Genomic DNA, 54,488 nt, shown 5'->3' with positions numbered 1-54,488 from the left:
GACGTTCGCCGTCCACGGCGTCCAGCAGAGCCCAGCCGGCCGGTGTGCCCGGTTCACGGACGAGCCGGTAACCGAGGCTCCCGGCGTGGGCGGCGAGCCTATCAAACGGTGCAGGATGATTGCCGCGCTCCAGAGATCCGTTCACCGTGCCCTCCTGGTTTCCTCCGGCCACCGACGTAGCGCGCGCGATACCCGGACCAGCGTGGCGATATCAGTCGGGGGATTCCATTTTCCGCCTACCGGTATGGAATTGGCACCGGGAATACGGCGCGGCAGTTCCTCTTTCACGAGTGCGGTTTCCTTCGTGTCGACGGATCAGTATCCCGAGAATTCCTGATTGCCGGGAACCATTTTGCGGGCCTCGATCAGGCGCGCCCGGGCCTGCCTTTTGAGCGGACACGCCGTCGATGGGCAGTCGATGTGTGCCTGCATTACCTGGTGTGCGTAGTCGATGGTCATCACCGGTACGGGCCGGTGATCGGTCACCGGTAATCCGAACAGCATGGTTCACCTCGCAACGTCGGGGATGGTCTGGTTCGCGCCGGCCCGGTGGACACTGCGCGGTGTCTCCGGTTCCGATGAGCCGGTGCTGGCGACAAGGAAAATTCCGCCACGGAATTTTCCACGTCTGCGGCCGCGTACTCAGTCAACCATCCCCTTTCCCAATTGTGAATCGCTACGTAAGATTCAGTCGCACAATGGAATTGCTCCGGGCGGATTGGTAATTCCATACAGTTCGACTGTTCCATTTGAGTTGGAATAACCGCGAGTAACGCTAACGAAGGGGAGAGACCTGTGTCGATCGAATCAAACGCCATGAACCCACCGACTCTGCCGCGTCGCGTCCTGGGTCGCCGCCTGCGTGAACTGCGTGAGGTAGCGGGGCTGAGCCGTGCGAACGCGGCTCGCCGGTGCGAGATGGGTGCGCAAACGCTGTGGCGCTTGGAGTCCGGACGCACCAGCGAGACCAAGAGAATGGTGGTCAACGCGCTATGTGATGCGTACGAGGCCAGCCCCGAGGATCGCCGCGAACTGCTGTGGCTGGTTGAGGAATCTCGCAAAGACGGGTGGTGGCAGTCGTCATTTGCCGATGCAGTAGTCCCCGAAGCAGAGATGTTCCTCGGGCTCGAGCAGACAGCACGTGAGGTTTTCACCTGGCAGACAACGACCTTGCCGGGGTTGCTTCAAACTCACCGCTACCGTTACGCCATGTGGGAGATCGCGAAGCCGCTCGGACGAGCGATCGAGCTGCACCGGGAGATCACTTTGCTTCAGCGTCGTCAGGCGCGGCTGCACAACTCGTCTGATTTCATCTTCGAGGCCGCGCTCAGTGAGGCCGCCCTTCGGCACCCGGTCGGTGGCGCCGAGACCATGGCGGAGCAGCTGGATCATCTCCTGAAGATGGCCGCGTTGCCGAGCGTTTCGCTACGAGTCGTACCGCTTGATGCCCCGGATCATCTCGGGTGGACCACGAAGCACTTCGTCTACCTGGAATTTCCGGATCACGTGAACCCGGCGCTGACCGAACCTCCTGTCATATATATCGAGGGGTTCACCGGGTCGTTGTACTTGGACAAGCCGAGCGAGGTCGAGCAGTATCGAGCAGCTCGGGCTTCCATACTGCAAGTAGCATTGGACGAGTCGGATACACAGCGCCTCATCGAGGTGGCGGCAAGGGAGCATCGCGGATGAGCATCGACCTGTCCGGAGCGGTCTGGTTCAAGGGCAGCCGCAGCGCCAGCGGCAATGACTGCGTCGAGGTCGCCCACCTGCACGGCGGGCTGGTGGGAGTTCGAGATTCAAAGAACCCCGACGGCGCGGCCCTTATTTTCTGTCCGGGCGAGTGGGACACCTTCACCGCTGGTCTGCGCGCGGCTGGATCAGAGCCGAGGGTCTGAGCAACCTGGGTGAACCGGATGTACCGACAATACTCCCGCCGCTGCGCGGGAGTGTTCGGTTCGGCATCATGTCGCCCGGTTCGTCTCGAGGAAACCGACCACTACGCGCTTCTCAGACTTACGCCGGCTGATCGGCGCGGTGTAGTGCACGCCGGCGACCGGCAGGTCTTTCGCACCGGGATGGTCCTGGCCATGCTCGCCGGCGAGGACATCGGCCCGATGCAAATGGTTACTCCGCGGGTTGGCGCCGGGACCCAATTGGCCCGGACCGCACGATAAAACGAGGCATGGCGTCGCCCGCCTGCCGGGTCGTATCCAGGTACGGGTGGAGGTGTACGCGGTCATTCGGGCAGTCGATCCAACCGACCACGTTTCCGGTGCTCGGCCGGACCGCGGCCGGTCGACGCTCCCGGCCGATGGGCAGTCTTAGTGATCAGTTCAGAATGAGATTGAGGCCGCCTTGATCTGCGCCGCAGCGTGTTTGACAATCCCGGTGTGGGTGATGCGGTAGTGACCGATGCGTTGTGGGCCAGGCTGGAGCCGTTGATTCCGGTGCGGGAGAGACGCTTCCGGTCCCCGGGCCGCCACAGGGCCGATGACCGGGCCGCGTTGGAAGGCGTCCTGTACGTGGTTCGCACGGGCATCGGATGGAATCAGCTGCCGACCGGGTTGTTCGGTGTCTCGGGTGCGACCTGTTGGCGGCGGTTGAGCGAATGGTCGCAGGCGGGAGTGTGGCGGCAACTGCACGAAAGCGTGTTGAACGAGCTGCGCGCGGCCGGACTGCTCGAACTGTCGCGAGTGCTGGTCGATGCCTCGCATCTGCGGGCCCTCAAAGGGGGGACCATGTGGGCCCGAGCCCGGTCGACCGAGGCCGGCCCGGTTCCAAGCATCATCTGATCACCGACGCCACGGGGACACCCTTGGCGGTCACGCTGACCGGCGGCAACCGCAACGACGTCACCCAGCTCATCCCGCTCGTCGATGCCCTCCCCACGATCGGGGGCCGCCGCGGCCGGCCCTGGCGACGGCCCCGGTATTTGTACGCCGACCGCGGCTACGACCACGACAAATATCGTCGGCTTCTCCGGGCTCGCGGTATCACCCCGGTTATCGCCCGCCGCAATACCAGCCACGGTTCCGGACTCGGGAAACTCCGGTGGCCGGTAGAACGCAGCTTCGCATGGCTACACGCATTCAAACGCTTGCGGACCGCTACGAACGCCGCGCCGAAATTCACCAAGCACTACTGAGCCTGGCCTGCTCGGTCATCTGCCTCCGCAAACTCATTCTCAACTGAATTCTTAGATAGAGGATTTGAGACCGTTCGGAAGACACCGTATGCGGAGTAATTCTGACGGGCGATTCCCTGTGGTTGGCGCCGCTGTTCCCAGTGAGTCCCCTGCTACTTCCTGCCGGAACGGGCATGTAACCGGTCACGGGGCGCTGATAGCGTCAGCGAATGATCAATATGCAAGTGCGCCGCGAACTGGACAACATTGTGGCGCGAACTCGGGACGGGGTGGAATGGTCGAACGCATTCGCGGCCCTCGACCCGGCCGCCTTCCCGATGCTCTCGGCCCTGATCCCTTACGGGGACGCGATGTTCAACGAGCGACAGGTTCCGTTGCTGCTCGCCGAGCTCGACCGGCTTCCGGATGCTTGCGGCGGGGCCTGGGTCGAACAGGCCCGCGAGATGTGTCAGGTCGTCTTGAACGAATCTCACCACTATCTCTGGTTCCTCGGCGACTGACTCAATCGTGAAACCCATCATCGCTGCCGTGTCACCGTGGTTCAACCCCACCGCCTCCGCTCTGGGCGTCACGCAATACTGAGTCTGTCCAGCGCGATCATCTGCGTCCGCAAGCTCATTCTGAACTGATCTCTTATTCAGAACGCGAGAGCGGACCACCCGATATAGATGGGGAACGGATACCCGAACGACACCCCCACTGGGTCGGTGTGCGTCCATTCGCCCACCAGGCGAAAATCGGATCGGTGCAGCGGGCGGACGCCCTCGGGCAACGTGGCAACCCCGGTTTCCAGGCCGTAGGCCCTGATCGTCGCGATGGCGCTGATATCCGGTCGCAAAGTCACCTCCCAGTACCAGAGGATTCCCGCCGCGGCGTATAGACTCTTCTTGGCCTCGATATCGGATTGGGTATTGGATGGCGACAGCACCTCACCGACCAGCACTGTGTCGGCAGCGCGCACATCCTGGTACGGCGGGAGGCATCGATGCACGAGAAAGTTCGGCGTCGAGAAGTCCGATTTTCCGGTGGCCCCCCGAGTGAAGCGATGGCGAATCCATCTGGAAAGCCCTTTCTCCAGCGCTGGTGGGTCCAGGTGGCCGCCGGTACCGTTGCCGTGTTCCGGGCCGTACACACGCGCCTCGAACGGGGAATCGTGACTACTCCAACGAGGTGAGAAGAAGATGGACGGAATCCGGACTGTCGTACTGATCGCGGCCACCGTGGCCACCGGGCTGATCGCGGGGGTATTCGGTATCTACGCGGTGGCGATCATGCCCGGCCTGCGGACCACCGACGACCGCACTTTCATCGGCGCGTACCAGGCGATCGATCGGGCGATCATCAATCCACTGTTCTTGGCGACCTTCCTGGGTGCACTGATCCTGTCGATCGCGGCGGCGTTGCTGAATCTCGGCGGCAACAGCCGGTCGGTGCTGCTCTGGGCGGCGGCCGCGGCACTGCTCTACCTGGTGGCGGTGGTGATCACCTTCGCCGTGCATCTGCCACTCAACGACGCGTTGAAAGCTGCGGGCGCACCCGCCGACCTGGCCGATCCGGCAGCGGTACGGGAAGCGTTCGCCGAGGCACGGTGGGTGGCCTGGAACGTCGTGCGCACAGTGACCAGCACGGCGGCGTTCGCCTGCCTGAGCTGGGCATTGGTGGTGTGGGGGAGGGCTCAGGCGGCGATCTGACCGTCCTCCGGGCGCTGGATCAGCTCGCGGAAACATCGAAATAGGGTTTCCGCGACACTGTCGCGCAGGCCGGGGGCTCCGGTGCCGCCGCGGATCTACTCGGGAACCGCCGTACCCGCACTCACATTCGGCAGTGTCGTCCTCTTTATCTACTCCACAATCTCCACGAGAAGTTCCCGGCCCCTACCAACATATATCGCACTGGGGGGCTTGCGGCAAGGCCCGGGGCATGGCGCAGAATATCCGGCAGAAGGCCAGGACCTGCGGAAATGCGGGGTTCGTACGGTGTGCGTGAACCTGCTGAGCGACTGGCGGAACTCCGAACTCTCAGTGGATGGGTGGCTCGTGTTCGATGTGATCGTTGCCGGCGGTGGTCCGACCGGTTCGATGCTGGCCGGGGAGCTGCGCCTGCACGGTGTGCGGGTGCTCGTACTGGAAAAGGAGGTGGAGCCGCCCGCGTTCGTCCGCTCACTGGGGCTGCATGTGCGCAGCATCGAGGTGCTGGATCAGCGTGGTCTGCTGGAGCGGTTTCTCGCGCGCGGCCGCAAGCACCCACTCGGGAGCTTCTTCGCCGGTATCGCCAAACCTTCACCCGAAGGCCTGGACAGCGCGCATGCCTACGTTCTCGGTATTCCGCAGACCGTCACCGAGCCCCTGCTGGCCGAGCACGCCGCCGAGCTCGGTGCGGAGATCCGGCGCGGTAGCGAGGTGACCGGGCTGAGTCAGGACGATCACGGGGTGGATGTCGCACTGGCCGACGGTACGCGGTTGCGCGCGCGTTATCTCGTGGGCTGCGACGGCGGCCGCAGCACGGTGCGCAAACTGCTGGGAGTCGCTTTCCCCGGCGACCCTTCCCGGAACGACACACTGCTGGGCGAAATGGCGGCGACAGAGGACCCGGCGACGATCGTCGCAACCGTCGCCGAGATCCGGAAAACGCAGTTGCGATTCGGCCTGGGGCCGCTCGGCGACGGGATGTACCGCGTCGTCGTTCCCGCGGCCGGGGTGGCCGAGGACCGTTCGACCACACCGACACTCGAGGAGTTCGCGCAGCAACTGCGGGTGTTCGCCGGCACCGACTTCGGGGTGCATTCACCGCGGTGGCTGTCCCGTTTCGGCGATGCCACCCGGTTGGCCGAGCATTATCGAGCCGGGCGGGTGCTGCTGGCCGGGGACGCGGCGCACGTCCATCCCCCGATGGGCGGCCAGGGGCTCAACCTCGGCATCCAGGACGCGTTCAACCTCGGCTGGAAACTGGCTGCCGAGATCGACGGCTGGGCGCCGGCGGGATTGCTGGACAGCTATGAGCGTGAACGGCGACCCGTGGCCGCCGACGTGCTCGACAACACCCGCGCGCAGGCGGAGTTGATGTCCACCGAACCGGGTGCGCAGGCGGTGCGCCGGCTGCTGTCGGAATTGATGGACTTCGAGGAAGTGAACCGCTACCTGATCGAGAAGATCGTCGCGATCGGCATCCGCTACGACTTCGGCGCGGGACACGAGCTGCTCGGTCGGCGCCTGCGCGATATGCGATTGGGGCGCGGCCGACTCTACGAGCTGATGCACGCCGGACGCGGCCTGCTCCTCGATCGGACCGGTCGGCTCTCGGTCACCGGATGGGCGGATCGTATCGACCACGTCGTCGACAGCAGTGAGGAACTCGCGGTACCCGCCGTCCTGCTTCGCCCCGACGGCCATATCGCATGGGTCGGCGACGAGCAACGGGACCTGCTCGAGCACCTGCCGCGCTGGTTCGGCGCGGCCGCCGCGCTCCAGAAACCGCAGTCACCTGTGGCAGCGCGCGCGGAAGCGGACCCGGCCAACGTCAGGGATCCGGAGTCACGCGACAACAGTTAGGGCAGTGCCCGCGCCAGGAGCTCCCGATCGCCGGCAAGAGTCCGAATCCGCCACCATTGGGCCGTCCGGTGTCGGATCGCGGCGAATACGTGCGGATGGCGTGGCCGTATACCGGCGGCGATCGACGATTGTCGCCATGGGACACGACATCAACGGTTTTCACCACGTCGGGATCGTCAATCGCGACCTGGACACCATGGAGGCGACGTATCGGTCGTTCGGATTCACATTGAGCCCGCGGTCGCGGCATATGTTGTCCGAGCGTCCGGGGGCGCCGCTGACGGCGGGTTGCACGGCCAACATGTGCGCGCTGTTCGGTGATTCGTATATCGAGCTGCTCGGCATCGTGGACGACTCCGCCCCCGACCCGTGGCATACCCAGCAGATGGTGGAGCAGTACGAAGGGCTGCGGATTCTCAGCTTCGAGACTGCGGATGCGGCGGACACCGACGCGCGACTGGGCACGGCCGGGCTGCGTACCTCCGGGGTGCTGGATCTCGAGCGTCCGGTCGACACCGAGGACGGCCCGGCGGTGTTGCGCGCCCGGTCGGTCCATCTGGACCCTCGGTCGACGCCCGAGGGCTATATCGGTGTCGCCCAGCACCTCACCCGTGAATACGTCCTGCAGCCGCGTTATCTGACCCACCCCAACGGCGCCCTCGGTGTGGATGCCTTGCTGATCGTCGCCGCCGATGCCGAGTTCGACGCCATCGTAGGGCGCTACCAGCACGTTCTCGGCGTCGCGCCGGAGGCCGCCGGACCGGCGACCGTCCTGACGCGCGGCAGCGCGCGCGTCGAGATCGTGTCCGCGTCGGCCGCACCGGAGGTGCTGCCCGGTGAGACCGCGCCGGCGCCGTCGTATCTGGCGGCGCTGACCGTTGTCGTCGACGATATCGACCGGGCTCGGAAATTCGTCGAGGAAGCGGTCACCGAGACCCGGACCACCGGCACCGGATTCTTCGTCTCCGGCCGGGATGCCTGCGGTAGCGGGCTGTTCTTCACTGCGGCGCGATAATCGTCGACACCATCGGCGGCAAGGTCTGGGGTCGGGTTCGGCCCGGTCACCGAAGCTACGCGCGGGACGAAACGCACCGTGGCTCTACCGATTCGACTGGTCGCCCCCGGGTAGCCCGCTCGGCGCATGCCTTTGCATACCGGGTGTCGGTCCGGTGCCCTACCATCGCCGAATGTCGTTCACCCTGCGCCAGTGGCATACCGATACCGGCGAACCCGAGCCGGAACTCTCGGTGCTGGATACACCGGTAGCACACCGAGAGCCAGTCGGTCCCTGGACATTCGAGATCCGCAGCGATATCCCACTGTCCCCGATCGACTGCGAACGGATCATCACCTCTATCGTTTCGCCGGACGGGGCCGGACAGGACCGCGGAAAAATCACGGCCGATGCGGCCGTGCGGGCGGGTGCGGAGCTCACCGAAGCACTCGGTACGGGGCGCAGTCTGGACGACTACCTCGACGACGACGGGTCGCTGTTCATCCGGACCGACTTCGGTGACGACGATGCGTGGCGGGTCGTGGCCGCGTTGGCGATGGCCCCCGGCGCGGGCGAGGATGCCGAATTCGTTGCCACGCTGACCTGCATCGATAATCCGGAGAACGACGGCTTGTCGATCGATGCACTGCTCGACAAGATCGGCGACCGGCCGACCTACTATGCCTTCCTCGCCGACACCGTCACTCTCACCGACCCCGAACATCCGATCCTGGCCGTCGACACCGGCCCGGAGGAGACCGGCCACGAACGTGGCCAGACGATCCGAGTCCTCCCGTCGGAGATGTCGGCCATCGAAAACAACCTGTCCATCTCCAATATGGACTTCGAGGAATTCGCCGACGCCGCCGGACCGGACGGTGTGTTCCGCGGCTTCGCCTGAGATCCTGCAGCGGTGCTCGAGGTTGGTTCCCGCCGCTGGGACTGCGGTCGTGACCGGAGTCGGGCGCGCTGTCCGCGTGGTTTCATATCCGAAGCGGTACATCGGTGGCGAGAGAGACAAGGCAACAGGTCGCGAGACACGTTTCGCGTCTTGTTGAGCACCTAACCGATCTCGGGCTGGTTTCGGACCGCCCCCTTCTGGAGCCACTCACCTCTGGGGATCACGCGGAGCTCGACCTGTTCGCCGGCGAAATCCGCACATTTCCGATAGCCCTCGATGCCTGCCTGCGATACGTCGGTGAAGTCTCGTTCATGGGTGACTGTCCCCGTTGGACCTGTGGTATGAGGACTCTCCGGCCCCGAGGCAGCGCTGTGGTTCCCCCCCGGGCGGGCGCCGACACGCGCCTGCTGCCCTGGCCGGGCTACGGACCGTCCCCGATTTCTGACCTGTCGACAAAATGTGTCGTGTGAGCCGGTTCAGATTTTTTGGGCTGGGCCTGTCAGTCCTGCTCGAACAAGTGGTCGTAGCCGATCGCGAAGTCGCTCTCGGCGGGATCGACCACCACATGGTGCTGGTCACCGATCTGCGGCCGAGGTATACCTGCCGGTACTTCGCAGTCCGCAACGAACGTATCGATACCCGGCCCACTGATACGGACCCGAAGTTCGGCAACATCCGGATTCTCGCCCCCCTTACGTATCCGGACCGCGACGATCTCCGCCGTCGAAATAACCCCGACGGCCCGGAACCGCTTCGCGTCCCGTCTCTGTCCGTAGGTGGTCACCGCAATGGCGACGCCGATCGGGAATGTGATGATCGCCGGGCACAACCCACTCCACAGTGAATCACTGGTCAAACCGAGAACAGGCCCCGACAACATCAGACCGGCCGCGATCGAATAGGTGAACACCTGGGCGACAGGTCCGATGAGTTCGACTTGCCTCGGGTCTCTGTCGCTACCGGACACTTCGACATCATAGTGGCGGAACCCCGCCCGGATGGAGGGATCCCGCCCTGGGAGGATGAGCGTGCTTCACCGCTTCGGCTGATGAGGTACGGGCGGAGGAACGTCCAGATGAGGAAGCCCGGATGGCTGTGGTGTTGTTCGCCGCCATACGGCGTGATGCCCGGGAGAGTCTGTCGGGCAGGCAGGTCCAGCGCGAAACCGGCACCGACTCATACTGAATCGCACACACCCGAGCCACCCAGAGCTGAATTTAAACCGCGCTTTGCTGTGTGACGGCCTTTCATCTCTGTTGGTGGTGCATGGGTCCATGTTGCAGCGGCGACCGAGCTCGGTCTGGCTGACGGCCCCGAACTCGTCCAGCGCGGCCAGGTTGCGGAAGTGGTATCCACACGCACCGAGCCCACCGAACCCGTTGGACGCCAACCGGTGGGCGTGCACCGTCACCTGAGTGAGCAGCCAACTCGGCTTCGCGGAAAGGCGTGCGGGGTCTGGCCCACGACAGCCACCCTGTATTGTTGGTGATACCAATAGTTTCTGTATAGTTGGGGGAGCCGATGTTGGAGGCGACAATAGTTTGGCGCCGACAATAACGAGGAAGGTATGCACCGAACGCTTCGAGCCGTCGCAACCTGCGCCGCCGCCCTCACGCTTACGCTCACTGCCACCGCTTTCGGCGCCGACCAGGTCGGCCAGGTCGGAGTCGCCACCTCGATGGTGGGCGGGTAGTGGAGCTTTGGGGGAATTGTTCCTCTTTTCTGGAATGATGGTCGCTATGTCGTACGACTTGTATTTCTGGAAGTCTGCTGTCGGCAAGCCCAGCGAGATCTGTGACCGGTTGGCCGAGGAAGAAGTCGAGGACGTGGCTCCGAGCCCGGAGGTCGAGCGATTCCGGGCTGCGCTCCTCCGACGCTGGCCGGACCTCGCTGATGGAATCTCGCCGTGGGCCCCGGACCTGGACTGGCGGCAACCCTGGGGCCGCGAAGATCTCGGCGCCTATTTCGTGTCGCTGACTCTGCCCTACAGTGTCGACGCTGACACCATTCATGCCATCGTGGCGCTGGCCGATGAACACGCCTTGGTGGTCCACGACCCGCAAACAAGCGAAGAGATGCACTGATCTCACCGGCCGATCACGCCGGAATGAGGTGACCGGTTCCTTCCGGACAGTGACCCCTCGTAGGGTGGCTACTGAAAGTGAGGGAGCAGTTCGTGGGGCAGCATCGCAGGAAGTACTCGCCTGAGGACAAGGACGAGGCCGTGAGAATGGTGATCGAGTCACCGGAGCGGTCGATCGCGGAGGTCGCCCGCGATTTGGGTATCAACTCCGGAACGTTGACGAATTGGGTCGCGGCGCATCGTAAGAAGAATCCGGTCGCGGAGGATCCATTGACGATGCCGGAGCGGGCGCGGCTGCGGGAGTTGGAGCGCGAGAATCGGGAACTGCGCATGAAGGCGGAGTTCCTGGAAAAAAAGCGGCCTGTATCTGGCGGCCGTTATCGACTGCGGCACGAAAATGGTGGCCGGTTGGTCGATGGCCGACCACTACCGAACCTCGCTGATCGAGGATGCTCTCGATATGGCGGCCATCCGAATACCGATAATCGAGGATGCGATATTTCATTCCGACCGCGGCTCGAACTACACCAGTTATGATTTCGGGAATAAGCTGGCGGGGATGGGCATGAGGCAATCGGTGGGTCGCACCGGTGTGTGTTGGGATAATGCGATGGCGGAATCGTTCTTCGGAGCTCTGAATAACGAGTGATCATGTTTCGTTCACAGCCCGCACCGATGCCCGCCGCGCCGTTATGAAATATATTGAGAAGTTTTATAATCGGCGACGTATCCACTCAGGACTCGGATACAAGACGCCGCTGCAGGTTCACGTCGAGTTCTTGAATCAGCAGATAGCGGCATGAAATAGGCCTACGGGATCACTGTCCGGAGCCGCCGGGCTCCTCACTTCGCCATGGGGGAGTCCTCGCTGGTGAAGGTCCGTGATTCCTTGACGGACACCACCTTCACCCCCTTGGCGGTCAGAGTCCGGGAGTCACGGGCGCGTGAATTGGTTTCCGGGATCGTGGAACCAACTGTCCGGCCGGTGCGTCCAGGTTTTCGAGGATCGGGTATGAGTTGGTCCGGAGCGTGATCGAGAGGATTGGGATGGCAGAGGGGCAGCAGCCGATCACTGTGGACCCGGCCGCGATGGCTGATGCTGCGACGTTTTTCGGGTCGATGGCGACGACGTTGATCAATGCGGTCAAGGATGTGGACGCCAACATGGAGTTCCTGCAGGGTACGTGGCAGTCCGCGGCGGCGACCGCGTATGCCGGTGGCTGGGAAGAGGCCCGGACCGGTGCGTTGGAGGTGCTGGAGTCGCTGGGGGACATGGCCGAGTTGATGGGGGTGCAGGGGATGGACTTCCAGGGCACCGACTCGGATCTGTCCGGCGATCTGGCCGACAATGCTGCTGCCGCCGCACCGAGTTCACTGCGGCTATAGACGAAGCGGAGACGTTATGGGTGGGCCGCTGGGCGGCGGTTACCGCGTGAACCTGACCGAGTTGGAAGCGGCGGGTGATCGGCTCGGCAACCTCATCGGCTTCCTGGAGGACTGTCTCGATCAGATCGAGAAGCGGGTGGGTGTGCTGCGGCAAGGATGGTCCGGTGAGGCAGCCACCGCATACGACGACGCCCACGCGGACTGGCTTACCGGTGTGCAGGATATGAAGGACGGTCTGTTGCGGATGCAGGAGGCCGCCCGCACCGCGCACACCAACTACACCAGCGCCGCCCAGACCAACGTGGCGATGCTGGGCCGCGGCCCAGCTCCCGGCGCGCAGTGACCGATACCGCCACGATCGATGTAGACCCGCAGGTCTACTACGACGCCGCTACGGCGCTGACCACTGCGTCGATGGCGTTCGCTCGCGCGGTCGATGATCGATGGTCGGCGCTGGCCGACTGCGAGCAGATGGCTGGTTCCTACGACGACGCCAAAACCTGGGCTGCCGACTACGACGCCCGCGCCGGTGAGGCCATCAAAACCTCCCGAATGCTGTGGGAGGCGGCATGGAGCTATTGCCGGCTGATCGGCGAAATGGGCCACAATCACGCACTGGCCGACTGGGCGTCGGTGGTCAACAACATCGCCCCGCTCCCGCAGTACCCGACGATGCCCGATTGGCTCAGCATCATCTGTCGGCCCGAACTGCCCTCTGCCGGTGGCCCGGGTGAGGGCCTGGTCGTAGAGGGTCTTTCCGGCGCGGTCGATCTGCTGGACGAAGTCGGGGTGATCATTCCCGACGGCAACACCGGCAAGCTCGGCAACGCGGCCCGGATCTGGTCGGAGATGGCCGCTGATCAGGCGGTGGCGAATTTCGGTGCCGAGTTGAACCGTATTGCCGACATGTTCGCCGCCGTGACTACGCCGGAAGCGCAATACATCGATGAAGACCTGCGCAAAATGGCGACCGCCGCCGTAGGGGTGGTGGGCCTGATCGGCGAACTCGGTACCGCGGTCAACGATCACCTGGATTCCCTCCAGGAGTTGCGTAACAAGCTGAAGGATCAGCTCATCGCGCTCGGTGTGGAGATCGGTAAAGAGGTCCTGATCGGTATCGGGCTCTCGGTGATCACAGCCGGTTTCGGGGCGGCGCTGGCCACCGCCCGCGGCGCGGCCGCGGTCAAGAAGTTCGCCGGGCCGATCCGCTCGCTGGTGGTCATGTTCAAGAACGCGAAGATCACCAAAGGGGTCAAGCCCACCAACGCCCCCGCCAAACATCAGCCGACGCTGGCCGAGCTGGCGGCGCGGAAGCCGGTGACCACCCCCACCAAGCCGACCAGCACCATCACCAATGCGCTCACCGAAGACGACCATATCGCCATCAACTCATACAGCGGTCAGGCATATCAGTTCATGAACTCATACCTGCGTAACCCGCTCGCTCCGGACGACCCCTATATCAACAGTCGAGTCAAGGCTCTCGACGAGGCGCTGGGCAAGCTGCCCAGCTATGAGGGGCCTGTGGTCCGCCACACCAACCTTCCGCCGGAAGTGCTCGACAAGTACGTCCCGAACCAGACCGTCATCGAGGACGGGCTTTTTTCGACCAGCCGCAACCCCAACGGCGCCTCTCCGATGTTCGAGAATGGTGCGGAGGTCGAATTTCAGGTCTTGTCCAAGACCGGCAAAGATGTATCGGTGTACTCGAAGGAGCCGCAAGAGATGGAAGTGCTGTTTCCATCCGAGACGGAGTTCATCTGCACAGAGAAGACCTTCGATCCGGAGAAGAATAGGTGGTTCATCCGCCTGATCGAGCCGTAAGAGCAAGGAGAACAGATGCCTGAACACATCGCGGGGAAGACGTTCTTGACCCCCGAAGAGGCGCGCGCCACGGGGCGCCGCGTGCTGACCCCGGAAGAGATCGCCGAGGCGAACGCCAAATTCGATGAATGGGAGAAGACCCGCAACCCCGACGCGCCCGCCCCTGTGCCGTTCGGCGGCCGGTTCTCCGATGACCTGGTGGGCACCGAATACGACCCCGAGGCCCCCGGCTATCCCGACCACATGCGCAAGGAACTGCCCCCCGACTACCCCGAGGTGCAGCGGAAACAGTTCGAGCGGTGACCACGGCGACGCGGGTCGATGCTTTCGTCCGCTACGCCGGGGCCGGCCAGGCGGAATCCATCGCCCGTCTACTAATCCATCGCCTGTCTATTTAGGGCGTACCCTAAATAGACAGCACTACTGCTGCGTCGCTTGCGCGGCTGCGAGATTGCCCCGAACCCTTTCGTATGCGGGTGGTCAGGACCGAGAAACGCTCGTAGGCGGTGAGGGTTTCATCCAGCAGCAATATCGCCTCGGCACCTCGATCGGCATCATGGTAGGCGGTGGCGAGATTGTTGCAGGACAACAAGATGTCGGGGTGGTCGGGACCAAAGACTGAGGCTCCTTTCGGGTAGTGGACATCCTTCCGCAGGATCGACGATCCCGCTGACTCGATGTCCACTACCTCGGGAGGAGCCTCAGGTCGGTGTTCCACGGATGTGTCTGTCATGGCTGCGGAAGCTGACGCCTGATCGCTCTCGTGGGTGGTGTCACTCCTTCGAGTAATCCGTGCTCAGCCACCGCTCCGGCCGCATACGGATGAGGATCGATCCCGGCCCGATGTTCTGCTCGGTGTACGCCGTGCCCTCCTCCTCGCCGAGATACCGGACCGCGATAGGACGGGCCGTTTCGACGGTGGCCGTTTCGACACCGGTGACAGATCCTTCCACCGTGACATACCGGTACGGGAATTTCTCCACTTGAGCGGTGAGGGAGAAACGGCCCGCGGCGCGGATCAGCTTCTCCTTCACCGACCCGGTATCGGTCCAGATGAGCACCTCACCGCCCGGTTTGTAGGCGTACCAGATCGGCACGGCCAGCGGTGCCCGGTCCGGCCGTTCGACAGCGATCACCCCCACGTGGAGTTCGGCCAGAAACGCCTCACGCTCTTCATTGGTCATCGTCGGCATCGAACACGGTCCTTTCGGAGTAGGCGGAAACTGACATCGACAACATTCCGTAGTGCCGATGTATTTCGGGAATTCGGTCGGCCCCGCACGACACGGGTCCTGTCGGACCTGCGGATCGTAAGCGCGCTCAGGACGGGCCGGCGAAAACTCTGACGTGGACGCACTGGGCAGTGGGCGAGCCATCGGCCCAGCCACTGCTCATCACTTCGATACACCCTGGTCCGGGGTGTTCGTCCCTATCGAACCGGCATTCAATGGGCGCCCACCAATGGCGGCCGGCCGGTTCGACCGGGCGAACGCAGCACCTTGACCCAGCCGGTGCCGACCTCCCATGCGGCCACAACGACCGCGACGGCGATCACGGCCTGTGTGAACAAGCGCATTGCTTCGGTTCCGTCATCGGGGAATGCCGCGTCGAAATAGGCGGCCTCGAACAGCTGGTCGCTGGTGGCGAGCCACATCAGGGGCACGACGAACAGAATGTTCAGCACGGTGTTGACCGCGGCGAGCACAGTGGTCCAGCGGCCGATGGCGTACTTGGCGATATCGAGCACGATGGTCAGGCCCAGAATCCCGAGCAAGGCCGGCATCCAGAACGACCACAGGTCGACGTCCAGCATCTGGATCGGCACCCCGTCGGCATCTTGATAGGCCGAGAACTCGCGCTGGAGCAGGGCAGCGACAATGAGGAAGAGGGTGACACACACCGAGAACACCGTCTCTACCAGTGAGATCCCGCGACCCTCATCGGTATCCGGAAGGTTGTCGACCGACCACGCCCCAGCGGGGTCTTCCCGACGCCGGCCGCTGCGTTCGAGCACCGCGTACACGAGGGTTGTCCAGAACGCGATCTGCAGCGCCACCATCACGGTCAACCAGACAGCGCCCCCGATCGCCGCACCTGCGGACGAGCCGTCGATGATGTCGAGTGCCAGAACCGCAATCCCTGGCAGGGGCGCGATCCACAGGAGACCTTTGAGGAGTCGTAGCCAACCGAGGAAGAGCTCGGGACCGATCAAGTACAGGGGCCGGCCCGCCAATCCGGCCGCGAGACGATCCGGATCTCCGAGGTCGGTGAGCACCGCGACTTCGGCGGCCGCCGGTTCGGCGCCGGCGTCCACCTTCGCGTCGACCGCGTCGGTGATCGAACCACGCAGTTCGCGATCGATATCGTCGCGGGCGTCTGCGGGAACGCTGCGCAGGGTCGCAGCGACGTATCGATCCGTCAGTGTCATGACGTGCCTTTCTGAGTGGCGGATTCCATTGTCTGCAGGCTTTTTCCGATGGCGGTCCACTCGTCGAGGAGCGTCGCCGCGAGTTTCTCGCCGGATTCGGAGACCCGGTAGAACTTCCGCGGGCGTGACTCGTCGGTGTTCCACTCGCTGACCAACAGCCCTTGTTTCTCGAGGCGGCGTAGCAGTGGATACAGGGTGTTGGCATCGACCGCGATTCCCGCACCGGCCAGCGCCTCGAGCAGGCCGTAGCCGTAACCGGGCGTGCGCAACATCAAGAGGCTGGCGACGACGACGGAACCACGTCGCACCTCCTGGCTGTGGCTGGTAATCAGCTCTGCGTCGACCATGTCACTCACGATAGTGTGTGACACACACTATCGCAACTTGCACATCATGCACGGTCGGGTTTCGTCCCGTAGATTCCGCACACGCCCGGGAAATGGGCCCGGCCGATCATGTGGTGGCCGATCCGCTGGCGTGCGCGAAGCGGATCGCCGGTATGCCCCGCCAGGCTGTGGAGGCGACCAAACGCATACTGAACATTCAGCTCGAGAAGTCGGTGGCGGCCACCCTGGACTACGCCACCACCGCGGAATACCAGTTCTTCCAGACCGACGATTTCCACGCGACGATCGCCCGGCTCACCTCCGGAAGGAGATAGTCCGCGTCCGAAGCGAATACTTCGGTCGCGGAGAAGAGCTCCGCGAGGGTTGATGCTCCTATTTTTGTCAAGCTGCGGTGAGCCAGGCGCGGTAGCGGTCGGCGAGGTCGTAGTCGGGGTAGGTGCCCAGTTCGGTGCGGGCGAGTTTGGTGATGTAGGTGCCCATCGCGGCTGCGGCGGCGGTGAGGGTGATGTTCTTGGCTTGGCGAGCCGGGCGAAGATCGGCGAGGCCGGGTGCGGCCAGGCCGCGGGTGAGGGATTTGAAGATCTCGCGGGCGATCGCGCGTTTGAGGATGCGCATGATCTCGGCCGGGTTGCGTCCTTTGTTGCGTTGTCGGGCAACGAATTCACGGGTGCGTGGGTGGTTGGACATGCGGACCAGTGCGATGGTGTGCAGGGCGCTGTTGGCGTGTCTGTCGCCTCCGCGGGAGAGTCGGTGGCGGGTGGTTTTGCCCGACGATGCCGGCACTGGTGCGGTGCCGCACAGGGCGGCGAAGGACGCTTCACTGCGGAGCCGGTCGGGGTTGGCGCCGGCGGTGATCAGCAGCTGCGCTGCGGTGTGGGGTCCGACGCCGTGCAAAGACAGCAGGTGGGGGTTGGCGGCGGTGGCCAGCTCGCGGAGCTGCTGGTGGAGTTCTTCGGCTTGGGTGGTGAGGAACTGGTGACGACGGGCCAGGGTCTTCAGCGCGGTCAGCACGGCTCGTGCGACGGGGTCGGTACCAGTTGGCCGGCATGATGCCAGTGCGGTAACCAGTGCTTTTTCTTTGAGGCCTCGGTATTTCTCCCGGATTGTGGTGGGGGCGGTGACGAGCATGTGATGGATCTGGTTCATCGCCGCGGTGCTGGCTTTGACCGCTGAGCGGCGGGCGTTGTTCAGTGCCCGTAATGCTTCGATCTGCTCGGATTTCGGGGCCGCGTTCGCGCGTCCGGACAAGACTGCGCGGGCAGCGGCGTAGGCGTCGAGGGGATCGGATTTCCCCTGCATCCGCCGAACCGAGCGTTCGGGCCGGATGACTTCGCGGACCTCGATGCCGGTGGCCAGGGCCGCGCGGGTGAACCCTGCCCCGTAGGAGCTGGTGCCCTCGACACCGATGGCCTGCACTGTTCCGTGTGAGGCCATGAATTTCAGCGCGGCGTGGTATCCGGTTGTGGTGGTGGGAAATTCCTGATCGCCGAGTTCCCGGCCGACCAGGTCGCAGACGGCGATGTGGATGGTGTCGGCGTGGGTATCGACTCCCGCGACGAGTGCGGGGTTGGCGACCGGGGCGGTCACTGTCATGCTGGTTCTGCCTTCTGAATCGACTTTGGTGGGTCGACGCCGGTCGGGCGGGCAGACAGGACATTGATGAGGCTTGACCAGGCTCTTATTAAGTCATGTCCGCCCGGCCAGCGTGCGGGACCTTGATCGCCGGTCAGACCAAGTGATGGTCAACCCAGCAGGGCAACAGTCGGTGCGAGAGACACGACGATCAAGATCTTTTCCATCATCAGTGTCGGTGCCCTTTGCTTAGATCAGCGTGTGACAGAGATCGAGCTGGCGGCCGTACACGGTGATTTCGAGGCCCATATCACCATCCGTGCCAGTGGAGCCGGGACTGTCGTGGCGCTGGAACGGTACGCGGCGCGGCACGATATGAAATTCACTCACATCGTGTTGATGCGGGGGCGAACGCCTGACCAGCCGATGATCACGGTGCGGAGATCCGGAACAGTGGTGGCGGTGCGTGAGTGGATCCATACAGTGGTCGCGGCGCTGTCGGCAGCTGGATTCGAGGTGACGCGGGCGAAGCTCGAGGTGACGCCGTGGGCCGAGGGCGTGCCCGGCACCGACGCGGCCGCCGTGGTTCTGGGATCGCGATATTACTTCGAACACCACATCAAGCTGTTGCTGCCCGCGGGGGCCGTGCCGGACCATTTGGCCGCTACGGTCACGGGGCATCGGGCGCACGTGTCCGCGAATGCGCGGCGAGCCCGGGCGGACGGCCGGACGGAGCGGTTCGTCACCCAGCGCTGCCGGGCCGTGGGCAATCGGACAGCGTCAGCTCGGCTGACGGAGCTGCTGGCGGTGCTGGCGGATTATCGAATCCTCTCCGTCGAACAGGAATTCGTGGTGTACGACTCGAACGAATCGGTAGACGAGGGCTGGATCACCGAGCCGGCGGTGGCGCCGTGAACGCTCATCTTCCGTGGTACTTCACCGAGCCCGAGGACGGAGTCGAATGGCTTGCCGCTCGGCGGGCGGTGATCGATCACGTACTCGCCGCGATCGCGCAGTCGCCGTGGTCGGCGCGGCTGGTCCTGCGCGGCAGTGCGCTGGCCAAGGCGTGGTTCGGCGGGCGGGCGCGGGAGCCCGGCGACCTGGACTTCGTCGTGCACCACCGACTGTGGCGACTCGACGAACCGTCGGTGGAAGAGATGCTCGCCGATATCGTGGCAGATGCTGTGGCGATGTCGCGCCGGGCGGGTAGCACGGTGTTCATCGACCGGAAGGTGTTCTTCCGCGACGAGATCGGCGACGACTACCGCTATGGTGGTCTGCCCGGTGAGCGGCTGGTGCTGTCCTGGCACGGGCGTGGACAGGTCGGCACTGTACAAATCGATTTCGCTTTCGATGAGCCACTGCACGACCCGCCCGAGCCGACACTCATCCCGCGCTCGGGTCCGCCGGGTCCGCCGATGGTGCTACAGGCGGTGAGTAAGCGACTGTCGCTCGCGTGGAAGATCGCCTGGCTCGCCGCCGACGCCGGTCTCGGTGCCGCAGCGGACGACGATCAGGAGCCCGACTGTTCGGGGCCGTTGGGCAAAGACCTCTACGACGCTGTTCTGCTGGCAGAACATTGCCGGCTGCCCGGTGACCTACTCGACGCCGCACTGCAGTCCTGTCGCATACCGGCACTGGCCGCGCTCGATGCTCCGCTGGACGTGATAGTGGAAATCGCCAACGACGTCGACTGGTCCACATTCGCCGCGGACCACCCGCTGCTCGCGGGCGCACACGAGCAGTTCGTGTGGCGACTCGTGGTCGCGCTCGCCCCGACCTTCGCCTCCGGCCCGAACCGGATCTTGCCGCTGCTGACCGAAAAACTGCCGCCATGATCTGCCTGCTCTGCGCGCTCTCCTGGTCGCCGAGGGTATAACAGGACTCGCGGAAAGGTTCGCCGGCTCGCACTGTTCGGCCGCCGAACGCATCGTGCTGGTCCGCGAACTCCTCGGTGCGGGTCACTCGTCCGGTCAGATCGCCGACCTGGTGGCCCGGCTGCCGGGGACTCGGTGAAGTCGGCGCGGGCTGTATCCCGACGGGACCGGTGCCGAGATGCACCACCGTGGGCGGCGGACAGTCCGGATCCGAAGGTTCCGTGCGGCTGGAGCCGGAATCATTGTGTGGCGAGCAGGGTTTCGGAGCGTTGGACGGTCCCCGTGATGCCGGTTCCGTCCTGCGTCGCGAGCAGTGCCGTGGCCCGGCCCATCGTTTCGGGCGGTTCCACCATATCGGCCGGGATGTCACCGCCGCCCGCGGTGCTGATCCGGTCGACCACCTCGTGGATCGTGCCCGGAACCCGCCGGTGTCCTCGGAGCGTGCCGCCACCGCGACAGCCGCACCCGCCGCGGCCGGGCTCGCCGCGATGGCGGCGCCGATACCGCGGCTGGCCCCGGCGACGAAGGCGACCTTTCCCGCCAGCGATCGACCGGGCCAGCGATCGACCGAGCCCGGAAGGGTTGCGCCCGGCGCCCGGTCCGGTCGCCCCGGCGCCGGGCTCCTGGGCGGGGCCTGCGGATGCGCTCACTTCGGCGGGAAGCGCAGTGCACCGTCGAGGTGGATGACCTCGCCGTTGAGGTAGTCGTTCTCCACGATCGACTGGACCAGCTGTCCGTACTCCGGTGAGCGCCCCATCCGCTTCGGGAACGGGATCTGCGGGGACCAGTATTGTTCGAGCTGGTCGGCCGCCTTGCCGTAGGCGGGGGTGTTGAACGTGCCCGGGGCGATGGTGACCACCCGGATACCGAGCGGGGAAAGGTCGCGGGCGGCCACCAGGGTCATGCCGATCACGCCGCCTTTGGCCGCGGAGTAGGGGAGCTGGCCGATCTGGCCCTCGTATCCGGCGACCGACGCGGTGTCGACGATCACGCCGCGCGACCCCTCCTCGGTAGGCTCGGATGCCGCGATGGCCGCAGCGGACAGCCGCATCACGTTGAACACGGCGATCAGATAGAACTCGATGGTGGTGCGGGACCCGTCCAATGCCAGCGGGGGTGCCGTCCTTGCCCACCAGCCGGCCGGGACGCCGTGCAAGCCGCGAAAGCGGGACTGCTCGAGGTGGCCGATCTGCTGGTGGTCAACAAGGCCGACCGCGACGGCGCCGAGCAGACGGTTCGCGAACTACGCGCCGAATCCGATGCTCCGATACTCACGGCTGTCGCGGCGAACGGCACCGGTATCCCCGAACTGGTCGACGCCGTCGACGCCCACCACCGCGCCGACACCCCACCCCGGCGCGCTGCCCGGGCCCGGGCGCAGATCCTGTCACTGGCCTACAGCGGCTGCGCGCCCATCCGGTGCTCGACACCCTCGCCGCCGCGGTGGCGGCGGGCGCGTGCGATCCCTATTCGGCTGTGGACCAACTGATGCGGCCGGGTGGTGAGGGCGCCGGCAGCTGCGGTCCAACACCGGTGCGGCCCGGGGAGCGATCGGCTCGCCGGTCCCGATATCGGCGCGGGCGGCCGGCGATGACCGGCGACGGAGGTCCGGCCGTACTCGTCTGTGGCCGGCGCTCGTGCAACCATGATCGCTGGGCCGTTCGGCCATAAGCGGTCGACTACCCGATCAGTGGCAGAATCGTGCGATGACAGCCGCCAGGAGCGACCGCTATCAGAGACTCTCGGCTTTCCTGGCCTCCCGCAGCGACCTCGAGCTCGCCGAACTCACGGCCACGGGTCGGTCCAACAGCGTGGGAGTGGGCGGCGGCTCGGCAGTCCTCGGCGTCGACGGCGTACCGGTGTTCGCCAAACGCATCCCGCTGACCGATCGAGAACTCGCCCACCCGGGCTCCACCGCGAATCTGTTCGACCTGCCGGTGTTCTGCCAGTACGGCACCGGCGGCCCGAGCTTCAACGCATGGCGCGAGCTGGCCGCGAACATCATCGTCACCGGTGGTGTTCTGGCCGGCGAGACACAGGCCTTCCCGATGCTCTACCACTGGCGGGTTCTGCCCGGCAGGTCGCCGGTCGCAGCTGAACACGCCGACATCGATACGGTGGTTGCCGCCCAGGGCGGCTGCCGAGCGGTGCGGAACCGTCTCGAAGCGCTGGCCGCCGCACCGTCCAGCCTCGTGCTGTTCTGCGAATATATCCCGCACCCGATCGTGGACTGGTTGCGTGAGAACCCGGTCGGCAAGGCCGCCGCGGTCGAGCGGCAGCTCTCAGAGATTGTAGGGTTCCTGGACGATCGGGAGCTGCTGCATATGGACGGACACTTCGGCAACATGCGCAGTGACGGGGAACGGATCTATCTCAGCGACTTCGGGCTGGCTACCTCGCCGCATTTCGACCTGTCGCCTGCCGAGCGCGACTTCGTCGAACGCCACGCCACCCATGACGCCGACTACGCCGCCATGCGACTGGTCAACTGGCTGGTAACCGACGTCTGCGGGATACCGACACCGACCAGCATCGGCTCCACCGCCCGCAACGACTACGTACTTCAGTGCGCCGCTGGTCACATCCCAGAGGACGTGTCGTCGGTCGTAGCCGCGATCCTGACACGGCACGCACCGGCCGCCGCGAAGATGAACACCTTCTACTGGAAATTGTTCGGCGGCGACATCAACGCGAAATGCCCGGCCGGTAAAGGCCGATCGGGCCGGCCGGCCCCTCCGCGGCACAACTGATCGTGACCGTCTTGTCCGGGCAGGCGAAAGCGGCGGCGCGCAGGAACTGTGCCAGCAGTTGGCCGCCGAAGAGCCGGTGGTATTCCAGTTGCTGATTGGGGCCTTCGAATACCGACAGCGTGGCCTGCGGATCGGGGTCGGGCGCAGTCTTGTCGCCGGTCTGCGGCGCGATGGGCCGCAGACCGAGGTCCATGCAGGCGAGAAGGTCGGTCCAGAGGTCGGGCATACAGCAAGTGTAAGTCTGTATCTCTGGATTTGAGAACGTTATTCTCGACTAGTCGGCGTGGGCGAAGCCCCGGGCGCAGAAGTCCCAGATCTCCTCGGCCGAGATGGGATACGCGGTCTCGTCGTCGATGCCACCGTTGGACTGTGCGGTGAACATGACCGTCTGCATCACTATGGCTGCCACCCGGCGCGGATTGACCTCGGTGCGCAGCAGTCCGGCCTCATCGGCGTCGTCCATCAGTTCCGTGAACAGTGTCAGCAGCGGCGTGTGTGCGACCTTCACCTGTGCCGGATGGCTGACCAGCAGTTGCGGTGCGAAGTCGGTGAACAGCGGACGCTGCGCGGTCGGATCCGGGCGGCACAGTTCGTAGAGGAGTTCCACGGCCAGTTGCAGCCGTTCCAGGGCGTTGTCCTTGCCTGCCGCGGCCGCCCGGATCTGTTCGGCGGTCCGGCTCAGAGAATCCTCGAACAGTGCCAGCAGCAGCTCGTGCTTACCGTCGAACTGCAGGTAGAAGCTGCGCAGCGACTGTTTGGACCGATCCACGACCTCCTGGACCGTGAAATCGGTGGTGCCCTTTTCGGTGATGATCGCCTGGGCGGCATCGAGGAAGCGCTGGACCCGCTGTTCGGCGCGTAGCTTCGCGGTGCGGATCGAGCGCTCGACGGCACGCCGCTTCCAGGCCGGTTCTTCGCTCGGGCTGGTCACCGGTCGGCCCGCCCGATCCCATTGATCCCATCTGTGGAGAACATGAATGCACTGTACCGGAGAACGTACCATGTCCGGGCAGGCACGTCCCATTCTCGCTCCCTTGGAGAGACTCTTAATTTCACCTCAAGAGAATGCTATTCTCCTGAACATAACGCCACCCCGCCACAGGAGGCAGCCCGGATGCTCTTCGAGTTCGATGCCGATCAACGGCTGCTGCGCGATACGGTCCGGGAAGTCACCGCCAAAGAGTTTCCGGCGGCGGTGATCCGGGAGATCGTGGACGCCGGCGCGGACCCGGGCAGGCTCTGGAAGACCTATGTCGAACTCGGGTGGACCGAACTCGTCGAACCGTCCGAAACAGTGGAACTCGCCATCGTGCTGGAGGGTTTGGGCCGGGCGACCGACCCGACCTCCTATCTGGCCACGATGACCCAGTTCGCGCCGCTGGCAGCGGGTTCCGGCGTCCCCCACGGGACGGGAGCCGCGGTGTTCGAGGGGGTGACCGCCACCCGGGACGGCGACGGCTGGTTGTTGAGCGGCACCGCGGCGCCGGTGCTGGACGGTGATCGTTGCGATCGTCTGGCCGTGATCACCGAGGCCGGTGTCTTCGTCGTACCCGCACATGCCGTGACCACTCGGCGGACGGCCGCGTTCGATCCAGTGCTGCACCTCGCGGAGGTCACCTTCGACGCGGGCCGCAATCAGCATCGTCGGCGACTGCGCGAGACAGGAGTGCGGGCCCGAACCCCAGGCGAGATTCCAGCGATTGTTGAGGCGAACCGTGGCCCGTGAATTGCTCGGCAGAGCCGGAGCCGCAGAACATATCGACTGGCCGGTCCTGGTGCGAGCGGGCCGGCCAGGTCTCGAGGTGCCGGAGGGATACGGTGGCACAGCGGCCGGCATCCTGCTGGAGGAGGTCGGCCGTGCGGTCGCGCGCACCGCGTATCCGAGTGTCGCCTCGGCGGGTATCGGCGCGCTGACGCTGCTCGAGCCGAATACCCACCGGGACGCGGTGCTGCGCGAAACCGTCACGGGCATCGCGATACCGATCGCGGTGCTGAGAGGAAATATGGTGCCGGCGGCCGGCGGCGAAACGGCTTGTGCCGGCACCGGAGGCATAGTACCCACATTCCGTCTGACCCAAACCACCGAGGGTACGAATTATCCGGAACCGCCGATTTCGTCCCCGACGCTCCGGTGGCGACCACACTGCTCGTTCCCGCGCGTGCTCCGGACGGGACCGTGCAGGTCGCTGTCGTATCGTCCGGTGCGCCCGGGCTGCGGATCGACGACCGAGCGGTGGTGGACGAGACCCGGTCGCTGGGCCGGATCACCGCACGCGAGGTCGCTCTGGCTCCGGACGAGGTCCGACCATTCCTGGCCGGCGGCGACCGTGGCTCGCGTGCGCTCTACGACCGGGCCGCGCTGGCGTCGGCCTGCGACAGTCTGGGAGTCGGTGCGGCAATGCTGGACGCGACGGTCGAATACGCCGGAGTCCGTGCGCAGTTCGGCCGGCCGATCGGATCCTTCCAAGCGGTCAAACACGCCTGCGCCGATATGTTCGTGGAACTCACCATCGCGCGCAGGCTGGTGTCCGAAGCCCTGTCGGCACCGGTGGACGGTTCGCCGGAATCGTGCCGGGCCGTCTCGGCGGCCAAGGCCTCCGCCGCCGCGGCTCGCGTGCGGGGACTCGAGATCGAGCAGATCGTCGACCACGCGGTGCGCTTTCTCGAGGCTGCCCGATTCGCCGAAACGCAGGGCGATATCAACCCCGTATCTGATCGTGACTTCCGGCGAAGTCCAGGAAGCGAGGGATGACCTCCTCCTGGTTCGCCCAGAGGAGGTCGTGCCCGATATTCGGGTATATCTCCACGTCTGCCGACGGAATGTGTTTCCGGGCGCGGGCCGCACCGAGTTCGGGGTCGTTGACGACCGTTTCGGCGCCGAAGAGCGCCAGGGTCGGCGCGGTGATCGCTGCCAGTTCTTCGTCGGTGAGCACTCGGTCCCATGGCATCCCGGTCCGGAATTTCAGGCTCGCCATCACCATCGCGAACTCCTCGTCTGTGAGCTGCGCGCGAGGGACCAGCCAGGCGTTGAGCTTGCGCATCCGTTCTGGTGTCGGCCGTAGGCCGGCGGCGAGGAATTTGAGCAGCAGGCTCCATTTCGGTTTGGCGAAGGTGGCCCCGCCGGGTTCGAACATGGTGAGGCTCGCCAGACGGTCGGAGTGGTAGACCCCGACCATGATGGCCATCCAGGCGCCCAGAGAATTCCCGGCCAGGTGGACTCGATCCTCGCCGAGTCCGTCGAGGGTCTCGACCACCCACTTCGCTACGTCGGCGCCGTCGCGTACGGGTGCGGTCTGCACGCAGCGGCCCGGCCATCCGATGACATCCGGTGTGTACACCACGCGCTCACGCGCGAAATCCTCGATGAACCGGTGCCACACCAAGCCACTACCCGAGATCCCCGGAAGCAGCAGGACCGGTTCGCCCTTGCCGGTTCCGGACTTGCGCACTCGGGTTGTCCCGAATGACGTTTCGACATCGAGTTCGGTCGAGGGGACCGGCCAGCGCCGGGCCGCGGCGTCGTAGACGCGCAGATACTCGAACTTCGCCTCATCGCTCTTGAAACGCCCGATCTTCGGCATGGACTCGCTCCTCCGACTTTTTATAGTATATGCATACTATCTTAGATAGTACGGGCATACTAAAGAATCGGGATCTTCACGCCGGAGAGAAGGAGCGAGCGTGCCACGGTTGGTCGACCACGAACTGAGGCGGCGGCAGATCACCGGCGCCGTGCGGCGACTCATCGTCCGCGGCGGCCTGGACGCAGTGACCTTCCAATCGGTCGCCGCCGAAGCGGGCTTCTCGGTGAGCCTGGTGCAGTACTACTGCGGAACCAAGAGAGACCTCCTCCTCGCAACCCACCGATCGGTGATGGAAAACGTCGGTACCCGATTCGCGCGACGCTGGGCCGCCCTGGGCGAGGACATACTGCCCCGCGAAGCTGTTCGAGCAGTGCTGACCGAACTACTTCCCCTCGACGAACAGCGTCGAGAGGAGACCATCGTTCTCGGCGCGTTCGGCACGGGATCGGTCACCGGGCAGGGCATCACAACCGAGGAAACGCTCACAGCATCGCGGCTGCTGGTCTCCATCGTCGCCGATCAGCTCGGGCGAGCTCACCACCTCCAACCGGCCGTCCATCGAATCGACCTGATCGCCGAACTCATCACCGCGTCGATCGCGGGGATAGCCCAGGGCCTGATCCAGGGTCACGGCACAGCCCAGCTGGCCGAAGAACTCGTAGACCAACAGCTCGACCTCGTCCTCGGGCCCCGAGACGAAAACCCGTCCGAGTCGGCGATCGATGACACAACGCCGTGAGCCGAGGCGCAGGGATCGAGGGATGGCGCGGCGTGACACCTCGGCGAGACATCGCACTGTGGCGGCCGCGTGCGTGGCCGGCTCGCCGATTCGAGGCGTTGTCGGTGCCATCGGGCCAGGGACTCACATTCGGCCGCGATACCACCGGACCCGGGCGAGCGGACCATCGCCGCGGCGGGCGTTGCGGTCATGTGTCGGCGCGGGTGTCGAGCAGGTCGCCGAATTCGGCGGCGTAGGCGAGATGGCGGCGTAGCCGCCGGGCGCTGTCGCGGGTTCGTTCCCGGCACTGTCGCAGGAACTCCCGTGCGCGGTCGTGCTGTTCACCGACCGCGGTGGGATCGTCGAGGACGGCGAAAGCGTCGAGAAGCTGCTTCATCTCCGCGAGGCTGAACCCGAGGGGCTTCATCCGCCGGATGATCAGCAGCCGGTCGACATCGGCGGCGGTGTAGAGGCGGAACCCGCCGGCCGACCGCGCCGAGGGGGTGACCAGCCCGACCTCCTCGTAGTGGCGGATCGTTTTGATCGACAACTCGGTGCGCTCGGCGACCGGGCCGATCTGCAGAAGCCCTTCCCCACCTGGCGCGTCCATCGGTCAGTGCGCTCCGGCGAGGTGACCGGACAGGCGGCCGTGGCGGGCTTCGGAGGCGGGGTTGAGTCCGACGATCTCCACGGTTTTGCCTTTGGCGGCGTATTTGGTGGTGATCGCGTCCAGGGCCGCGACGGCGGAGGCGTCCCAGACGTGGGTGTCGGCCATGTCGATGACGATATGGCCGGGGTCGGTGGCATAGTCGAACTGGTAGACCAGATCGTTGCTGGAGGCGAAGAACAGCTCTCCGCGCACCTTGTACACCCGGCGGCCCTGCAGCACACCGTCATCGGTGATGATGGGGTCATCGAAACCGGTGACCTGGGTGAAGTGGGCGACGCGGTGGGCGAACGCGACCATCGCGACCAGCACGCCGACGATCACCCCGTAGGCGAGGTTGTGGGTGACCACGGTGACCGCGACGGTCACCAGCATGACCAGGGTTTCCGCGATCGGCATGCGACGCAGGGTTTTCGGGGCGATGGAGTGCCAGTCCATGGTGCCCACCGACACCATGATCATCACCGCTACCAGCGCGGCCATCGGGATCTGGGCTACCAGCCCGCCCAGCCCGACGACCAGGACGAGTAGGAACGCCCCGGCCAGGAAGGTGGAGATGCGGGTGCGGGCGCCGGAGACCTTGACATTGATCATGGTCTGCCCGATCATCGCGCACCCACCCATGCCACCGAAGAAGCCGGTGACGATATTGGCCACGCCTTGGCCCCGGCCTTCGCGGGTTTTGTCGGAGTGTGAATCGGTGATGTCGTCGACCAGTTTCGCGGTCATCAGCGATTCCAACAGGCCGACCAGCGCCATCGCCAGCGCATAGGGGGCGATGATCTTCAGGGTGTCGAGGGTGAGCGGTACATCCGGGAGGGCGAACGTGGGCAGGCTGGAAGGGAGTTCGCCTTCGTCACCGACATCGGGCACGTTGAGCGCGAACACCATCGTCGCCGCCGTCAGTGCCACGATCGCGACCAGCGGTGCCGGCACCACGGTGGTCAGTTTCGGCAGAAACACCATCACCATCAGCCCGACGGCGACCATCGGATAGACCAGCCACGGCACACCGAGCAGGTGTGGGAGCTGCGTGGTGAAGATCAGGATCGCCAACGCGTTGACGAACCCGACCATCACACTGCGCGGAATGAAACGCATCAACTCGGCGATCCCGGCCACACTCAACACGATCTGCAGTAACCCGGCCAACAGCACCGTCGCGATCAGGTAGTCCAGGCCGTGCTCTTTCACCACCGGCGCGACGACCAGGGCGACCGCGCCGGTGGCCGCCGAGATCATCGCGCGCCGGCCGCCGACGATCGCGATGGTGACCGCCATGGTGAACGAGGCGAACAACCCCACCCGCGGATCGACCCCGGCGATGATGGAGAACGAGATCGCCTCCGGAATCAACGCGAGTGCGACCACCAGCCCGGCCAGCACCTCGATACGCAGCCGTTTCGGGCTGCGCAGCGCCGCCCACACCGAGTCCTCGACCACCTCGGGTCGGTCAATTGCCGAAACCACCAAAGACTCCGTCCACAGATCACACGCGCACGACAGCGCCACCGGAGCGAGTAGGCGCTCACCGGCCGAAAAGTTGAAAGGGCAAAAGAAGGGGGGTGTCGAGCATGGGCTCGGCCACACCGGGACCGCCGGGCGCGGCCACGTTGCCGCACCCGTGGGGACGATGTTCGCTCGACCCGGGATCACAGTACTCTCCAGTGGGGGGAGAGTTGCAAGCCGGAGGGTGGGACGTGGCCGACGTCTCATCGGCGAAGCCACGGTTCGCTGAGGGCGTGGTCCATGACGATATCGTTGCCCGTCGAGGCCATGGCCCTGATGTGTTCTCGCAGCACGCGCAGCTGCGTCGCGCACATCTCCTGCACTCCGGCATCGGCAGGCGCGAGGCCGCGTTCGGCGAGCCACCGATTCGTCGATTCGGGGGTGCCGAGCAGATCGATGAGGTGTCCGCCCGGCCGTACTCACGGATAATCAGAGTTGCCGCCGTGAGGAGTTTGCTAGTGATTTCGATAGGCACAACCGAGGACGCTGCCGGACTCCGTGACCGCCTCGAGCTGGGTGAGCTGGGCTGACGCTGTCGTGACAACTTCGATATCCGACCGCATCGATGATCTCCCCGATCCCCGGGCTCAGCGCCGCACCCTGCGCGTCCTGGTCGCCGCTCAGGCGCTGAGCGGTGCGGGGCTGGCGGCGGGTGTGACCGTCGGCGCCCTGCTCGCGCAGGACATGCTCAACTCAACCGGCCTTGCCGGTCTGCCCAGCACGCTCGGCACCGCGGGCTCCGCGCTGGCGGCCGTCGCGGTAGGACGGATTTCGCAAGCCCGCGGCCGCCGCCCCGGCCTGGTCGCCGGGTATCTGACCGGTGCCATCGGCAGCGTCGGAATCATCGCGGCGGCTGTCGCGGAGAATCCGATTTTGCTGTTCGTAGCGCTGTTCGTCTACGGCGCCGGCGCCTCCACCAATCTGCAAGCCCGGTATGCCGGAGCCGATCTGGCCGGCCCCGCGCACCGCGCCCGGGCCGTGTCGACCGTGCTGGTCGCCACCACACTCGGGGGCGTGGTCGGCCCCAACCTCACCGCGCCGACCAGCAACCTCGCACACGCAATCGGCATCCCCCACCTGGCGGGTCCGTTCCTGCTCGCCGGCGCCGCGTACGCCTCGGCAGCCCTGGTGTTGGCCATCTGGCTGCGCCCGGACCCGCTGCTGCTTGCCCGCGCGCTCGAGGCAGAACGCATCGCCACGCAGCCCGATGATGCCGACAGCCTGCCGCACTGCGCGGTCGAAGGGCGCCGCTCCGGCGTGCTGGTCGGTGCGATGGTCATGGCGCTCGCCCAGTTGGTGATGGTCGCGATCATGACCATGACGCCCGTCCACATGCACGACCACGGTCACAGCACCGCGGCCGCCGGCCTTGTGATCGCCGTCCACATCAGCGCGATGTACTTGCCATCACCGCTGACCGGCTGGCTCGTAGATCGCTATGGCCGCTTCGCCATCGCCACCGTTTCCGGTCCGGTCCTGCTCGGCGCCGGAATCGTCGCCGCGTGTGCCCCCGACGACTCCGTCACCCTGTTTGCGGTGGCACTGACTCTGCTCGGTCTCGGCTGGAACTTCGGCCTCGTCGCAGGTACCGCGATCATCACCGACGCCGTGCCGCTGGCTACGCGTGCCAGAACCCAAGGCTTGGTCGACGTCACCATCGCCATCGCGGGCGCCGCCGGCGGCATGGCCTCGGGGCTGGTCGTCGTCGCTGCCGGTTACCCCGGACTGGCCATCGGCGGCGGCATCCTGGCACTGGCCATCGTGCCCGCCGTCGTCGCCGCCGCACGCAGATCCCCACTCGGCTGAGCGGTGCTCCACAAGTGGTGAGAATGTGTCCTGGTGCCGGACTCGCAATGGAGAACAGATCACCTTCGCGACACCGAGCAGCTCGTTCACTGGCTGCCCATGATCCGCGTGACCCACGCGGGCAAATGGGTCGGCCGAGCGGATGACGGCCGATGGGTTGTCGGCGAGCCCGGCCGCCACGTCTTGCCGACCGATTCACCGCCCGGCATGATCGCGTTTCTTCCGCTGCTCGAGAAACCGATGGAGCAGGTCGCAGCGGAACTCGGAGTCACCAGCCTGGCCGGGCACGCATTGGGTTTCGAGCATGTCCTGGAACGAGCGCTTGCGGGATGGAGCGTCTACTGGACCGAACTCGCTGTGGCCTGGCTCGAGGCCGGATTCCCTCGGAATCCGTGAGCTGGCAGTGCGGCCGGCTCGACATCCCCGCTGCCACCTCCGGGGATCGACGGCCCGGTCAGTCGGTTCCGGGGTCACCCGGTGCGAGGTCGCGGGGGTGCGCGGTCAGGATGCGCAGGGCATTGAGGAAACCGCGGCGATCGGCGGCGGGGAGCTGTGCCAGGACCTCTTCGGTCTCGCGTGCCTGGATCTCGGCCTGGACGGCGGCCGCGATCCGGTGGCCCTCCGGCGTCAGTCCCAGCAGGCGCGCCCGACGGTCGGCGGGGTCGGGTGTGCGCTCGATGAGACCTCGGTCCTGGAGGTCGTCGAGTACCGCGATGATGCGGGTCTTGTCCGCCCCGATCTCCTGGGCGAGTACGCCCTGCCCGCGGGCGGTACCCCGGCTCAACGCGATCAGGACCGAGTAGCCCCACATGGTCACGCCGTGGGCTTCGAGGATCGGGCGTTCCATGGCGATGAGGGTGCGGGTCAGCGGCGCGAGCATCGCCGCCAGATCCGGACGATCCGTGGTTCCCATGAGATAGAACCTACCTACTGGAGAATAATAAGCATTGACCCATGGTATGCGATTGCGTACGGTTTTGGTATGACTACAGATCTCGTAGAACTCGACCGCCGGGCGGTGCTCACCTCGGTGACCACTGCCGAACTCGTGACTTCCGGAGAACTCGCGCTCCCCACTCCGTGCGCGGGATGGCCGGTGGGTCGTCTGCTGGCGCATATGGCGGCCCAGCACCGCGGATTCGCCGCCGGTGCCCGTGGTGAGGGTGCTGATCTCGAACACTGGCGGGAGCGGCCACCCGGGCCGCACACCCCGGCCGAATACGCAGACTCCGCGGCGGAGGTGCTGCGGGCCTTCGCCGAGCCGGGTGTACCGGAACGCACCTTCGCCCTCCCGGAGTTCGGTCCGGATGTCACCGTGCCCGGGCATCAGGCCCTCGGATTCCACCTCGTCGACTACATCGTCCACGGCTGGGATCTCGCGCGAGCGCTCGGCGTCGGCTACGAACTGGACCCCGAGGCTGCCGAACCGGTGCTGCGTATCGCCGAAGCGGTTCCCGACGGCCCGGAACGCGAGCAGTCGGGAGCTGCGTTCGCGCACGCGCTACCGGGCCGTGATCCGGATGCACCGCTGGATCGGATACTCCGGTTGCTCGGCCGTTCACCCGCGTGGCCGAAGAGCGAGTAGCCGGCGACAATCCGTTTCAGGAGAGAGCGACCCGCGTCGATCTCCGTATCGCCGACGTCGGCGAACAGGGTGATCAGGCCGATGTCGGGCCGGTCTCAGGTGGGCCCGCGACAGTCTCACCGGGATGGCCTTGCGCGTCCCCTGCCAATTCCTCGAACAACCCTTCCAGCGCAGTGTGGTCGTCCTCGCTGCCGATATGCGGAGCGGCGAACCAGCGTGCGTACTCGGCGATCTCGGAGAGCCGCCAGTCCAGCGCGAACAGCTCTACCATCGCGGGGTCGGGGAGTAACAGGCCTGTTGCTGCGGGGAGCAGATCCGCATAGTCCCGTTCGGGTGGCGCGAGAGCCAGCGACTCCCAATCGACCAGCCTCAACCCCTCGGCGGTCATGACCTGATTGTCGTTGTGCGGCTCGCCGTGCGTCGGCACCCATGAGTCCTGTCCGGAAAACGCTACGTCCGCCAGTTCCAGGTAGCGGCCGGTCCAGCGTTCGATCGCATCGCCGTGGGCGGCGAGCGCGAGCCGTGCCTGTTCCGCCAGCGGGCCGCTCGTCCAGGGCTCGGCGGTGTGAATTCGCATCTCATCGGCGAACTCGGGGCCGACGCGGGGGGTCCACGACCGCAGGCCGTCAGGTGGATCGGCACGATGCAGCGCTGTCAGCGCGAGAACGATCTCGCGGATATGCCGGGGCTCGCGGGCCTCCGCCGCGCTCGGGCTCCGGCCCTCCAGCCACGGCGTCACGCTGAGCGCACCGACCCCGATGTCGACGGTGAACCGACCCGACCGGGCGGGCAACGGTGCGCACACCGCGGCCGAACCGGAGGCGGCCAGTGCGGCGGCCCCGGCGTAGGCAGCCTCCAGTGAGATCGCGGAGTGCCGGGGTTCCAACTGGTCCAACGTCACGAACACAGTGGTCCCCCCGGCGGTCACCCGCCAGTGGTGCGCGCCGAAACCCCAGGGCAGATAGCTGATGTCGGCAACCTCGGGCAACCAGTGAGCACCGACCGCATGCGCGATCGCCTCGTCACCGATAAAGGAAGGATGGGTGAGCACAAGATCGGATCCTAGGACGTATTCGGACACACGAGCACGGGGTTTTCGCTGTGCTGCCGACTCACCGGTCGGATATCCGCCCGATCATGATCCATCGACCGTGCACAGGGTTCGGCCCGGCCGGTTCCCCGAGGTTCGGTGCGGTCAGATGAGGCTGCCAAAAGGATCGGAGTATCGGCAGACGACAATTCTTTACCCGCATCGGTTTGCCGCCGATCCCCGGCCTCCGGGGATCTCACCGTTTGACCACCATCTCCAATCCGGACGCGAAGGGCAGGGTCTGGGTGAGCAGGCCGTTGCCGGGATCCTCGATGTAAGCGAACATGTCGCGGTAGTTGTCCCGATGCCCGGCCGTGTTGTCGATCAGCACGACGCCCCCGCGGCGCAGTTTCGGTGCGATCATCTCCAACGCGGACCGTGCCAGTACCGGCCAGATATCGATCAGCGCGATATCGAGCGGGGCTTCCAGATCGGCCAACGTTGTGCGGATATCGCCTTCGCGCAGGTCGATCACATCCTGGAGGCCCGCGCGGCGGAAGTGTTCGCGAGCCGCCGCGGCCTTGGCCGGTTCGATCTCGGTGCCGATCACTCGGCCCGAACCGCCGTCGCTCTCGGTCACCAGGCGTACCGCCTGGGCCAGGTACAGGGTCGATACGCCATAGGACGTGCCGACCTCGACCACCCGACGTGCTCGCATGGCGAGACACAGCCGGTGGCACAGCAGGGCTTTGTCGTGTTCGAGGGCGATGAGTTTGTCGGCCAGGAAGGCATCGGCATCGGCATCGAGATCGTTCGGGTCGGCGGCTTGTCCGCGCGCCGCACGGTCGGCGAAATAGGTTCCGATCGCGGAGATCTGCTCCGTACTGCGTTGTTGCAGGTCCGCGACGAGGCGGTCGATTTCGGAATTCTGAAGGGTGTCGGAGTCCATGGTGGTACCTCTCCTCGGCAGTGATCACGCCGCCGGTGTTCGCCGTGGCAGCCCAATCCTGAGAGCCCACCGCGCTGATGTCAATGGGTAGTGAACGTCAAGATTGGGCGGTACAGTTCCGAACCGTGTCTCAACCGCTTCCGCCGGGCCGTCGGCGGCGCAGCCCACCCACCCGGGGCGGCCGCGCGACGCTGACCGCCGAGACGATCGCCGGGACGATGCTGGAACTCGCGGGCCGCCGTGGGTTCGCAGCGGTATCGATGCAGGATCTCGCCACCGAACTGGATGTGACGGTGCGGGCCCTCTACCGGCATGTGCAGGATCGCCGAGAAGTCGTGGACCGGGCCGTCGAACTCTGGCTGGCCGGCTGGCCGGCTCCCGAGCTCGACCCCGAGCGCTGGCAGCAGAGCCTGCGCGGGTACTGCCACCTGCACCGCGCAGTGGCCCGCCGCCACCCTCGGGCCCTGCTGGTGTCACTGGACGAACGGGTGAGCGACGCTCGCGTACCCGAACGCCGGCTCACCGCACCGGAAGAATTCCTGACCTTCCTCACCGAGGTCGGGCTCGACCTGCCCGACGCGTTGTTCGTGCACAGCGATCTGACGGTACGGATCTACGGATTCGTCCTCTTCATCGACTACCGGGCCGATATCGGTGAGCCGGTCGCCGAACAGTATCCGGTGCCGGAACAGTGGCTGAAGGTCCATTCAGCACTCGAACTGCCGCTACTGCACCGGGCCCGTGCCGAAACCGGTTTCGACGCTGACGCCGTGTTCGAACGGGTGGCGACGGAAGTGGTTCACACGGTGGAAAGGCTGCTGGCGGCAACGCGATAGCTGTTGTTCGCGTGCACCGCGATCCGAATTCACGTGGTATCGACCGCGGCGCGGATGGCCGGTTCGAGGAGCCCGAGATCGCTACCCGATCGGTCGGCCCGGCCAGTCGTACGGCCTCGGTGACCAGGCCGATCTGGGCGGCGAACAGGGAATTGTTAGCGAGTTTCACCCGCTGGCCGTTGCCCAGTTCACCGACGGCCAGGACGGGGTCGGCACAGGTGGTCAGGACGGGCCGCGCCAGCGCGGTCGCCGCGGTGGAACCGCCGAGGAAGACGGTGAGCTCACCGTCGGCGATATCGTGCGGGCCCCCGCTCACCGGCGCATCGACCACGTGGCGCCCGGCGGCGGCCGGGGCGGCGGCGATCGCGGTGGCGGTATCGGGGCTGGCACACCAGATCGCTCTCGGCGGCCAGGTCGGCCGGACTGGCGGCGACCTTCGCCGCGGTGTCCGCGTAGGGCTCGGTGGTGGCGGCCCGGCGTGCCCACAGAGTGGTCGGATGTCCGGCCTCGACGATGCGGCGGGCCATAGGCCCGCCCTGACTACCCGATCCGATGAATCCGACGCGCATCAGTGTTCCTCTCTACGCACAGCTCAGGAATCGGCGTCCGCCGACTCCGACTTCGGGGCTGCGGGTCGCCAGAAAACCGTCAGCAGAACCGCGGTGGCCAGCACACCGAGCCCGAGCGAGATCGCGCCGCCGGCCCAGCCGGTGATCGCGATCCCGGCGGCGTGGTCCACGGACAGCCAGCCGGGGCCGAGGATGCCGATGACCAGCGATACGACCGCGAGAACCAGGACGTACTCGTAGCCGTCCTTGAATACGAGGAAGCCGTTCTTACGGTGTGCCAGCAACGCGGCGACCAGCATCACCGAGATGACCGCCGCGGCCGCCAGCGGGGTGAGCAGTCCGAGGATCAGCAGCGCCCCCGCGCCGATCTCGGTGATCACGCTGAACCATGCCTGCAATACGCCGTGGCGCAATCCCAGGCCGCTGAACCAGCCCGCGGTGCCGGCGATCTTGCCACCGCCGATCCAGTGGTTGACCCCGTGGGCGATCATGGTGGCGCCGACGACCAACCGGAGCAGCAGTAGCGCGATATCGGTGATGTCCATTCGATTACCTTCCCTGCCGCGCCGCCGCGCCGCCGTCGAATTGCAGATCGGGCCCGGAGAACTCTCCGGTTCTGCGGGCGATGACGCATTCCTCTTCGATCAGAATCACCGCGCACCCCGGTCGGTCCGGGCCATCAGGATTCGCTCCGCAGCAGCACGGCGCCGCCCGGTGTGAGCCCACCGCTGGACACCACCGCCACCTTTGCGTCGGACACTTGGCGTGCACCGGCGGTCCCGCGCAACTGGACGATCGCCTCGTGCATCAGACCCATTCCGTGGGTGCGGCCGTGTGAGAGCTGTCCGCCGTGGGTGTTCCGAGAGCTTCGGCGATGCTCGTAAGGGATCTGTCGTTCCGTCTCCGACGCCTGTCCAGGTGGGGATCGGTGTGTTCGGCTGTTGCTCGGACCGAACTCGAATCGCCGGGTAGCTGGTTCCAACCGATACGATCAGCTGCTCTCGCAGCCGAGTCCGTTGCCGTCGCGATCCAGGTCGTACTCGTCGGGGCCGATCACCCGGACCCGGCCGGTGTAGGCGGGTCCGTTTCCGCTGCCGCCTTCGCAGTCCACATCGCTGGTGATGGGGACGCAGGGGTCGTAGGAGGCGTGGCACCCGGTGGGCGTGGCCCCGGCCGGCGCCACGCCCGTGACCAGGCCGAACGAGGCGACAGCGAGGGCGGCGGTGCCCAGGATGGACAGGGTTCTCATCGAGGCTTCTTTCGGCGCGGCGGACGAATCGCTGAAGTTTCGCACGGCCTGCCGGCGCGCGGCCCTTTTTTAATGGAAAAGTGACCTCTAAAAATAGTTACCGGATACTTACCGGATCGCCGGGTAACCGAGCTCTGGGCCGGGAATCGTCTCCGTGGCCCCGGTGTTGTTCCGGGCGCATCCTGCCCGCAGCTCCCGGAGGCCGCTCATGACCACATCCAGTGCGAATGAATTATTCGACCCCACAACGGAATTCGGTGCCCGTATCGCAGAGGGGCTGGAACGCGAACAGATCGTCTGGCTGACAACCGTCGGCCCCACCGGCACCCCGGAGCCCAACCCGGTGTGGTTCCGCTGGGACGGGAACAGTTTCTTGATCTTCAGTCGGCCGGACCGGCCCAAGCTCCGCAATATCGCGCGCAATCCGCGGGTGGCGCTGCACTTCGACAGCACCGAGAGCGGGGGAGAAGTGGTGGTATTCGGGGGCGGCGCCCGGCTCGAGGCCACCGTCGATCCCGACGAGGCCGCGGCGTATCTCGAGAAGTACGCGGAGGGATTGAACGGTCTGTCCATGACCGGAGATCGGTTCCGCGCCGAGTACTCGGTGCCCATCCGGGTCGTGCCCGATCGGCTGCGTGGATTCTGACCGCCGAATCCGCTGAGTCGCAACGATCATCTCGGCATTCTGTGCTCCTGGCGGACACGTACCGATTACGCTGAACTGATGCGGTTTCGACATCATCGGCGCCTCCTGGTCGCACTCGGTTCCGTCGTTACGACACTGTTTCTGTGCGCGACATCCGCCGCAGTTCCGGGAACGCGGCCGGCCGCAGGCCCACCGGCGCTGGATCCCGCGTTCTTGTGGGGGGTCTCGACGTCGGGCTTCCAAACCGAAGGCCGTACGCCCGACAGCAACTGGAGCCGATACGTCGCCACGAACCCCGGATACGACCGGCTTCAGGATTCGGCCGACTTCGTCGGTCGCTACTCATCCGATATCCGGCTCGCCGCCGGGCTGGGTGTGAAGGTTTTCCGGATCGGAATCGAATGGGCCCGGCTGCAACCGGCGCCCGGCGTCTGGGATCCCGCCGCGTTCGCCTTCTACGATGCGGTCCTCGCCGAAATCGTGCGGGCCGGGATGCGACCGATGGTCACCCTGGACCACTGGGTGTACCCGGGCTGGGCTGTCGATCGCGGCGGTTGGCGCGCGCCCGGCATGGTCGATGACTGGCTGGCGAATATGCGAAAGGTCGTCGATCGCTACGCGTCTCTGGATCCCTTGTGGGTCACCGTGAACGAGCCGGTCGCCTATATCGCGCACGAGACCTCCCGAGGTGCCGCCGACGCACCCGTGATGCTGGACCGTCTCGCGCAGGCGCACAACGCCATCTACGACCATATCCACCGGGTTCGGCCAACCGCTCAGGTGACCAGCAATATCGGCTATGTCGCCGGCGCGGATGTTCAGATCAACGGCGCCCTCGTCGACCGTATCGCCGGTCGGTTGGACTACGTCGGAGTCGACTACTACTTCGCCTACGACCCGGTACGGTCACTGCTCGATACCGTTTCGAAGGCCGCCGGATCGTCGATGCTGTCCCTGCCCGGACAACCGATCTGGGAATTGCCGTTGCGTACGGAGGGGATCTATTACGCGCTGAAATACTATGCGCAACGGTTCCCGGGTAAACCGCTCTACGTGGTGGAAAACGGCATGGCCACCGACAACGGCCTGCCCCGCGCAGACGGATACACCCGCAGCGACCACCTCCGCGATACCGTCTACTGGATCCAACGCGCGCGAGCCGACGGCATCGATGTCATCGGTTACAACTATTGGAGCCTCACCGACAATTACGAATGGGGAAGTTACAGTCCCCGATTCGGACTCTATTCGGTGGACGTACGCTCCGATCCCACTCTCACCCGCTGGCCCACCGACGCCGTCGGCGCTTATTCCCAGATCGTCGCCGCGGGCGGTGTTCCCGCGGGTTACCGTCCCACCCGGCCCCCGGCCCTCTGCCTCCTGGTCGATCCGCCGGCCAGTTGTCTGACCCCGGTCGCGGCGCCGTAGCGTAGGCGGCGCGCCGGGATCGCCGTCTCTGCGGTTCACAATGCGGAGACGAACTCGGTTGTGCGCGACTCGACGAACCTGGCATCGTAGCCAGGTGGCCGTACTTCTGGGTGAAAAAGACAGGTTCGCTGTGGAAATCGGCGACTGGGCCTCGGGGCTGCGTCGAGTGGACCTGTGGGCGGCCGATCAGTGGCTGACCTGCGACGACAATATGGTCTTCGTCGAGCAGTTCCGCCACTCTGTGGAGGAAACTGCTCTCTCGATCCGTTCCGGGGCTTTTCCACCGCTGCCCTTCGCCGGGCTGTCCCCGGTGGCCACTCATCGACGGTTCGACACCGCGACCGACGACGACCCGATTTGCGAGCTGCGCGAGCAGTTCTGGCTACTGCACTGGGGACCCACGACCGATAACCTCGTGACCTACGGCTTCCGCGACAGGGACCACTTGGTGATCACGTTGCAGTTCTGGCGTGAGGCGCATGTGCTCGATCATCCCGAGCATGCGGGAAGGGTCTTCGAGGTCGAGATCGAGCCCGCAGAATTCGCTGGAATTCTCGAAAGTCTGAGTTCGGCTCTGTAGATCATCGGAGCCGGAAGGTCACGGCTGGACTGTCTCCGGCCTGGCCGGCGGTCACCGGCCCTGCCTACTGCCCGGCGTCCTCGTCCCGGAGTCGGCCCAGGTAATCCCCGAGCCGTCCTGCGGCCTCCAGCATCGCGATCCCGCGTGCGGTGATCCTGCCCTGCCATTCGGCCAGTGCGCCTGCCAGGGTCTCCGTACCACCGGCTGTGCGGATCCGGTCCACCACCGCGGCGATCCGGTGCAGCCCGTAACCACCCCGCCGGAGTAGATGCGCGAGTTCCGCATCGCGGATATCGGCCGGGGTGTAGACGCGATAACCGGTCGCCGGATCCCGGGCAGGAGCGAGGATGCCTGTGGTTTCCCAGGTGCGCAAGGTGGCCGGGGTGAGGTGCAGGTGACTCGCCAGTTCGCCGACGGTGCGGGTGGCGGATGCGGGGTAACGATCGGTACAGGTGTCGTCCTCGGTGGTGAGGTGGCCGATCGCCCGCCGGACCGTGTCGAGAGTTTCGCGGTCGCGGAGCAACTGTTCGTGACCGCGGTCGACGAGTTTCAGCGCGGAGTCGATATCACCGTCGTGGATCTCGTTCATGATCTGTCCGGCGAGTGCGTGCCCGTACGCGGCGACGAGGGCGCGGAAGGCGCGCAGTGCCGCCGCGTGTATCTCGGTGTAGATCCGGTAGCCGGTGGCGGTGCGATCGGCGGGTGGGATGAACCCGTCCCGCTCGTAGTTGCGGACGGCCTGGGCCGACAGCGCGTGCTCGCGCGCGAGGTCCGCGGGTCTCAGGGTGCTCACCGAATTGAGACTCTAGTCGATGGATCGCAGGAAAACATGCGAAAAGTTTCAACCGAGCTTTCAAAGATACGATCGAAGAAATGAACGAAGATATCGGGACCTTCCTCACCACCCCTGTCGACCTGCTGGCATTCGGTGAACCGACCCATCTCGAACCCGCATTCGCCTGGACCCGCAATGACCTGTTCGCGGAGCTGGCCGGTCACGGCTATCGGTCCATCGCCCTGGAGACCGATCGGGTGGCCGCCCTCCTCGTCGACGATTACGTCCGGCACGGAGTGGGCGCGCTCGACGAGGTCATGGCGCGGGGCTTCTCGCACGGCTTCGGCGGCTTCGAAGCCAACCGGCATCTGGTCTCCTGGATGCGGGAATACAACGAGCAGCGTCGCCCGGACGACCGCCTGGCCTGCCACGGCTTCGACGCTCCGACGGAGACGATGAGCGCACCCAGTCCACGCCGGTATCTCGAATACACCCGCGACTATCTGCGACTCGATCTCGATCTCGCGGGGCTGCTCGGGGCGGACGAGCGATGGGCCCGCACAGAGGCGGTAATGGATCCGGTCGAATCGCCCGGGGCGACCACCGAGGCCGGCGCCCTTCGTGTCCTCGCCGACGACATGCTGATCGAGCTCTACACCCGCGCTCCCGAACTGATCGCGGAAACCTCACGTGCCGAATGGTTCCGCGCCGAGACGTATCTCACCGCCGGTCTCGGACTGCTGCGATACCACAAGCAGGCGGCGCAAGACCTCGAGCAGACTGCCCGGTGGACCCGCCTGTGTGCCACCCGGGACGCGCTCATGGCGCGGAACCTGCTCGATATCCGGCGCGCGGAGGCCGAGCGTGGGCCGACCATGGTCTTCGCCCAGAACGCCCATCTCCAGCGGAATCCGAGCAGTATGCGCATGGGCGATATGCAGATCGATTGGTCGAGCGCGGGTGCCATCGTCGCGTCGCTGATGGGCGCGCGGTACACAGTGGTCATCGGAACTCTGGGTCGCGACGAGACCATCGGTCTGGGTGAACCGGCGCCGGACACCTACGAAGGGTTTCTGCAGACCCGGGTGGTTGCACAGCAGCTGGTGGCGCCCGCCGATATTCCGCCTGCCCGAATCCGCGACGACCACACGCCTGCACAGGGTTTCTTCCCACTGGACGGGGCGAGCGCCGCCGCGGCAGACGTGATCCTGCACATCCACGACGGGGCGGCCGTCCGAGGGCCGGGGGCGAGCGGAATACGTCTGCCGGTCCCCGCCGCACGGCACGAACCTCATCGAGGTGCGGTCGAGGTGGACCCGAAGCCGCGGTGGGCTGGTCTCTGACGTGATCAGCCCGGTCGGCCGGGTATCGACGGGCGTTCAGGCGAGTGCGTCGAGGTCGAGCCGGTACCACGTATCGCCGACGACGGCATGCAGGTCCGGACCGCGGCCGACGAGGTGCGTTTCATCGGGTGGTTCGGAGCCGTCGGGCATCGTCAGGCGGTACTGGGCGGTGACCTCGAATTCGGACGGGCCGAGCTGTCCGGCGCTGATCCGCCACTGCGAACCTGCATATCCGCCGACCAGGGCCGCCGTGTGGTCGGTTGCGACGAGAAGGTTTGTCGCACCGGGGGTCGTGTTGTCCCATGAGTCGATCCTGCCGTCGTCGACGCGCACGATCGGGAAGCCGGTGTAGTAGCAGGTCCAGACCGTCTCGCCGGTGACGTTGAGTGCGTAGCAGTCGCTGATCGGTTGGTCCAGCAGCGGATAGCGCCACTCGGGGCGGAGATCGGTGTCGAACGCGACGAGTCCCGGCGCGCCGATCGGGCCGGGTGCGCCCTCGCTGCCCCAGCCGTAGTTGCCGTAGACGCCCTCGTCGAAGTAACCGACCCATATCCGGCCGCCGGGGGTCGTCGCAACGTGGTTGATGCCGTCGCCGAGTGTCCCGGTGCGCACCACCGCGCCGTCGGAGTCGTATACGACTGCGTTGTGCTCGGCACCGGCGTCTGTGCGCCACCGGCACCGAGCGCCGACCAGCAGCGAACCACCATCGGGCAGCGGCTGCACCATCGGATGAGCGATTCCCGGATCGGTCAGCGTGGCCACGGTCGCCGAATGCGCTGTCTGCGTGGTCAGGTGAATCGGTGCGGTGCCGGCTGTCCGCGAGTCGGGGAAGGTCGCGCCGCCCGCGCCGACGGTCCGCGCGCCCATCGCCTCGCTGCCTGCCGGCGTGGACCACAACACGAGCAGTTCGCCCGTCGGTCCGATATCCACCGACACCGGCACCGCCGTCGCAGTGGGCGGCACCGATCGGCTGTGCTCCCGCAACGCCATCGGTGGGAGCCGCTGAACCTCCGCACGGCTCGCGGCAACCCGTCGCTCGTAGTCTTTCCGGCTCACGCTCCGTACCCTAGCCCTCCGAAATCCTCGGCAATATCGAATATTCGGGCCGGCCGGCCCGGTGCCGCAGCAGCTGACTGTGCCGCTCTGTTCCTACCCGAGATGCCGACCGCCGCCCGGACTCCGAGGAATCCGGGCGGCGGTGTACCGGCGGCAGCAGTCGGGCTGCTGAGGGACAGCTGCCGCGGCCGGGGTCAACTCGCGTGCCTGGCGGCGTACCGGTCGGCGTACTCCTTGCGAGTGGTGGTGGACAGGTCGACACAGATACCGGACCCGCGCCGGTCGGCTGAGCTGGGCTGTGGTGCCGGTGCGCCGCACGCTGTCGGCGCACCGTCGTGCCGAAGGCCGATATCGGTCCCCCGACGGCCGGGTCTGTCCCCGACGATGGGTACGGTGCCGACTGGAAGCGCATCCGTTCGACACGGATACTCGGCCCGGCGCGCCGGCCGTCGGGGCCGCCGCCGGAAGGAGGATGCGTGGGTTCCGCACACACCACCCGCGAGGTGGTGGACCTGATGATAGAGCTGGGCCTGGTCGACGCGTCGACGCCGGGAGCGGTGTTCGAACACGGCGAACTCGACGAACCGCTGAGCTATTTCGGCCATACCGATCGAAGTGCGTTGCGTGGCCTGCTCACCGAACTCGGCATCCGATACACATTCGACTACAAGACCTTTCGCGGAATCGGCGACGCCGACGACGAGCGGCGGCTCGACTGGTACCGCGATGAACTGGAATCCGTGGCAGGCTGCGCCCGCGGCGCGGTGACGATCCGGGATGTGCGGCTGGTCGAAGGCGCTGATGACCACTGGGAACTCCAGTTCGAATGGAACGGTGTGACCGAAGCGTGGCCGGTGTATCCGGGCGACGAGGAGGAGAGCTTGGAGGCCGCGCTCACCTTCGCCACCTATGTGCCGGGGATGGCGGTGGACTCGGTCGGTGTGTTCTGTCTGGTGGATCCGATGGATCCGGACTTCAGCGGTGAAGCGGTCTTCGGCGTCCCCGAAGCGCTCAATCGCCTCGGTGGCCGCTTCGGTCTGACTTTCGCGGGCCCGTGGCCGCAGAGCCCGGAGGTCCGTTCGCAGACCCCGGAGGTCACGAGTGGACCCGGGTCGGTGTCCGTCGGTCGCTGACTCTTCTGCCGGCGACCCACGACGGCCGGTCCCGGCCCGAACCGGACGAGACCGGCTCGGGCCGCTGGATCGGATACGGGTCGCCGCTGGATCAGATACGGGTCATTGCCGAGGCGTATCCACCGCCGCCGGGGTAGACCCATTCGCCGGTGACGGTATTGCCGTCGGCATCGAAGGTGCCCTGGTAGTAGGCGGGGCTGCCCTTCGCGCCGGCCCAGATGGTGAGCGTGTCGCCGGTCAGTTCGTAGACATAGTCGAAGGTGTTGCCCACCGAGTCGTAGTACCGCGATGCCACATCGGGGCCGGTCGGTTCGCCGAACGGGCGCAGGTTGCCGATTACCTCCATACCGGTGACGGGTTCGCCGAACTGGGTGAGGTCGATGTGTTGGAGCAGGAAGAACCCGCCGGTCATCCATTCGTAGCGCACGGTTCCTTCCGCACCGCCGCTGACCTTCCAGGTGCCGACCAGGCGGTCCAGAGCTTTCAGTTCGGGGGTGGGCTGCTGTTGAGTCTCGGTCATCTTGATCCTCCTGTTGTGAGTTGTCGCTGATACCTCGGAGCCGTCATCCGGGCTTCGACACCGATCGACTGTGACCTGACTCACTTCTCTGAGTGTCGAGATGTGTCCGCCGGCTTCGAGGTAGCAGCGAGAACCCATCACCGAGGAAGGAAGCCCCGATGACCTTCGCAGCTACCACCCCGACCACCGTCCGTGCTCCGAGCCGGGTAACCGAGGGCTTACTGCTCGCGGGTGCCGCCGCCGGGCCGCTGTTCTTCGCTTCGGCGATCACCCAGATGCTCACCCGCGACGGCTTCGACATCACCCGGCACCCGATCAGCCAGCTCGCCACCGGTGACCTCGGCTGGATCCAGATCCTCACTTTCATCACCGCGGGGGTGGGTGCGCTGGCCCTCGCCGCAGGCCTCGGCCGCACGCTCAGGGAGGGGACCGGACGGCGGGCGCTGCCGATCCTGGTCGGAATCTTCGGAATCGGGTTCGTCGCGGCAGGCATATTCACCATGGATCCGGAGAACGGTTTCCCGGCCGGCACCCCCGACGAGCCGGTCGCGCAGATGTCCTGGCACAGCATCACGCACACGGCCGTCGCAGCGGTGGCTTTCACGGCGCTCGCGATCGCGGCACTTGTGCTGTGCGTGCGATGCGCCCGCCGCCGCGCGGTTGTTCCCGCTGTCGCCAGCGCGGTTGCCGGACTCGTTCTGCTGGTGCCCGTGTCGCCCGAACATATGAGCATTCAGATCGCGATCAACGGCCTCATCGCCTTCACCTGGATCACAGTGCTCGCGGTCTCCCAGCGTCCCGCCTGAGCCGACGACGCCCGCACACCGGTTACCGTGGCGACAAGAACCCACCACATCGGAGGACATCGTGAAATACCTGCTGCTCGGCTACACCCCGGCCACCGCATGGGATGCCGCGACCGCCGAGACCCCCTCGGCGGAGGCGCTGGCGGCGTTCGCTACCTACCAGCAGCTGGAACAAGAACTGACCGCCGCCGGCGAGCTCGTTTCCAGCGAGGGGCTCGGTCACCCGGCCGTCAGCTCCACCGTCCGCAAAAACGCTGACGGTGTGGTGGCCACCGATGGGCCGTTCGCCGAACTGAAAGAAGTCCTGGCCAGCTTCGCCGTGATCGACGTCGCCGGCCATGAACGGGCCGTGGAGATCGCCACCCGCATAGTCGAAGCGCTCGGCGAACCGATCGAGATCCGCCCGATCATGGGTGAAGACTTCACCGCATGACCCGCGAGATCGAGGACCTGCTGCGCACCGAAGCGCCGCAGGTCCTCGGTGCGCTGGTCCGCCGCTTCGGACGTTTCGATATCGCCGAGGACGCCGTACAGGAAGCCTTGCTCACCGCCGCACGCACGTGGCCGGTCGAAGGGATCCCGGACAACCCGCGCAGCCTGCTGATCCGGATCGGATACCGGCGGATGATCGATCTGCTGCGCTCCGAGCAGGCTCGCCGCAGACGCGAACTGGAAGCCGGCACCGCCGAATCGGCCATGACCGAACCCGGCCGAGCGGCGCACGCCACAGACACCGACGACAGCCTCGCCCTGCTGATGTTGTGCTGCCACTCCGCCCTCGGCCACATCTCCCAGGTGGCACTCACGCTACGCGCGGTCGGCGGTCTGACCACCGCCGAGATCGCCCATGCCTACGGCACCACCGAAACCACCATGGGCACCCGGATCAGCCGCGCCAAACAACAACTCGCCAAGGTCGGTGCCCGCTTCACCCTGCCCACCGGCACCGACCGCGACAGCCGGATAACCGCGGTCCTACGCGTGCTCTACCTCATTTTCAACGAGGGTTACACCACCACCGCCGGTCCCGGACTCACCCGGGTCGACCTCACCGACGAAGCCATCCGGCTGACCAGATTGCTGCACACCGCCCTCCCCGACGACGCGGAAGCGACCGGTCTGCTCGCGCTCATGCTGCTCACCGAATCCCGCCGCACAGCGCGCACGGACGCAGGCGAACTCATACCCCTCGCCGATCAGGACCCCGGCCGGTGGAACCGCGAAATGATCGAGGAGGGAACAGCGCTCATCGACAGTGTCTGGAACCGCGCCCCGGCCGGCCCCTACCGACTGCAGGCAGCGATCGCCGCGGTACACGCCGCCGCCGAGCCGGGCCGCACCGACTGGCCCCAGATCGCGATGCTCTATCTCTGGCTCGAACGCCTCACTCCCACCCCGCCCGTACAACTCGCCCGGGTGGTGGCTGTCGCCCACGCTCACGGCCCCACCCGGGGTCTGGCCCTGCTCGACGACCTCAACCGACACCATCACCTCGACCGCAACCCGCTCACCCGGCAACGCGAACACGCCGTCCGCGCCCACCTCCTGGAGCAACTCGGCGACCGGACCACCGCGGCCGAACTCTTCCGCCGAGCCGCCGACCTGACCGGCAACCGCGTCGAACAGCGATACCTGCGCGGCAAAGCCGATCAGCTCGACTGACCGCGACCGCCACCTACGGGACGAACTTCTCTGCCAGGATCGGCACATGTCGCCCTGGAAATTCCTGTCGTGTCCGATCCTGGCGGGACTACTGCTGGCATCCATGAGCTGCGGTGCCTCGGCCGAACCTCCGACCTCCCCGGTGACCGCGGAACTCGGAACACCGTTCACGCTGTCCGCCGGTGTCGTGGCGAGTCTCGACGACGACCGGATGATCGCCTCGTTCGCCGGGATACCGGCCGACAGCCGATGTCCGGCCGCCACCGCGTGCGTATGGGAAGGGGATGCGACGGTGGTGATCGAGGTGAGCGTCGGCGGACAGCGGTCCCGTCCGGAACTGCATACCAGCCGGCGATTCGGCACCGGTGCGAACGTGAACGACTACCGGATCGAGCTGGTGGCACTCCGTCCTGCGCGGCCGCCGAGCGGGACGATTCCGGTGGGCGACTACCGAGTGGATCTACTGATCACCAAGGCGTGATCCGGCGCGACGGTGATCCGGCGGTCCGGTTTCCGGTGGCGGCCGCGCGGACGTGACTCGACAGGCGGCCGGGCCCCCGGTCATGCGGCGGGCAGGGCCCGGCGCAGTTCGGTGACCGCTATGCGCGCCGCCTCGGCGATCGCCGCATCCACCGCGGGCAGGGCAGGATCGGCGCGGGCGGCGCGGGTGAAAACGGCTACCGCGACCGGATGTTCACCCGGGAACTCCACCACGGCGACCTCGTTGCGGATGATGCCGATGGTTCCTGTCTTACCGGCCACGGCGACACCGCGATGAGGGAATCCGGCGGCGATCCGATGCGGCCAGACCTGGCGGCGCATCACCGAACAGGCGAAATCCGTCTGCTCCCGGGACAGCACCTGTCCGCGCCACAGCGCGGACAACAGCCGGGTCATCTCCTCCGGGGTCGTCGCGCTCGTGTACGCGGGGTCGTAGGCGGAAACGGTCCAGGCTTCGTCGTTGTCGGCGAGTGCGGCGAACGCTGCCGCCGTGTCGTGGGTGTCGGTGTCCCGCACCAGACTGCGCTGGATATCGGCAGTGCCGCCGACCAGGCGTGTGCGGTCCAGGTCCAGCGATTCCAGCAGTTCGTGCACGGCGGTCAGCCCGACTTCGCCGAGCAGCAGATCCGCCGCCGCGTTATCGGAGACCGTCATCATGGAGGTCGCCAGATCACGCCGGCTCATGGTGATCGGGTCGTGCAGAGCCGATACTCCGGTGGGGCCCGGCGTACATTCCGACGGAGTGAGGGTGAGCCGGGACAGCGGGTCGAGGCGCCCGGCATCCACGGCGCGGCAGTAGGCGAGGAGCAGCGGCAGTTTGTACACCGAGGCGGTGACCACTCGTTCGGTTCCGCCGGCCGAGACCTCCGCGCCGCTCCCATCGCACCGGCGGGCGTGCAATCGTCCGGTACAACCCGCGTCGGCGAAAACTGCCCTGATGCGATCGGCCGTGGTCACCGGAGGCGTTCCCGGTAGAGAACGCGGTCCAGCGCGTCGGCCTGCTCCTCGGCGCCGGCCCGGTGGATCACCCGGCACCGCAGCGCCACCGCCTGCGGGGCCATCCGTAACCAGGCGACACCCGGAATATCGGACGGCGCGGTGGTGGTGAGCCCGAAGCTGGTCCCGGCGGCGACCGCCGCGAGTACGGCGCGGTCGTCGTGCACGGTGACCGCCTGAACGTCGAGACCGCGTTCGCGCAGTAGGTCCCGGACCGTATCGGAGGCGGGGGGGTTGGCGGCACGCGGATAGGCGGCGTAGGTGAGGTCGGCCAGCATCGGGAATGCCGGGCGCTCGGTGGCGGCGCTGCGGTGGCCGGCCGGTACGACGATCCAGCGCGGGAGTTTCACGACGGATCTGGCCTCCACGCCATCGACCAGCGCCGGATGCTCGATCACCGCCAGATCGCACAGGCCGGACCGGACGGCCGTCACCAGGTCCACCGTCGTACCCATATCGGTGGACACCGCTTCGCCGGAGGTGTTCCCGGTGCGCAGCCCGGTCACACAGGCGGTGACGATCCGATCGGGCAGGGCGGAGGTGGCGCCCCAGTGCACTGTGCCGCGGGTGCGGGCGATCCGCTGCGCCTCGGCGAGCAGACGTTGCGCGTCGTCGACCAGGAGCCGGGCCCGGGGCAGCAGTTGCCGGCCCGCCGCGGTGAGCACCGCCCCCTGCCGGGTGCGATGGACCAGCTCGACGCCCAGTCGGCTCTCCAACCGCCGCAACCCCTGGGACAGCGGGGGTTGTGTCATATCCAGTACCGTGGCGGCCCGTCCGAAATGACCTTCATCGGCGATGGCGACAAAATAGCCGAGGTGGCGGATCAGGTCCATAGCGATATTGAACCAGTGCCGTCGGACCCCGCCGCCGAACTGCGGTTTCACCGACCATTTCAACCAATGAAACCCAATTTAACCTGGTGTTATATCAAATTCGACTGGTGTACGGGAGTGTCGGATATTGGCGGCCGTCGATCGGGCGGTGTCTGCTGCGAGGGTGAAACCGAACCGATCCGCTCATCGCATCCCGTCGAGTCGGCGATCACTGGCACTCGTCTTGACGGCGGTCGCCCTTTCCGCGACAGCGTGCGGAGACCGCGATACCGGTACGCCGGCCGACTCGCCGTCGGTCAGTACCCAGGAGACCACCGACCTGAGCAACACGCTCATGACTCTGCAGGCCAGGTACAACGTGCTGTTCGGGATCGCGGCCGTCGACCCCCGGGGTGGGCGGACCTTCGAGTGGAACGGCGACGATCGCTTCGCGATGTCGGCCACGTTCGAGGTGTACGCGGTGGCGGCGATCCTTCGGCTCGCCGAACGCCGGGAACTGGATCTCAACGACAAGGTGCTGATCACTCGGCAGGACCTCGTGATCAGCTCACCGGTCACCAGCTACCACGCCGGCGAACTCATGAGTTACTACGACCTGTGCCGGGCGGCGCTGGTACGTAACGACAACACGGCGGCGAATCTGCTGCTGCGCCGGCTCGGGGGCCCGGGAGCAGTAACCGAGTTCGCGCGGTCGATCGGCGATCCGCAGACCCGGCTGGACCGTTGGGAACCGGAACTCAACGAGGCGCTGACCGGCGACCCACGGGATACCAGTACCCCGTCCGCGCTCGCCGCCGGCTATCGGAAGCTCGTCCTCGGCGACGGGCTGAGTACCGAGTACCGGCGGATGCTCACGAGCTGGATGCGGTCGAGTGTGACCTCGCGCGAACGGCTGCGCAAGGGTCTGCCGGTGGGATGGGTGGCGGCGGACAAATCCGGTAGCGGCGCGTACGGCACCGCCAACGACGCCGGGGTGGTGTGGAGCCCCACCGGGACATCGCTGGTGCTCGTGATCTTCAGCCGCTCGACCACCGGCTACCCGATGGCCGCCGGTGCCGACGCCGCGGTCGCCGACGCGACGGCCGCGGTACTGGGCACAATGTCGCAGTGAGCAGCGAATAGACGCAGACCGGACGGCCCACCCGGCACGGCGTTATTCGGGCTGGACGAGCAGACCCACGGATGCCGCGAATGCCGGTGCGAGATCGAGCAATTGGCCCGGAGTCACGATCGCGCCGCGTAGAGCGTCGACTCCCTCGTCGACCCGGAGTGCCGCCGCCCCACGGAAATCCACCTTCGTCAGCCGCGCATCCCGGACCACGAGTGCCGATATCTCCGAACCGGGGAAATCGACCTCGTTCAGTTTCGCACCCCCGAAATCGACGTGCCGGAGCACGCAGTCGACGAACCGGACCTTCGTCAGGTTCGCGCCCCGGAAGTTGACCGAATCGAGTTTGCAGTTGTGGAACTCCACTCGGCGCAACTCGGCGCCGCTCGCTTCGACCCCGGACCATGCGCCCTCGACCACCTCGGTGTCCATCCAGACCGCGTCCGCCAGATCGGTTCCGGTGATACGGACCCCGTGCAACCAGACCTCGCTGAATCGCGCGCCACGTGCCGAACCCCCGTCCAGATGTGCGGACCGGAAGGCGCACTGGTCGAATACGGTGTGGCGAGCGTCGGGATCGGACAGGACCGTGTTGTCGAACAGCAGGCAGTCGTACTCACCTTCGATATCTATCTCGCCCGCCGGCTCCAGCAGATTCGCGAACGGCAGATCGGTCAGTTCCCGCGGCATGGCACCCTCACGAGATCGCAATCGATAACTCGGTGACTTTCCGCCCGAGACGCTACACCCGGCGGTTCGGACGCCACGGTCTGCGCCACCCGATGCTGAGTGACCCGACCCCGCCGCGGGGCCGTCACGAGAACCGCTCGCGGTCGCGAAGATGCACCATGATCGCGAGTTCATCAGCGAACCTGTTGGTTCTCAAAAGATTGCAATAGTTGTAAAGATAGGAGCTACCGCCGTCATCGGTAGGTCTGGCTCAGGTGCTGCTCCAGGTACTGCTCGCCCGGCCCCTCACGCCGTGCCGGGCGAGCATGTCCGGGTGCCGATCAGGAGGTGACGCCGCTGATCTCGTTCGGAGTCTCGTCCAGGGTCACCGACGCGGTCACCGCACCGGAGGCCAGATCGATACGGTGGATCTGCTTGGTCGACGTATCGCTGACATAGGCGATTCCGCCGCGGACGAACAGCGCCGGACGGGGCTGCTGCCATTCGATCGGTTCCTGCCACGGATCGAGGACATCGATCGTCCGCGTGATCTTGCCTGTCACCGGGTCGATGACGCGCAGGGCGCCGTCGGTGCCGAGGACGAGGGCCTCACCCTGCGGGCCGCGGGCCAATGAACGGAAGGTGTAGCTGGTGCCGATATCGACCAGGCGCAGCGTGCCGGATTCGGTGTCGATCAGCGAGATCTGTTCGGGACGTTCCAGTTCCGCCTCCTCGTCCTTCTTGTAGTCACCGAGTACGACCGGCGAGACGTCACTGCCGGCCTGATTGCCGATCCGGCCGTACGGGGTGGGACTGGCGACTTTGGTGAGTTTGCCGTCGCGGTAGACCAGCGCCCCGTTCTGGCAGCCCACGACCAGCGTGTCCCCGGCCGCGGTGGCCTCACCGTGCACCCCGGGGCACTGCTCGCTACGGGTGACTTCTTTCCGATCGGCGTCGAGAATCGCCAGCCCGACCCGCTCCTCCGCGGTGCCGAGTGTGACGGCCAGTTCGCCGCTCGCCAATTCCACCGCCACTCCGTGATGCGGTGCCGCAGCGCGGTACTCGGACGTCGGCGGGGCGCCTTCGGCGAGATCGGCGGGATCGAACGAGGTCACCGTACCGGCCCCGTCGGAGAACAGGACCGTACGTCCGGCATGCCGCACGACATGCCCCGGTTTGGGTGCCGGGAACTCGATATCGGTGAACTGCCCGCCGACGGCGTCCAATACCCGGAACCTGTCCGAGGTCGACACGATGATGTGCTGATCGTCGCCGGCCGGGTTGACCCGGTTGAATCCCGCGAGTTCGATCCCGCCGCCGAGGACCAGGGTGTTGCCGTCCAAGAGGTGGATACCGCCGTCGTAGGTCACGGCCAGTGGTTCGGCGATCGCCGCCTTGTCCTCGGTGTCGTTTCCGCAGCCGCTCAGCGCGACTACCGCGGTGAGCAGCCCCGACAGGGCCACGGCCCGTTTCGGGCCGGTCCGAATACGCATAACATTCCCTCATTCTGTTGTGCTGGCTGCGGCAGCGAGATATCGCAGCTGTCCCGGGTTACGCGGCGGCCAGACCCTCGACCATCGCGGTGGTGTTGGCGCGCATCATTTCCAGGTAGGTGGCCGCGCCCGCGCCGGGCGCGGTCAGTGCCTCCGAATGCAGGCCGACGATGCGCACCTGGACGCCCGCCTGTTCGGTGAGGGCCCGGGTCAGCCGGTCCGGACGGTCGGAGTCGACGAAGATCGCCGGCACCCCGGTCGTACGGACGGCGGCGGCCAGGTCGGCGAGATCGGCGGCGCTGGGCGAAGCCAGCGTCGTGCCGCCGGGAATGACGGCGCCCACCACCTCGAAGTCGAAACGGGCAGCGAGATAACCGAAGACGTGATGATTGGTGACCAGTTTGCGGCGCTCGGGTGCGATAGCGGCGAATTCGTCGGACATCCACTGTTGCAGCCGATCGAGTTCGGTGAGGTAGCGGTCGGCGTTGGCGCGTACGGTATCGGGGTCGATCCCGGGCACCGTGCCGATCACCCGGTCGCGGATCACCTCCACCGCGCGGTGCACCCGCTGCGGGTCGGTCCAGAAATGCGGATCGGGTTGTCCGGCGGCGTCGCCGGCCCGATAGGGGAGTGGATCGATATCGGCACCCACCGGCAGTGTCGCGACCCCGCTGTCCGCGGCGGTCTGCACATGGCGTGCCAGGCCTTCCTCGAGACCGAGGCCGTTCTCGACGATGAGGTCGGCATCACCGAGTACGGCGGCCTCCTGCGCCGAGAGCGCGAAGGAGTGCGGGTCGGAATTCGGCGGCATCAGCACTGTCACCGGCGCTGCGTCGCCGACCACCGCCCGAGTGATATCGCCGAGAATGTCGGTCGTGACCACGATTCCGCCGCCGCCGGAGTCGGTGACCCCGCAACCGGCGAGGGGCGCGATCGCGACGAGCAGTGCCGCGCAGATTCGGCGTGCGGTGTTCATCGTCCGGTCTCCACCATCAGGTCGGGGGTGATCTCGAGGTCGAAGGTGCGGGCGATGCGCAACCCGTCGGCGTAGTCGATTTCGTGGACACGTCGGCCGGCCGGGTCGTTGACATAGGCACGCTCGGCATCCACCAGGAGTACGGGCGGCCTCGCGGGATCGACCGGCCCGGACAGCACCGGGCGCTGCGCGGTCTCGGCGCCGGTCTCCGGGTCGTAGGAGTGCAGGACACCGGCGGGATCCAAGGTGAGCACATCGGTCCCGGCGCCCGCGGTGGTCGCCGCGGTGACCGGCCCGGTTTCGATCGAACGCCAGCTCCGGTGCCCGAGATCGAGGACCAGGACCCGTGAATCCCGGACCGCCACCAGGACATCGCTGCCGCGCCGGTGGAAGAACCGGGCTGTGCTGCCGGTCGTCCCGGCCGGGTAGGGCATCTTCTCGGCGCTGAAACGGTGATCGCGCTCCCGCACCACCAGTGCGCCGTCCGCGCAGGAGAACACGGCACCGCGGCGGGTCAGCGTCTGCCCGCCCGGGCGCGCGCACGGTGGTTCGAGGGTCTGGATCAGTGCGTTCTCCCGGTCCCGGACCTGGATCGACCCGGTG

Annotated in this window: 62 protein-coding genes and 8 pseudogenes (2 of these 70 cut by a window edge); 37 read left to right on the top strand and 33 right to left on the bottom strand. The window is 66.2% G+C overall.

The genetic code is table 11. The annotated features are described in order from the left end of the window. Together OG405_RS16370 and OG405_RS16365 are read right to left on the bottom strand one after the other, a co-directional pair. A protein-coding gene (locus OG405_RS16370; protein ID WP_327147360.1) for a hypothetical protein crosses the window boundary here: on the bottom strand, nt 1-145 show its 5' portion. The gene continues 50 nt to the left of window position 1, outside the view; 145 of the gene's 195 nt are visible here — the first part of the coding sequence; its start codon is at nt 143-145; its stop codon lies beyond the left edge, outside the window. Nucleotides 146-315: 170 nt separating this feature from the next. Next, the gene (locus OG405_RS16365) at nt 316-504 is read right to left on the bottom strand and encodes a hypothetical protein (protein WP_063130649.1); all 189 of its coding nucleotides are present in this window, start codon (nt 502-504) and stop codon (nt 316-318) included. Between the two features lie 312 nt (nt 505-816). On the opposite strand from OG405_RS16365, the gene OG405_RS16360 reads away from it, so the two are divergent. The 4 genes and pseudogenes from OG405_RS16360 to OG405_RS16345 all read left to right on the top strand — a co-directional run bounded on the left by OG405_RS16360 (nt 817) and on the right by OG405_RS16345 (nt 3,648). After that, on the top strand, nt 817-1,692 hold the full coding sequence (locus OG405_RS16360) for a helix-turn-helix domain-containing protein (protein WP_327152355.1): 876 nt from the start codon (nt 817-819) through the stop codon (nt 1,690-1,692). Further along, nucleotides 1,689-1,898, top strand: a complete 210-nt coding sequence (locus tag OG405_RS16355) for a DUF397 domain-containing protein (RefSeq protein ID WP_327147359.1) — start codon at nt 1,689-1,691, stop codon at nt 1,896-1,898. The genes OG405_RS16360 and OG405_RS16355 overlap by 4 nt, the downstream gene beginning before the upstream one ends. 495 nt (nt 1,899-2,393) lie before the next feature. Continuing rightward, a pseudogene (locus tag OG405_RS16350) lies at nt 2,394-3,195 on the top strand (IS5 family transposase). Nucleotides 3,196-3,357: 162 nt separating this feature from the next. Further along, on the top strand, nt 3,358-3,648 hold the full coding sequence (locus tag OG405_RS16345; RefSeq protein WP_327147358.1) for a hypothetical protein: 291 nt from the start codon (nt 3,358-3,360) through the stop codon (nt 3,646-3,648). Between the two features lie 137 nt (nt 3,649-3,785). Here the strand turns inward: OG405_RS16345 and OG405_RS16340 are convergent, their stop codons facing one another. Continuing rightward, nucleotides 3,786-4,109 carry a Uma2 family endonuclease gene (locus OG405_RS16340; RefSeq protein WP_327147357.1) on the bottom strand — a complete coding sequence of 108 codons (324 nt, stop codon included), beginning with the start codon at nt 4,107-4,109 and terminating at the stop codon, nt 3,786-3,788. Nucleotides 4,110-4,329: 220 nt separating this feature from the next. Between OG405_RS16340 and OG405_RS16335 the strand changes: the two genes are divergently transcribed. The 4 genes from OG405_RS16335 (at nt 4,330) to OG405_RS16320 (ending at nt 8,591) form a co-directional block, all read left to right on the top strand. Continuing rightward, on the top strand, nt 4,330-4,839 hold the full coding sequence (locus OG405_RS16335; protein ID WP_327147356.1) for an anthrone oxygenase family protein: 510 nt from the start codon (nt 4,330-4,332) through the stop codon (nt 4,837-4,839). A 345-nt stretch (nt 4,840-5,184) separates the two neighbouring features. After that, nucleotides 5,185-6,696: a rifampin monooxygenase gene (rox, locus tag OG405_RS16330; RefSeq protein WP_327152354.1), complete on the top strand. Its 1,512-nt coding sequence runs from the start codon at nt 5,185-5,187 to the stop codon at nt 6,694-6,696. Between the two features lie 136 nt (nt 6,697-6,832). Continuing rightward, a complete protein-coding gene (locus OG405_RS16325) occupies nt 6,833-7,711 on the top strand; it encodes a VOC family protein (RefSeq protein ID WP_327147355.1) in 879 nt (292 codons plus the stop codon). 172 nt (nt 7,712-7,883) lie between these two features. Next, the gene (locus OG405_RS16320) at nt 7,884-8,591 is read left to right on the top strand and encodes a DUF6924 domain-containing protein (protein WP_327147354.1); all 708 of its coding nucleotides are present in this window, start codon (nt 7,884-7,886) and stop codon (nt 8,589-8,591) included. A gap of 499 nt (nt 8,592-9,090) precedes the next feature. Here OG405_RS16320 and OG405_RS16315 read toward each other — a convergent pair whose 3' ends face one another. Further along, nucleotides 9,091-9,558, bottom strand: coding sequence for a hypothetical protein (locus tag OG405_RS16315; protein ID WP_327147353.1), 468 nt, complete (start codon nt 9,556-9,558; stop codon nt 9,091-9,093). Nucleotides 9,559-10,158: 600 nt separating this feature from the next. On the opposite strand from OG405_RS16315, the gene OG405_RS16310 reads away from it, so the two are divergent. The 7 genes and pseudogenes from OG405_RS16310 to OG405_RS16280 all read left to right on the top strand — a co-directional run bounded on the left by OG405_RS16310 (nt 10,159) and on the right by OG405_RS16280 (nt 14,187). Beyond that, complete coding sequence (locus OG405_RS16310; protein WP_327147352.1) at nt 10,159-10,284, top strand: hypothetical protein; 126 nt, start codon at nt 10,159-10,161, stop codon at nt 10,282-10,284. A gap of 46 nt (nt 10,285-10,330) precedes the next feature. Beyond that, nucleotides 10,331-10,675, top strand: coding sequence for a hypothetical protein (locus OG405_RS16305; protein ID WP_327147351.1), 345 nt, complete (start codon nt 10,331-10,333; stop codon nt 10,673-10,675). A gap of 92 nt (nt 10,676-10,767) precedes the next feature. Beyond that, nucleotides 10,768-11,477 (top strand): annotated as a pseudogene (locus OG405_RS16300) (IS3 family transposase). Between the two features lie 244 nt (nt 11,478-11,721). Then, nucleotides 11,722-12,060 carry a WXG100 family type VII secretion target gene (locus OG405_RS16295; RefSeq protein WP_327147350.1) on the top strand — a complete coding sequence of 113 codons (339 nt, stop codon included), beginning with the start codon at nt 11,722-11,724 and terminating at the stop codon, nt 12,058-12,060. A gap of 16 nt (nt 12,061-12,076) precedes the next feature. Then, on the top strand, nt 12,077-12,403 hold the full coding sequence (locus OG405_RS16290) for a WXG100 family type VII secretion target (RefSeq protein ID WP_327147349.1): 327 nt from the start codon (nt 12,077-12,079) through the stop codon (nt 12,401-12,403). Next, the gene (locus OG405_RS16285) at nt 12,400-13,884 is read left to right on the top strand and encodes an ADP-ribosyltransferase (RefSeq protein WP_327147348.1); all 1,485 of its coding nucleotides are present in this window, start codon (nt 12,400-12,402) and stop codon (nt 13,882-13,884) included. The genes OG405_RS16290 and OG405_RS16285 overlap by 4 nt, the downstream gene beginning before the upstream one ends. A 15-nt stretch (nt 13,885-13,899) precedes the next feature. After that, the gene (locus OG405_RS16280; protein WP_327147347.1) at nt 13,900-14,187 is read left to right on the top strand and encodes a hypothetical protein; all 288 of its coding nucleotides are present in this window, start codon (nt 13,900-13,902) and stop codon (nt 14,185-14,187) included. Between the two features lie 103 nt (nt 14,188-14,290). Here the strand turns inward: OG405_RS16280 and OG405_RS16275 are convergent, their stop codons facing one another. The 4 genes from OG405_RS16275 to OG405_RS16260 all read right to left on the bottom strand — a co-directional run bounded on the left by OG405_RS16275 (nt 14,291) and on the right by OG405_RS16260 (nt 16,659). Next, a complete protein-coding gene (locus OG405_RS16275; RefSeq protein WP_327147346.1) occupies nt 14,291-14,569 on the bottom strand; it encodes a tetratricopeptide repeat protein in 279 nt (92 codons plus the stop codon). Nucleotides 14,570-14,657: 88 nt separating this feature from the next. Then, nucleotides 14,658-15,077, bottom strand: coding sequence for a pyridoxamine 5'-phosphate oxidase family protein (locus tag OG405_RS16270; RefSeq protein WP_327147345.1), 420 nt, complete (start codon nt 15,075-15,077; stop codon nt 14,658-14,660). Nucleotides 15,078-15,328: 251 nt separating this feature from the next. Further along, nucleotides 15,329-16,312 carry a permease prefix domain 1-containing protein gene (locus tag OG405_RS16265; protein WP_327147344.1) on the bottom strand — a complete coding sequence of 328 codons (984 nt, stop codon included), beginning with the start codon at nt 16,310-16,312 and terminating at the stop codon, nt 15,329-15,331. Then, nucleotides 16,309-16,659, bottom strand: coding sequence for a PadR family transcriptional regulator (locus tag OG405_RS16260; protein ID WP_327147343.1), 351 nt, complete (start codon nt 16,657-16,659; stop codon nt 16,309-16,311). The genes OG405_RS16265 and OG405_RS16260 overlap by 4 nt, the downstream gene beginning before the upstream one ends. 92 nt (nt 16,660-16,751) lie before the next feature. Between OG405_RS16260 and OG405_RS16255 the strand changes: the two genes are divergently transcribed. Beyond that, nucleotides 16,752-16,973: a hypothetical protein gene (locus OG405_RS16255; protein ID WP_327147342.1), complete on the top strand. Its 222-nt coding sequence runs from the start codon at nt 16,752-16,754 to the stop codon at nt 16,971-16,973. Nucleotides 16,974-17,040: 67 nt separating this feature from the next. Here the strand turns inward: OG405_RS16255 and OG405_RS16250 are convergent, their stop codons facing one another. Further along, nucleotides 17,041-18,252: an IS110 family transposase gene (locus tag OG405_RS16250; protein ID WP_327147341.1), complete on the bottom strand. Its 1,212-nt coding sequence runs from the start codon at nt 18,250-18,252 to the stop codon at nt 17,041-17,043. Nucleotides 18,253-18,492: 240 nt separating this feature from the next. Between OG405_RS16250 and OG405_RS16245 the strand changes: the two genes are divergently transcribed. Together OG405_RS16245 and OG405_RS16240 are read left to right on the top strand one after the other, a co-directional pair. Beyond that, complete coding sequence (locus OG405_RS16245) at nt 18,493-19,146, top strand: hypothetical protein (RefSeq protein WP_327147340.1); 654 nt, start codon at nt 18,493-18,495, stop codon at nt 19,144-19,146. Then, on the top strand, nt 19,143-20,069 hold the full coding sequence (locus OG405_RS16240) for a nucleotidyl transferase AbiEii/AbiGii toxin family protein (protein WP_327147339.1): 927 nt from the start codon (nt 19,143-19,145) through the stop codon (nt 20,067-20,069). The genes OG405_RS16245 and OG405_RS16240 overlap by 4 nt, the downstream gene beginning before the upstream one ends. A 398-nt stretch (nt 20,070-20,467) precedes the next feature. Here the strand turns inward: OG405_RS16240 and OG405_RS29265 are convergent. Both OG405_RS29265 and OG405_RS16230 read right to left on the bottom strand, forming a co-directional pair. Then, a pseudogene (locus tag OG405_RS29265) lies at nt 20,468-20,652 on the bottom strand (SDR family NAD(P)-dependent oxidoreductase); the annotation flags it as partial. 102 nt (nt 20,653-20,754) lie between these two features. After that, nucleotides 20,755-21,250 (bottom strand): annotated as a pseudogene (locus OG405_RS16230) (SDR family NAD(P)-dependent oxidoreductase); the annotation flags it as partial. Here OG405_RS16230 and OG405_RS16225 point away from each other — a divergent pair. Continuing rightward, nucleotides 21,241-21,596, top strand: a pseudogene (locus OG405_RS16225) (methylmalonyl Co-A mutase-associated GTPase MeaB); the annotation flags it as partial. The pseudogenes OG405_RS16230 and OG405_RS16225 sit on opposite strands and share 10 nt — an antisense overlap. A gap of 218 nt (nt 21,597-21,814) precedes the next feature. After that, nucleotides 21,815-22,858 (top strand): serine/threonine protein phosphatase, encoded by a 1,044-nt coding sequence (locus OG405_RS16220; RefSeq protein ID WP_327147338.1) that lies wholly within the window; start codon nt 21,815-21,817, stop codon nt 22,856-22,858. On the opposite strand, the gene OG405_RS16215 is transcribed toward OG405_RS16220, so the two are convergent. Both OG405_RS16215 and OG405_RS16210 read right to left on the bottom strand, forming a co-directional pair. After that, entirely contained in the window at nt 22,794-23,084 is a 291-nt protein-coding gene (locus OG405_RS16215) for a hypothetical protein (RefSeq protein WP_327147337.1), read from the bottom strand. The two genes, OG405_RS16220 and OG405_RS16215, sit on opposite strands and share 65 nt — an antisense overlap. Before the next feature lie 48 nt (nt 23,085-23,132). Beyond that, complete coding sequence (locus OG405_RS16210) at nt 23,133-23,789, bottom strand: TetR/AcrR family transcriptional regulator (RefSeq protein ID WP_327147336.1); 657 nt, start codon at nt 23,787-23,789, stop codon at nt 23,133-23,135. A 183-nt stretch (nt 23,790-23,972) separates the two neighbouring features. On the opposite strand from OG405_RS16210, the gene OG405_RS16205 reads away from it, so the two are divergent. Continuing rightward, nucleotides 23,973-24,584 (top strand): hypothetical protein, encoded by a 612-nt coding sequence (locus tag OG405_RS16205; RefSeq protein WP_442790564.1) that lies wholly within the window; start codon nt 23,973-23,975, stop codon nt 24,582-24,584. Nucleotides 24,585-24,989: 405 nt separating this feature from the next. Next, entirely contained in the window at nt 24,990-25,610 is a 621-nt protein-coding gene (locus tag OG405_RS16200) for an acyl-CoA dehydrogenase family protein (RefSeq protein ID WP_327147335.1), read from the top strand. On the opposite strand, the gene OG405_RS16195 is transcribed toward OG405_RS16200, so the two are convergent. Further along, nucleotides 25,558-26,439, bottom strand: a complete 882-nt coding sequence (locus OG405_RS16195; RefSeq protein WP_327147334.1) for an alpha/beta fold hydrolase — start codon at nt 26,437-26,439, stop codon at nt 25,558-25,560. The genes OG405_RS16200 and OG405_RS16195 overlap by 53 nt on opposite strands. A 100-nt stretch (nt 26,440-26,539) precedes the next feature. Between OG405_RS16195 and OG405_RS16190 the strand changes: the two genes are divergently transcribed. Next, a complete protein-coding gene (locus tag OG405_RS16190; protein WP_327147333.1) occupies nt 26,540-27,181 on the top strand; it encodes a TetR/AcrR family transcriptional regulator in 642 nt (213 codons plus the stop codon). Between the two features lie 187 nt (nt 27,182-27,368). Here OG405_RS16190 and OG405_RS16185 read toward each other — a convergent pair whose 3' ends face one another. The 3 genes and pseudogenes from OG405_RS16185 to OG405_RS29260 form a co-directional block, all read right to left on the bottom strand. Next, nucleotides 27,369-27,770, bottom strand: a complete 402-nt coding sequence (locus tag OG405_RS16185) for a MerR family transcriptional regulator (protein ID WP_327147332.1) — start codon at nt 27,768-27,770, stop codon at nt 27,369-27,371. 3 nt (nt 27,771-27,773) lie between these two features. Next, nucleotides 27,774-29,297, bottom strand: a complete 1,524-nt coding sequence (locus OG405_RS16180) for a SulP family inorganic anion transporter (RefSeq protein WP_327147331.1) — start codon at nt 29,295-29,297, stop codon at nt 27,774-27,776. Between the two features lie 242 nt (nt 29,298-29,539). Beyond that, nucleotides 29,540-29,740, bottom strand: a pseudogene (locus OG405_RS29260) (ABATE domain-containing protein); the annotation flags it as partial. 250 nt (nt 29,741-29,990) lie between these two features. On the opposite strand from OG405_RS29260, the gene OG405_RS16175 reads away from it, so the two are divergent. Together OG405_RS16175 and OG405_RS16170 are read left to right on the top strand one after the other, a co-directional pair. Continuing rightward, complete coding sequence (locus tag OG405_RS16175) at nt 29,991-31,142, top strand: MFS transporter (protein ID WP_327147330.1); 1,152 nt, start codon at nt 29,991-29,993, stop codon at nt 31,140-31,142. A 33-nt stretch (nt 31,143-31,175) separates the two neighbouring features. Then, the gene (locus OG405_RS16170; RefSeq protein WP_327147329.1) at nt 31,176-31,538 is read left to right on the top strand and encodes a hypothetical protein; all 363 of its coding nucleotides are present in this window, start codon (nt 31,176-31,178) and stop codon (nt 31,536-31,538) included. 58 nt (nt 31,539-31,596) lie between these two features. Here the strand turns inward: OG405_RS16170 and OG405_RS16165 are convergent, their stop codons facing one another. After that, a complete protein-coding gene (locus OG405_RS16165; RefSeq protein WP_327147328.1) occupies nt 31,597-32,055 on the bottom strand; it encodes a MarR family winged helix-turn-helix transcriptional regulator in 459 nt (152 codons plus the stop codon). A gap of 69 nt (nt 32,056-32,124) precedes the next feature. Here OG405_RS16165 and OG405_RS16160 point away from each other — a divergent pair, with 69 nt between their 5' ends. Continuing rightward, nucleotides 32,125-32,727, top strand: coding sequence for a TIGR03086 family metal-binding protein (locus OG405_RS16160; RefSeq protein WP_327147327.1), 603 nt, complete (start codon nt 32,125-32,127; stop codon nt 32,725-32,727). Between the two features lie 73 nt (nt 32,728-32,800). Here OG405_RS16160 and OG405_RS16155 read toward each other — a convergent pair whose 3' ends face one another. Together OG405_RS16155 and OG405_RS16150 are read right to left on the bottom strand one after the other, a co-directional pair. After that, a complete protein-coding gene (locus tag OG405_RS16155; RefSeq protein WP_327147326.1) occupies nt 32,801-33,778 on the bottom strand; it encodes a phosphotransferase in 978 nt (325 codons plus the stop codon). Nucleotides 33,779-34,013: 235 nt separating this feature from the next. Beyond that, complete coding sequence (locus tag OG405_RS16150) at nt 34,014-34,706, bottom strand: O-methyltransferase (protein WP_327147325.1); 693 nt, start codon at nt 34,704-34,706, stop codon at nt 34,014-34,016. Between the two features lie 125 nt (nt 34,707-34,831). On the opposite strand from OG405_RS16150, the gene OG405_RS16145 reads away from it, so the two are divergent. Further along, complete coding sequence (locus OG405_RS16145; RefSeq protein ID WP_327147324.1) at nt 34,832-35,542, top strand: TetR/AcrR family transcriptional regulator; 711 nt, start codon at nt 34,832-34,834, stop codon at nt 35,540-35,542. 100 nt (nt 35,543-35,642) lie between these two features. On the opposite strand, the pseudogene OG405_RS16140 reads toward OG405_RS16145, so the two are convergent. From OG405_RS16140 to OG405_RS16125, 4 genes and pseudogenes are all read right to left on the bottom strand, one after another. Next, nucleotides 35,643-36,111 (bottom strand): annotated as a pseudogene (locus OG405_RS16140) (NAD(P)-dependent oxidoreductase); the annotation flags it as partial. Between the two features lie 23 nt (nt 36,112-36,134). Then, nucleotides 36,135-36,656: a DoxX family protein gene (locus OG405_RS16135; RefSeq protein WP_327147323.1), complete on the bottom strand. Its 522-nt coding sequence runs from the start codon at nt 36,654-36,656 to the stop codon at nt 36,135-36,137. Nucleotides 36,657-36,790: 134 nt separating this feature from the next. After that, nucleotides 36,791-36,970 (bottom strand): annotated as a pseudogene (locus tag OG405_RS16130) (thiolase C-terminal domain-containing protein); the annotation flags it as partial. A 132-nt stretch (nt 36,971-37,102) separates the two neighbouring features. Further along, the gene (locus OG405_RS16125) at nt 37,103-37,360 is read right to left on the bottom strand and encodes a hypothetical protein (RefSeq protein WP_327147322.1); all 258 of its coding nucleotides are present in this window, start codon (nt 37,358-37,360) and stop codon (nt 37,103-37,105) included. Between the two features lie 208 nt (nt 37,361-37,568). Here OG405_RS16125 and OG405_RS16120 point away from each other — a divergent pair, with 208 nt between their 5' ends. The 3 genes from OG405_RS16120 (at nt 37,569) to OG405_RS16110 (ending at nt 40,014) form a co-directional block, all read left to right on the top strand. Beyond that, nucleotides 37,569-38,006, top strand: a complete 438-nt coding sequence (locus OG405_RS16120; RefSeq protein WP_327147321.1) for a TIGR03667 family PPOX class F420-dependent oxidoreductase — start codon at nt 37,569-37,571, stop codon at nt 38,004-38,006. 78 nt (nt 38,007-38,084) lie between these two features. Continuing rightward, nucleotides 38,085-39,434, top strand: a complete 1,350-nt coding sequence (locus tag OG405_RS16115; protein WP_327147320.1) for a family 1 glycosylhydrolase — start codon at nt 38,085-38,087, stop codon at nt 39,432-39,434. Nucleotides 39,435-39,528: 94 nt separating this feature from the next. Continuing rightward, nucleotides 39,529-40,014 (top strand): hypothetical protein, encoded by a 486-nt coding sequence (locus OG405_RS16110; RefSeq protein ID WP_327147319.1) that lies wholly within the window; start codon nt 39,529-39,531, stop codon nt 40,012-40,014. A gap of 64 nt (nt 40,015-40,078) precedes the next feature. Here the strand turns inward: OG405_RS16110 and OG405_RS16105 are convergent, their stop codons facing one another. Beyond that, nucleotides 40,079-40,807 carry a TioE family transcriptional regulator gene (locus OG405_RS16105; protein WP_327147318.1) on the bottom strand — a complete coding sequence of 243 codons (729 nt, stop codon included), beginning with the start codon at nt 40,805-40,807 and terminating at the stop codon, nt 40,079-40,081. 80 nt (nt 40,808-40,887) lie between these two features. On the opposite strand from OG405_RS16105, the gene OG405_RS16100 reads away from it, so the two are divergent. Next, entirely contained in the window at nt 40,888-42,132 is a 1,245-nt protein-coding gene (locus OG405_RS16100; RefSeq protein WP_327147317.1) for an erythromycin esterase family protein, read from the top strand. 36 nt (nt 42,133-42,168) lie between these two features. On the opposite strand, the gene OG405_RS16095 is transcribed toward OG405_RS16100, so the two are convergent. After that, complete coding sequence (locus tag OG405_RS16095) at nt 42,169-43,188, bottom strand: hypothetical protein (RefSeq protein ID WP_327147316.1); 1,020 nt, start codon at nt 43,186-43,188, stop codon at nt 42,169-42,171. A 476-nt stretch (nt 43,189-43,664) separates the two neighbouring features. Between OG405_RS16095 and OG405_RS16090 the strand changes: the two genes are divergently transcribed. After that, nucleotides 43,665-44,321, top strand: coding sequence for a hypothetical protein (locus OG405_RS16090; protein WP_327147315.1), 657 nt, complete (start codon nt 43,665-43,667; stop codon nt 44,319-44,321). Nucleotides 44,322-44,412: 91 nt separating this feature from the next. Here the strand turns inward: OG405_RS16090 and OG405_RS16085 are convergent, their stop codons facing one another. Continuing rightward, entirely contained in the window at nt 44,413-44,841 is a 429-nt protein-coding gene (locus OG405_RS16085) for a hypothetical protein (RefSeq protein WP_327147314.1), read from the bottom strand. 158 nt (nt 44,842-44,999) lie between these two features. Between OG405_RS16085 and OG405_RS16080 the strand changes: the two genes are divergently transcribed. The 4 genes from OG405_RS16080 to OG405_RS16065 all read left to right on the top strand — a co-directional run bounded on the left by OG405_RS16080 (nt 45,000) and on the right by OG405_RS16065 (nt 47,790). Beyond that, nucleotides 45,000-45,647 (top strand): DUF998 domain-containing protein, encoded by a 648-nt coding sequence (locus OG405_RS16080; RefSeq protein ID WP_327147313.1) that lies wholly within the window; start codon nt 45,000-45,002, stop codon nt 45,645-45,647. Between the two features lie 61 nt (nt 45,648-45,708). After that, nucleotides 45,709-46,080 (top strand): YciI family protein, encoded by a 372-nt coding sequence (locus OG405_RS16075; protein WP_327147312.1) that lies wholly within the window; start codon nt 45,709-45,711, stop codon nt 46,078-46,080. Next, nucleotides 46,077-47,309 carry an RNA polymerase sigma factor gene (locus OG405_RS16070; RefSeq protein WP_327147311.1) on the top strand — a complete coding sequence of 411 codons (1,233 nt, stop codon included), beginning with the start codon at nt 46,077-46,079 and terminating at the stop codon, nt 47,307-47,309. The genes OG405_RS16075 and OG405_RS16070 overlap by 4 nt, the downstream gene beginning before the upstream one ends. 46 nt (nt 47,310-47,355) lie before the next feature. Next, nucleotides 47,356-47,790: a hypothetical protein gene (locus OG405_RS16065; RefSeq protein WP_327147310.1), complete on the top strand. Its 435-nt coding sequence runs from the start codon at nt 47,356-47,358 to the stop codon at nt 47,788-47,790. Nucleotides 47,791-47,870: 80 nt separating this feature from the next. On the opposite strand, the gene OG405_RS16060 is transcribed toward OG405_RS16065, so the two are convergent. Both OG405_RS16060 and OG405_RS16055 read right to left on the bottom strand, forming a co-directional pair. Next, nucleotides 47,871-48,767, bottom strand: coding sequence for a serine hydrolase (locus OG405_RS16060; protein WP_327147309.1), 897 nt, complete (start codon nt 48,765-48,767; stop codon nt 47,871-47,873). Then, nucleotides 48,764-49,639: a LysR family transcriptional regulator gene (locus OG405_RS16055; protein ID WP_327152353.1), complete on the bottom strand. Its 876-nt coding sequence runs from the start codon at nt 49,637-49,639 to the stop codon at nt 48,764-48,766. The genes OG405_RS16060 and OG405_RS16055 overlap by 4 nt, the downstream gene beginning before the upstream one ends. 163 nt (nt 49,640-49,802) lie before the next feature. Here OG405_RS16055 and bla point away from each other — a divergent pair, with 163 nt between their 5' ends. Beyond that, on the top strand, nt 49,803-50,750 hold the full coding sequence (bla, locus tag OG405_RS16050; protein WP_327147308.1) for a class A beta-lactamase: 948 nt from the start codon (nt 49,803-49,805) through the stop codon (nt 50,748-50,750). Nucleotides 50,751-50,792: 42 nt separating this feature from the next. On the opposite strand, the gene OG405_RS16045 is transcribed toward bla, so the two are convergent. The 4 genes from OG405_RS16045 to aztB form a co-directional block, all read right to left on the bottom strand. Beyond that, nucleotides 50,793-51,437, bottom strand: coding sequence for a pentapeptide repeat-containing protein (locus OG405_RS16045; RefSeq protein WP_327147307.1), 645 nt, complete (start codon nt 51,435-51,437; stop codon nt 50,793-50,795). A gap of 320 nt (nt 51,438-51,757) precedes the next feature. Continuing rightward, on the bottom strand, nt 51,758-52,909 hold the full coding sequence (aztD, locus tag OG405_RS16040; RefSeq protein WP_327147306.1) for a zinc metallochaperone AztD: 1,152 nt from the start codon (nt 52,907-52,909) through the stop codon (nt 51,758-51,760). 58 nt (nt 52,910-52,967) lie between these two features. Continuing rightward, entirely contained in the window at nt 52,968-53,885 is a 918-nt protein-coding gene (gene aztC / locus OG405_RS16035) for a zinc ABC transporter substrate-binding protein AztC (protein ID WP_327147305.1), read from the bottom strand. Then, a protein-coding gene (aztB, locus tag OG405_RS16030; RefSeq protein ID WP_327147304.1) for a zinc ABC transporter permease AztB crosses the window boundary here: on the bottom strand, nt 53,882-54,488 show its 3' portion. Its footprint extends 1,439 nt past the window's final position; the window shows 607 of its 2,046 coding nt (coding positions 1,440-2,046); the start codon falls outside the window, past its right edge — the gene reads right to left on this strand; it ends in the stop codon at nt 53,882-53,884. Before aztB ends, aztC begins: the two co-directional genes overlap by 4 nt.

This window comes from Nocardia sp. NBC_01329, from assembly GCF_035956715.1.
GTDB lineage: Bacteria > Actinomycetota > Actinomycetes > Mycobacteriales > Mycobacteriaceae > Nocardia.
The sequence above is the reverse complement of the archived record's forward strand: the minus strand, read 5'-3'. Positions and strand labels throughout refer to the sequence as shown.

Coding starts and splice junctions, on each gene's coding strand:
- OG405_RS16250 (WP_327147341.1), bottom strand. CDS start 18,252: ATGACAGTGACCGCCCCGGTCGCCAACCCCGCACTCGTCGCGGGAGTC.
- OG405_RS16165 (WP_327147328.1), bottom strand. CDS start 32,055: ATGGGAACCACGGATCGTCCGGATCTGGCGGCGATGCTCGCGCCGCTG.
- OG405_RS16045 (WP_327147307.1), bottom strand. CDS start 51,437: ATGCCGCGGGAACTGACCGATCTGCCGTTCGCGAATCTGCTGGAGCCG.
- OG405_RS16305 (WP_327147351.1), top strand. CDS start 10,331: ATGTCGTACGACTTGTATTTCTGGAAGTCTGCTGTCGGCAAGCCCAGC.
- OG405_RS16355 (WP_327147359.1), top strand. CDS start 1,689: ATGAGCATCGACCTGTCCGGAGCGGTCTGGTTCAAGGGCAGCCGCAGC.
- OG405_RS16280 (WP_327147347.1), top strand. CDS start 13,900: ATGCCTGAACACATCGCGGGGAAGACGTTCTTGACCCCCGAAGAGGCG.
- OG405_RS16070 (WP_327147311.1), top strand. CDS start 46,077: ATGACCCGCGAGATCGAGGACCTGCTGCGCACCGAAGCGCCGCAGGTC.
- OG405_RS16325 (WP_327147355.1), top strand. CDS start 6,833: ATGGGACACGACATCAACGGTTTTCACCACGTCGGGATCGTCAATCGC.
- OG405_RS16135 (WP_327147323.1), bottom strand. CDS start 36,656: ATGGACATCACCGATATCGCGCTACTGCTGCTCCGGTTGGTCGTCGGC.
- OG405_RS16160 (WP_327147327.1), top strand. CDS start 32,125: ATGACTACAGATCTCGTAGAACTCGACCGCCGGGCGGTGCTCACCTCG.
- OG405_RS16125 (WP_327147322.1), bottom strand. CDS start 37,360: ATGAGAACCCTGTCCATCCTGGGCACCGCCGCCCTCGCTGTCGCCTCG.
- OG405_RS16295 (WP_327147350.1), top strand. CDS start 11,722: ATGGCAGAGGGGCAGCAGCCGATCACTGTGGACCCGGCCGCGATGGCT.
- OG405_RS16100 (WP_327147317.1), top strand. CDS start 40,888: ATGAACGAAGATATCGGGACCTTCCTCACCACCCCTGTCGACCTGCTG.
- OG405_RS16265 (WP_327147344.1), bottom strand. CDS start 16,312: ATGACACTGACGGATCGATACGTCGCTGCGACCCTGCGCAGCGTTCCC.
- OG405_RS16220 (WP_327147338.1), top strand. CDS start 21,815: ATGACAGCCGCCAGGAGCGACCGCTATCAGAGACTCTCGGCTTTCCTG.
- OG405_RS16055 (WP_327152353.1), bottom strand. CDS start 49,639: ATGGACCTGATCCGCCACCTCGGCTATTTTGTCGCCATCGCCGATGAA.
- OG405_RS16215 (WP_327147337.1), bottom strand. CDS start 23,084: ATGCCCGACCTCTGGACCGACCTTCTCGCCTGCATGGACCTCGGTCTG.
- OG405_RS16310 (WP_327147352.1), top strand. CDS start 10,159: ATGCACCGAACGCTTCGAGCCGTCGCAACCTGCGCCGCCGCCCTCACG.
- aztC (WP_327147305.1), bottom strand. CDS start 53,885: ATGAACACCGCACGCCGAATCTGCGCGGCACTGCTCGTCGCGATCGCG.
- OG405_RS16115 (WP_327147320.1), top strand. CDS start 38,085: ATGCGGTTTCGACATCATCGGCGCCTCCTGGTCGCACTCGGTTCCGTC.
- OG405_RS16365 (WP_063130649.1), bottom strand. CDS start 504: ATGCTGTTCGGATTACCGGTGACCGATCACCGGCCCGTACCGGTGATG.
- OG405_RS16290 (WP_327147349.1), top strand. CDS start 12,077: ATGGGTGGGCCGCTGGGCGGCGGTTACCGCGTGAACCTGACCGAGTTG.
- aztD (WP_327147306.1), bottom strand. CDS start 52,909: ATGCGTATTCGGACCGGCCCGAAACGGGCCGTGGCCCTGTCGGGGCTG.
- OG405_RS16335 (WP_327147356.1), top strand. CDS start 4,330: ATGGACGGAATCCGGACTGTCGTACTGATCGCGGCCACCGTGGCCACC.
- OG405_RS16080 (WP_327147313.1), top strand. CDS start 45,000: ATGACCTTCGCAGCTACCACCCCGACCACCGTCCGTGCTCCGAGCCGG.
- OG405_RS16345 (WP_327147358.1), top strand. CDS start 3,358: ATGATCAATATGCAAGTGCGCCGCGAACTGGACAACATTGTGGCGCGA.
- OG405_RS16150 (WP_327147325.1), bottom strand. CDS start 34,706: ATGGACTCCGACACCCTTCAGAATTCCGAAATCGACCGCCTCGTCGCG.
- OG405_RS16320 (WP_327147354.1), top strand. CDS start 7,884: ATGTCGTTCACCCTGCGCCAGTGGCATACCGATACCGGCGAACCCGAG.
- OG405_RS16260 (WP_327147343.1), bottom strand. CDS start 16,659: ATGGTCGACGCAGAGCTGATTACCAGCCACAGCCAGGAGGTGCGACGT.
- OG405_RS16360 (WP_327152355.1), top strand. CDS start 817: ATGAACCCACCGACTCTGCCGCGTCGCGTCCTGGGTCGCCGCCTGCGT.
- OG405_RS16185 (WP_327147332.1), bottom strand. CDS start 27,770: ATGGACGCGCCAGGTGGGGAAGGGCTTCTGCAGATCGGCCCGGTCGCC.
- OG405_RS16085 (WP_327147314.1), bottom strand. CDS start 44,841: ATGACCGAGACTCAACAGCAGCCCACCCCCGAACTGAAAGCTCTGGAC.
- OG405_RS16270 (WP_327147345.1), bottom strand. CDS start 15,077: ATGCCGACGATGACCAATGAAGAGCGTGAGGCGTTTCTGGCCGAACTC.
- OG405_RS16065 (WP_327147310.1), top strand. CDS start 47,356: ATGTCGCCCTGGAAATTCCTGTCGTGTCCGATCCTGGCGGGACTACTG.
- OG405_RS16120 (WP_327147321.1), top strand. CDS start 37,569: ATGACCACATCCAGTGCGAATGAATTATTCGACCCCACAACGGAATTC.
- OG405_RS16195 (WP_327147334.1), bottom strand. CDS start 26,439: ATGCCGAAGATCGGGCGTTTCAAGAGCGATGAGGCGAAGTTCGAGTAT.
- OG405_RS16255 (WP_327147342.1), top strand. CDS start 16,752: ATGGGCCCGGCCGATCATGTGGTGGCCGATCCGCTGGCGTGCGCGAAG.
- OG405_RS16205 (WP_442790564.1), top strand. CDS start 23,973: ATGCTCTTCGAGTTCGATGCCGATCAACGGCTGCTGCGCGATACGGTC.